The organism is Pseudomonas sp. AU12215 (genome assembly GCF_001675465.2).
GTDB classification, from domain to species: domain Bacteria; phylum Pseudomonadota; class Gammaproteobacteria; order Pseudomonadales; family Pseudomonadaceae; genus Pseudomonas; species Pseudomonas nitroreducens.
The window spans coordinates 1-57,671 of the sequence record NZ_MACM02000174.1 but is presented as its reverse complement, the minus strand read 5'-3'; the positions used below and the strand labels follow the sequence as shown (position 1 = coordinate 57,671).

47 protein-coding genes, 1 tRNA gene and 2 pseudogenes (1 of these 50 running past the window's edge) are annotated in these 57,671 nt (G+C 64.7%); 9 read left to right on the top strand and 41 right to left on the bottom strand.

Features of this window, described 5'->3' with window-relative positions; genetic code table 11:
* The 4 genes from A9513_RS28790 to A9513_RS28775 all read right to left on the bottom strand — a co-directional run.
* Positions 1-824, bottom strand: partial view of an ABC transporter permease gene (locus A9513_RS28790; RefSeq protein ID WP_024765748.1) — the 5' portion only. 301 nt of this gene lie to the left of the window's left edge; only the first 824 of its 1,125 coding nucleotides appear in the window; it begins with the start codon at positions 822-824; its stop codon lies beyond the left edge, outside the window.
* Positions 825-827: 3 nt separating this feature from the next.
* Complete coding sequence (gene rbbA / locus A9513_RS28785; RefSeq protein WP_065086213.1) at positions 828-3,560, bottom strand: ribosome-associated ATPase/putative transporter RbbA; 2,733 nt, start codon at positions 3,558-3,560, stop codon at positions 828-830.
* A complete protein-coding gene (locus A9513_RS28780; protein WP_024765750.1) occupies positions 3,557-4,630 on the bottom strand; it encodes an HlyD family secretion protein in 1,074 nt (357 codons plus the stop codon). The genes rbbA and A9513_RS28780 overlap by 4 nt, the downstream gene beginning before the upstream one ends.
* A 228-nt stretch (positions 4,631-4,858) precedes the next feature.
* The gene (locus A9513_RS28775; protein WP_037013440.1) at positions 4,859-5,272 is read right to left on the bottom strand and encodes a flagellar basal body-associated protein FliL; all 414 of its coding nucleotides are present in this window, start codon (positions 5,270-5,272) and stop codon (positions 4,859-4,861) included.
* Between the two features lie 159 nt (positions 5,273-5,431).
* Here A9513_RS28775 and A9513_RS28770 point away from each other — a divergent pair, with 159 nt between their 5' ends.
* Positions 5,432-6,409 carry an NADPH:quinone oxidoreductase family protein gene (locus tag A9513_RS28770; RefSeq protein ID WP_065086212.1) on the top strand — a complete coding sequence of 326 codons (978 nt, stop codon included), beginning with the start codon at positions 5,432-5,434 and terminating at the stop codon, positions 6,407-6,409.
* A 124-nt stretch (positions 6,410-6,533) separates the two neighbouring features.
* Here the strand turns inward: A9513_RS28770 and A9513_RS28765 are convergent, their stop codons facing one another.
* The 7 genes from A9513_RS28765 to A9513_RS28735 form a co-directional block, all read right to left on the bottom strand.
* Positions 6,534-8,057, bottom strand: coding sequence for a malonyl-CoA synthase (locus tag A9513_RS28765; protein WP_065086211.1), 1,524 nt, complete (start codon positions 8,055-8,057; stop codon positions 6,534-6,536).
* Between the two features lie 9 nt (positions 8,058-8,066).
* A complete protein-coding gene (locus A9513_RS28760; RefSeq protein WP_065086210.1) occupies positions 8,067-9,386 on the bottom strand; it encodes a malonyl-CoA decarboxylase in 1,320 nt (439 codons plus the stop codon).
* Between the two features lie 24 nt (positions 9,387-9,410).
* The gene (locus A9513_RS28755; protein WP_065086209.1) at positions 9,411-10,871 is read right to left on the bottom strand and encodes an amidase; all 1,461 of its coding nucleotides are present in this window, start codon (positions 10,869-10,871) and stop codon (positions 9,411-9,413) included.
* 167 nt (positions 10,872-11,038) lie between these two features.
* Positions 11,039-12,073 carry an extracellular solute-binding protein gene (locus tag A9513_RS28750; RefSeq protein WP_024765756.1) on the bottom strand — a complete coding sequence of 345 codons (1,035 nt, stop codon included), beginning with the start codon at positions 12,071-12,073 and terminating at the stop codon, positions 11,039-11,041.
* Between the two features lie 164 nt (positions 12,074-12,237).
* Positions 12,238-13,044, bottom strand: coding sequence for an ABC transporter permease (locus tag A9513_RS28745; RefSeq protein WP_024765757.1), 807 nt, complete (start codon positions 13,042-13,044; stop codon positions 12,238-12,240).
* The gene (locus A9513_RS28740; protein ID WP_024765758.1) at positions 13,044-13,970 is read right to left on the bottom strand and encodes an ABC transporter permease; all 927 of its coding nucleotides are present in this window, start codon (positions 13,968-13,970) and stop codon (positions 13,044-13,046) included. The genes A9513_RS28745 and A9513_RS28740 overlap by 1 nt, the downstream gene beginning before the upstream one ends.
* Positions 13,971-13,982: 12 nt before the next feature.
* Positions 13,983-15,101: an ABC transporter ATP-binding protein gene (locus tag A9513_RS28735; RefSeq protein ID WP_065086208.1), complete on the bottom strand. Its 1,119-nt coding sequence runs from the start codon at positions 15,099-15,101 to the stop codon at positions 13,983-13,985.
* Positions 15,102-15,350: 249 nt separating this feature from the next.
* Between A9513_RS28735 and A9513_RS28730 the strand changes: the two genes are divergently transcribed.
* Positions 15,351-16,271 (top strand): LysR substrate-binding domain-containing protein, encoded by a 921-nt coding sequence (locus A9513_RS28730; RefSeq protein ID WP_024765760.1) that lies wholly within the window; start codon positions 15,351-15,353, stop codon positions 16,269-16,271.
* Between the two features lie 141 nt (positions 16,272-16,412).
* On the opposite strand, the gene A9513_RS28725 is transcribed toward A9513_RS28730, so the two are convergent.
* The 4 genes from A9513_RS28725 to trxA all read right to left on the bottom strand — a co-directional run bounded on the left by A9513_RS28725 (position 16,413) and on the right by trxA (position 20,848).
* A complete protein-coding gene (locus A9513_RS28725) occupies positions 16,413-17,381 on the bottom strand; it encodes a CDP-6-deoxy-delta-3,4-glucoseen reductase (protein ID WP_065086207.1) in 969 nt (322 codons plus the stop codon).
* Positions 17,382-17,448: 67 nt separating this feature from the next.
* Positions 17,449-18,915: a 4-hydroxy-3-polyprenylbenzoate decarboxylase gene (ubiD, locus tag A9513_RS28720; RefSeq protein ID WP_024765762.1), complete on the bottom strand. Its 1,467-nt coding sequence runs from the start codon at positions 18,913-18,915 to the stop codon at positions 17,449-17,451.
* Positions 18,916-19,020: 105 nt separating this feature from the next.
* Positions 19,021-20,283 carry a transcription termination factor Rho gene (gene rho, locus A9513_RS28715; protein ID WP_015475046.1) on the bottom strand — a complete coding sequence of 421 codons (1,263 nt, stop codon included), beginning with the start codon at positions 20,281-20,283 and terminating at the stop codon, positions 19,021-19,023.
* A 238-nt stretch (positions 20,284-20,521) separates the two neighbouring features.
* Entirely contained in the window at positions 20,522-20,848 is a 327-nt protein-coding gene (gene trxA, locus A9513_RS28710) for a thioredoxin TrxA (protein WP_015475045.1), read from the bottom strand.
* A gap of 190 nt (positions 20,849-21,038) precedes the next feature.
* Between trxA and ppx the strand changes: the two genes are divergently transcribed.
* Positions 21,039-22,541, top strand: a complete 1,503-nt coding sequence (ppx, locus tag A9513_RS28705; protein WP_024765763.1) for an exopolyphosphatase — start codon at positions 21,039-21,041, stop codon at positions 22,539-22,541.
* A gap of 149 nt (positions 22,542-22,690) precedes the next feature.
* Here ppx and ppk1 read toward each other — a convergent pair whose 3' ends face one another.
* Together ppk1 and hemB are read right to left on the bottom strand one after the other, a co-directional pair.
* A complete protein-coding gene (ppk1, locus tag A9513_RS28700; RefSeq protein ID WP_065086206.1) occupies positions 22,691-24,895 on the bottom strand; it encodes a polyphosphate kinase 1 in 2,205 nt (734 codons plus the stop codon).
* A gap of 20 nt (positions 24,896-24,915) precedes the next feature.
* On the bottom strand, positions 24,916-25,935 hold the full coding sequence (gene hemB / locus A9513_RS28695) for a porphobilinogen synthase (protein ID WP_065086205.1): 1,020 nt from the start codon (positions 25,933-25,935) through the stop codon (positions 24,916-24,918).
* A 233-nt stretch (positions 25,936-26,168) separates the two neighbouring features.
* Between hemB and A9513_RS28690 the strand changes: the two genes are divergently transcribed.
* Entirely contained in the window at positions 26,169-26,729 is a 561-nt protein-coding gene (locus A9513_RS28690; protein WP_024765764.1) for a DedA family protein, read from the top strand.
* On the opposite strand, the gene A9513_RS28685 is transcribed toward A9513_RS28690, so the two are convergent.
* Positions 26,730-27,968, bottom strand: a complete 1,239-nt coding sequence (locus tag A9513_RS28685) for a sterol desaturase family protein (protein ID WP_065086204.1) — start codon at positions 27,966-27,968, stop codon at positions 26,730-26,732. It lies immediately after the preceding gene.
* Between the two features lie 127 nt (positions 27,969-28,095).
* On the opposite strand from A9513_RS28685, the gene elbB reads away from it, so the two are divergent.
* Complete coding sequence (gene elbB, locus A9513_RS28680; RefSeq protein WP_024765765.1) at positions 28,096-28,746, top strand: isoprenoid biosynthesis glyoxalase ElbB; 651 nt, start codon at positions 28,096-28,098, stop codon at positions 28,744-28,746.
* Positions 28,747-28,826: 80 nt separating this feature from the next.
* Here the strand turns inward: elbB and A9513_RS28675 are convergent, their stop codons facing one another.
* The 6 genes from A9513_RS28675 to A9513_RS28650 form a co-directional block, all read right to left on the bottom strand.
* Positions 28,827-29,297 carry a YaiI/YqxD family protein gene (locus A9513_RS28675; protein ID WP_037013429.1) on the bottom strand — a complete coding sequence of 157 codons (471 nt, stop codon included), beginning with the start codon at positions 29,295-29,297 and terminating at the stop codon, positions 28,827-28,829.
* Positions 29,298-29,371: 74 nt separating this feature from the next.
* Entirely contained in the window at positions 29,372-31,276 is a 1,905-nt protein-coding gene (locus A9513_RS28670) for a cytochrome c/FTR1 family iron permease (RefSeq protein ID WP_065086203.1), read from the bottom strand.
* 139 nt (positions 31,277-31,415) lie between these two features.
* Positions 31,416-32,045, bottom strand: coding sequence for a LysE family transporter (locus A9513_RS28665; RefSeq protein ID WP_024765767.1), 630 nt, complete (start codon positions 32,043-32,045; stop codon positions 31,416-31,418).
* A gap of 243 nt (positions 32,046-32,288) precedes the next feature.
* Positions 32,289-33,047 carry a TerC family protein gene (locus A9513_RS28660; RefSeq protein WP_065086202.1) on the bottom strand — a complete coding sequence of 253 codons (759 nt, stop codon included), beginning with the start codon at positions 33,045-33,047 and terminating at the stop codon, positions 32,289-32,291.
* A gap of 15 nt (positions 33,048-33,062) precedes the next feature.
* A complete protein-coding gene (locus tag A9513_RS28655) occupies positions 33,063-33,626 on the bottom strand; it encodes a mechanosensitive ion channel family protein (RefSeq protein WP_024765769.1) in 564 nt (187 codons plus the stop codon).
* Positions 33,626-35,536: an ATP-binding cassette domain-containing protein gene (locus A9513_RS28650; RefSeq protein WP_024765770.1), complete on the bottom strand. Its 1,911-nt coding sequence runs from the start codon at positions 35,534-35,536 to the stop codon at positions 33,626-33,628. Before A9513_RS28650 ends, A9513_RS28655 begins: the two co-directional genes overlap by 1 nt.
* Positions 35,537-35,583: 47 nt before the next feature.
* Between A9513_RS28650 and A9513_RS28645 the strand changes: the two genes are divergently transcribed.
* Positions 35,584-36,048, top strand: coding sequence for a TIGR02444 family protein (locus tag A9513_RS28645; protein ID WP_065086201.1), 465 nt, complete (start codon positions 35,584-35,586; stop codon positions 36,046-36,048).
* Between the two features lie 3 nt (positions 36,049-36,051).
* Here A9513_RS28645 and A9513_RS28640 read toward each other — a convergent pair whose 3' ends face one another.
* From A9513_RS28640 to A9513_RS28630, 3 genes are all read right to left on the bottom strand, one after another.
* On the bottom strand, positions 36,052-37,230 hold the full coding sequence (locus tag A9513_RS28640) for an AlgP family protein (RefSeq protein WP_065086200.1): 1,179 nt from the start codon (positions 37,228-37,230) through the stop codon (positions 36,052-36,054).
* Positions 37,231-37,908: 678 nt separating this feature from the next.
* Positions 37,909-38,376 carry an Rsd/AlgQ family anti-sigma factor gene (locus A9513_RS28635; protein ID WP_024766399.1) on the bottom strand — a complete coding sequence of 156 codons (468 nt, stop codon included), beginning with the start codon at positions 38,374-38,376 and terminating at the stop codon, positions 37,909-37,911.
* 257 nt (positions 38,377-38,633) lie between these two features.
* Positions 38,634-39,119 (bottom strand): disulfide bond formation protein B, encoded by a 486-nt coding sequence (locus tag A9513_RS28630; protein ID WP_065086199.1) that lies wholly within the window; start codon positions 39,117-39,119, stop codon positions 38,634-38,636.
* Between the two features lie 116 nt (positions 39,120-39,235).
* On the opposite strand from A9513_RS28630, the gene A9513_RS28625 reads away from it, so the two are divergent.
* On the top strand, positions 39,236-40,321 hold the full coding sequence (locus tag A9513_RS28625) for a sorbosone dehydrogenase family protein (RefSeq protein WP_065086198.1): 1,086 nt from the start codon (positions 39,236-39,238) through the stop codon (positions 40,319-40,321).
* 48 nt (positions 40,322-40,369) lie between these two features.
* Here A9513_RS28625 and A9513_RS28620 read toward each other — a convergent pair whose 3' ends face one another.
* From A9513_RS28620 to A9513_RS28595, 6 genes are all read right to left on the bottom strand, one after another.
* Positions 40,370-41,602 carry a heme biosynthesis HemY N-terminal domain-containing protein gene (locus A9513_RS28620; RefSeq protein WP_065086197.1) on the bottom strand — a complete coding sequence of 411 codons (1,233 nt, stop codon included), beginning with the start codon at positions 41,600-41,602 and terminating at the stop codon, positions 40,370-40,372.
* Positions 41,599-42,711 carry a uroporphyrinogen-III C-methyltransferase gene (locus A9513_RS28615; RefSeq protein WP_038803750.1) on the bottom strand — a complete coding sequence of 371 codons (1,113 nt, stop codon included), beginning with the start codon at positions 42,709-42,711 and terminating at the stop codon, positions 41,599-41,601. Before A9513_RS28615 ends, A9513_RS28620 begins: the two co-directional genes overlap by 4 nt.
* Positions 42,712-42,738: 27 nt before the next feature.
* A complete protein-coding gene (locus A9513_RS28610) occupies positions 42,739-43,497 on the bottom strand; it encodes a uroporphyrinogen-III synthase (RefSeq protein ID WP_037014658.1) in 759 nt (252 codons plus the stop codon).
* Positions 43,494-44,432 carry a hydroxymethylbilane synthase gene (hemC, locus tag A9513_RS28605; RefSeq protein WP_065086196.1) on the bottom strand — a complete coding sequence of 313 codons (939 nt, stop codon included), beginning with the start codon at positions 44,430-44,432 and terminating at the stop codon, positions 43,494-43,496. Before hemC ends, A9513_RS28610 begins: the two co-directional genes overlap by 4 nt.
* A 112-nt stretch (positions 44,433-44,544) precedes the next feature.
* The gene (gene algR / locus A9513_RS28600) at positions 44,545-45,291 is read right to left on the bottom strand and encodes an alginate biosynthesis regulator AlgR (protein ID WP_024766394.1); all 747 of its coding nucleotides are present in this window, start codon (positions 45,289-45,291) and stop codon (positions 44,545-44,547) included.
* 4 nt (positions 45,292-45,295) lie between these two features.
* Positions 45,296-46,366 (bottom strand): sensor histidine kinase, encoded by a 1,071-nt coding sequence (locus A9513_RS28595; protein WP_065086195.1) that lies wholly within the window; start codon positions 46,364-46,366, stop codon positions 45,296-45,298.
* 233 nt (positions 46,367-46,599) lie between these two features.
* Between A9513_RS28595 and argH the strand changes: the two genes are divergently transcribed.
* Complete coding sequence (gene argH, locus A9513_RS28590) at positions 46,600-47,994, top strand: argininosuccinate lyase (protein WP_065086194.1); 1,395 nt, start codon at positions 46,600-46,602, stop codon at positions 47,992-47,994.
* A gap of 54 nt (positions 47,995-48,048) precedes the next feature.
* Here argH and A9513_RS28585 read toward each other — a convergent pair whose 3' ends face one another.
* The 3 genes from A9513_RS28585 to gabD form a co-directional block, all read right to left on the bottom strand.
* Positions 48,049-49,245 carry an HDOD domain-containing protein gene (locus A9513_RS28585; RefSeq protein WP_065086193.1) on the bottom strand — a complete coding sequence of 399 codons (1,197 nt, stop codon included), beginning with the start codon at positions 49,243-49,245 and terminating at the stop codon, positions 48,049-48,051.
* A gap of 250 nt (positions 49,246-49,495) precedes the next feature.
* A complete protein-coding gene (gene gabT / locus A9513_RS28580; RefSeq protein WP_024766390.1) occupies positions 49,496-50,776 on the bottom strand; it encodes a 4-aminobutyrate--2-oxoglutarate transaminase in 1,281 nt (426 codons plus the stop codon).
* A gap of 202 nt (positions 50,777-50,978) precedes the next feature.
* A complete protein-coding gene (gene gabD, locus A9513_RS28575) occupies positions 50,979-52,430 on the bottom strand; it encodes an NADP-dependent succinate-semialdehyde dehydrogenase (RefSeq protein WP_024766389.1) in 1,452 nt (483 codons plus the stop codon).
* A 759-nt stretch (positions 52,431-53,189) separates the two neighbouring features.
* Here gabD and A9513_RS28570 point away from each other — a divergent pair.
* A tRNA-Arg gene (locus A9513_RS28570) sits at positions 53,190-53,266 on the top strand.
* Positions 53,267-53,627: 361 nt separating this feature from the next.
* Here the strand turns inward: A9513_RS28570 and A9513_RS28565 are convergent.
* The 5 genes and pseudogenes from A9513_RS28565 to A9513_RS28545 form a co-directional block, all read right to left on the bottom strand.
* The gene (locus A9513_RS28565) at positions 53,628-54,227 is read right to left on the bottom strand and encodes a hypothetical protein (RefSeq protein ID WP_128579565.1); all 600 of its coding nucleotides are present in this window, start codon (positions 54,225-54,227) and stop codon (positions 53,628-53,630) included.
* A gap of 116 nt (positions 54,228-54,343) precedes the next feature.
* A pseudogene (locus A9513_RS28560) lies at positions 54,344-54,748 on the bottom strand (IS30 family transposase); the annotation flags it as partial.
* A 46-nt stretch (positions 54,749-54,794) separates the two neighbouring features.
* Entirely contained in the window at positions 54,795-56,378 is a 1,584-nt protein-coding gene (locus tag A9513_RS28555; protein ID WP_083196247.1) for an IS66 family transposase, read from the bottom strand.
* Positions 56,379-56,397: 19 nt separating this feature from the next.
* Positions 56,398-56,757 (bottom strand): IS66 family insertion sequence element accessory protein TnpB, encoded by a 360-nt coding sequence (gene tnpB, locus A9513_RS28550; RefSeq protein ID WP_003460146.1) that lies wholly within the window; start codon positions 56,755-56,757, stop codon positions 56,398-56,400.
* Between the two features lie 85 nt (positions 56,758-56,842).
* A pseudogene (locus tag A9513_RS28545) lies at positions 56,843-57,472 on the bottom strand (IS30-like element ISPa59 family transposase); the annotation flags it as partial.
* Positions 57,473-57,671: the final 199 nt, after the last annotated feature.

The window sequence follows — 57,671 nt, the reverse complement described above, 5'->3', positions numbered from 1 at the left end:
ATGCCCATGGACGTGGTGGCGAACAGGTGCAACGCCGCGCCCAGCAGGAACAGTCCCACCGAACCGCTGATCGGCACGTCCAGCCAGCCACGCACCACCAGTTGCAGCGAAATGGCCGCCGCCACCAGCACCACGGTACCCATGGACCAGACCTTGGCCATCATGATCTCGAAGGCGGTCAGCGGCATCACCAGCAGGTGTTCCACCGTGCCGTGCTCGCGTTCGCGGATCAATGCCGCGCCGGTGAGGATGATCGACAGCATGGTGATCTGGTTGATCACCTCCATCACCGCGCCGAACCAGGCCTGGGTCAGGTTCGGGTTGAACTCCATGCGCACCGCCAGCTCCGCCGGCATCGCTGCCTCGGCGCGGTAGCGGCTGACGAATTCGCGCACCTCGGTACCGACGATGTTCTGGATGTAGCCGGCGCCCGAGAAGGCCTGGCCGGTCTGCGTCGCATCGACGTTGACCTGGATCGCCGGCTGCCGCCCGGCCAGCACGTCACGCTGGAAGTCCGGCGGGATGTCCAGGGTGAAGGTGTACAGGCCGACGTCCATGCCCCGGTCCATCTCCGCGTGGCCGATCATCTCCGGCGTGCGGAAATACGGCGGCTGGAAGGCGTTGACGATGCGCGAGGAGAGCTGCGACTGGTCCTCGTCGACGATGGCGATGGGCGCATGGTGCAAGGTTTCCGGTACGCCGGTCGCGGAGCTGTAGACGCCCAGGGTGAAGGCCCAGGCAATCAGGATCAGCATCGCGTAGTCGCGGCCCAGGCTGCGGAATTCCTTGATACCGAGATTGAAGATGTTCGACAGCTTCTTCATGGCTCAGTCCTCCTGCTTCTTCAGGCAGGCCACGCTGAGTAGCGTCAGCACCACGATCATCGCTGCCAGCGGCAGGTAGTAGACCCACAGATCGGGGAAGCCCAGTGCCTTGGAGAAGGCCCCCCGGCTGATGATGAGGAAGTGCGAGGTCGGATAAAGCTGGCCAACAAAGGCCGCCGCGCCTTCCAGCGACGACACCGGGTGGATCAGCCCGGAGAACTGGATCGCCGGGATCATGGTGGCGATGGCCGTACCGAACACCGCGGCGATCTGACTCTTCATGAAGGTCGAAAGCAGCAGCCCCAGCCCCGTGCTGGTCACCACGTAGAGGAACGCGCCGACCAGCAGTGCGAGGAAGCTGCCCTTGAGCGGCACCTGGAACAGCAGCACGGCCATCGCCAGCATCAGCACGAAGTTGATCATGCCCATGCCGATGTAGGGCAGCTGCTTGCCCAGCAGGAACTCCAGGCGCGTGACCGGCGTGACATAGAGGTTGGTGATCGAGCCCAGCTCCTTCTCGCGCACCACGCCCAGGGCGGTGAGCATCGCCGGGATCATGATCAGCAGCAGCGGGATCACCGCCGGCACCATGGCTTTCAGGCTCTCCACGTCCGGGTTGTAGCGGTAGCGCACCTCGGTGCTGGCCGCCGCACCGGTAGAAGCAGCGTTGCCGTTTTGCCTGTCGGCGAGGTAACTGGCATGCAGCCCCTGTACGTAGCCGAGCACAGTGTTGGCGCGGGTCGGCATGGCGCCGTCGATCCACACGCCGATGGCCGGGTCGGCGCCACGCTTGAGGTCGCGGCCGAAGTTCGGCGGGATCTCCACCGCCAGGCTGATGTCGCCGCTGCGCAAGCGCCGCTCCAGATCGTCCGGGTCCTGGATCGCCTGCTTCTCGATGAAGTAGCGCGAGCCGGCGATGTTCAGCGCGTAGGCCTGGCTGGTGGTGGTCTGGTCGCGGTCGAGCACCGCGTAGGTGAGATCCTCGACGTCCATGTTGATGCCGTAGCCGATGATGAACATCAGCAGCGCCGTGCCGACCAGCGCCAGGGTCAGGCGGATCGGGTCGCGGCGCAGCTCCATGGCCTCGCGCCGCGCATAGCTGAACAAGCGCAGCCAGCTGAACCGATCGCTACCCTTGTAGCGCGTGGATTCAGTGGCCGGCTCTGGAGCAGGTGCCGTTTCCGGCACTGGCGCGCTGCCGGCGGCTTCTTCCAGATAAGCGATGAAGGTGGCTTCCAACGTGGGCAGGCCGCGCTTGTCGATCAACCCCTGCGGGGTRTCGCTGTCGAGCACCTTGCCGGCGTGCATCAGCGAGATGCGGTCGCAGCGCTCGGCCTCGTTCATGAAGTGGGTGGAAATGAAGATGGTCACGCCATCGTTGCGCGACAGCTCCACCATCAGCTCCCAGAAGCCGTCGCGGGCCACCGGGTCGACACCCGAGGTGGGCTCGTCGAGGATCAGGATTTCCGGCTTGTGGATCACCGCCACGGCCAGCGACAGGCGCTGGCGGATGCCCAGCGGCAGGCTGTCGGGCAGTTCGTTGCGGACCTTGCCGAGGTCGAAGCGCTGGAGCATTTCCTCGACGCGCGGGCCGATCTCGTCGGCCGGAAGGTGGAAGAGTTTCGCGTGCAGTTCGAGGTTCTGCAGCACCGTCAGCTCGGCGTACAGCGAGAACGCCTGGGACATGTAGCCCACACGGCGGCGAGTCTCCATATCGTTGGCGTTGACCGGCTGGCCGAACAGCGCGCAGGTGCCTTCGCTGGCCGGCAACAGGCCGGTAAGCATCTTCATGGTGGTGGACTTGCCACAGCCGTTGGAACCGAGGAAGCCGAAGATTTCCCCACGCTCGATGCGGAAGCTCACATGGTCCACCGCGACGAAATCGCCGAAGCGACAGGTCAGCCCCTCGGCTTCGATGGCGATCTGCGCTGCACCGTCATTCTGCGGACGCGGGGGAATCACCAGCTTGTGGTGGCCGGCTCGCTTGCTCTCGGGCAGCAGCGCAATGAACGCCTCCTCGAGGTTCTGCGTCGATGTCTGCTCGCGCAATTCGGCGGGCGTCCCGGTGGCGAGCACCTTGCCCTCGTCCATCGCCACCAGCCAGTCGAAGCGCTCGGCCTCCTCCATGTAGGCGGTGGCCACCAGCACGCTCATGCCTTCGCGACCGGCGCGGATACGGCCGATCAATTCCCAGAACTGGTTGCGCGACAACGGGTCGACACCGGTGGTGGGTTCGTCGAGGATCAGCAGGTCGGGGTCATGGATCAGCGCGCAGCACAGCCCGAGCTTCTGCTTCATGCCACCGGACAGCTTGCCCGCCGGCCGCTCGGCGAAAGGCGCCAGCCCGGTGCTCTGCAACAGATCGGCGATGCGCCGCTCGCGCTCGGCCTTGTCGTGGCCGAACAGGCGACCGAAGAAATCGACGTTTTCGAACACCGAGAGCGTCGGGTAGAGGTTCTTGCCCAGGCCTTGCGGCATGTAGGCGATGCGCGGGCACACGGCGCGGCGATGGCGCACATCGCGCATGTCGCCGCCGAGCACCTGGATCTCGCCGTCCTGCATCTTCCGCGCGCCGGCCAGCAGCGCCAGCAGGCTGGACTTGCCGACGCCATCCGGGCCGATCAGGCCGACCATGCGGTTGGCCGGGATTGCCAGGCTGACGTCGTCCACCGCGCGGGTCTCGCCGTAGCGCAGCGAGACGCCGGTGAGATGCGCCACGCAGCCGGCGCCGCTCATTGCGGGACCTTGATCTGCAGGTCAGCCGGCCATTCCACCTGCGGGTCGAGGCGCAGATAGGCCATGCCCGGCACGCCGGTCTTCACGTAGGTGATGTACTTCTCCAGCAGGCCCGGATCGAGGCGCGCCTTGACGCGGAACATCAGCTTCTCGCGCTCGTTGGCAGTCTCCACGGTCTTGGGCGTGAACTGCGCGACGCTGGCGACGTAGGACACCTTGGCTGGGATCACGTACTCCGGCACCGCATCGATCACCAGGTGCACTTCCTGTCCCAGCTCGACCTTGCCGGCCTGGCCGGACGGCAGGAAGAAGGTCATGTAGACATCGGCCAGGTCGACCATGTTGAGCAGCTTGCCGCCGGCCGGCAGGACCTCGCCCGGCTGCGCCACGCGGTACTGCACGCGGCCGTTGCGCGGGGCCTTGAGGTCGCTGTCGTCGATGTCGGCCTGCAGGCGCACGGTGCTAGCAGTGGCGGCCTCGATGGCCGACTGCGCCTCGATTACCTGGGAGCTGGCAGCAGCGATGCTGGCCTGAGCCGAGATGACCTGGGAGCGCGAAGCGGCCAGCGCCGCCTGGGAGCTCTGCAGGGCAGCGCGGTCATCGTCGAGTTGCTGTTGCGGCAGGGCGTTGCGCTTGACCAGCTGCTCGGTGCGGGTGAAGCGCTTCTGCGCAGCGGTGAGCTCGGCCTGGCGCTGGGCGACCATGGCTTCGGCGGTGGCCTTCTCGCTGTGCCGCTGGGCCACCAGGGACTCGGCGGTGAGCTTGGCGTTCTGCGCCCGCCGCACCTCGGCCTCGGCCTGTGCCAGCTGGGCCTTGAGCACCTGGGTATCCATGCGCGCGACGACCTGGCCGGTCTTCACGAAGTCGCCTTCGTCCACGAGGATTTCCGCCACCCGCCCGGCGAGCTTGGTCGCGACGTCCACCTCGGTGGCCTCGATGCGTCCGTTGCCGCTGGCAAAACCTTGGCCCAGCCCGGTCGGCTTGAACGTCTGCCAGGCCAGCGCGGCGAGCACGGCCGCCACCAGCACCGCGAGACCGCGGGTGCGCCAGCTTTTTGCGTTTCCTGTCATCCGATTTCCCCTTGTCCAGGCGCTCGAATTCGAGCGAATCATGAGGGGATGTTCGGCGACCGGCGGCAAATGGGGTTTGATTCAGGTCAGGCACGCAGAGGAAATTTCCTATGCGCCTTGCACGGCGGGACTTTCAGACCGGCATTGCGGCGAGTGGCCGCAGCCGGAAAACGGAAGCGCCTGCGGTGCGCAGATGAGTTGCGCTCATGCAGACGCCCCTGGAAGCGCTCAGGGCTGGACGATCAGATTGTTGAACAGCAGGTCGTCGACCAGTGGCTTGCCCTCTTCCTGCTGCAGCACGGTCTGCACCTGTTTCAACGCTTCCTGACGCAGTTTTTCCTTGCCGTCGACGCTGCCGAGGGATTCATCCGTTTGCTGGGCAAACAGCATCACCAGTTGGTTGCGGATCAGCGGCTCGTGGTGCTCGACCTTCTCCGACGCTTCCTTGCCGATGACCTTCAGGGCGATGTCGGCCTTGAAGTACTTCAGCCGCGGACCGCTGCCGTAGTTACCCACCAGGGCCGGCGTCAGGTCGACGAAGACCGGCTTGTTGGCGTCTTCCGGCTTGGCCTCTTCGGACTCGGAGGCGATGACGAAGGGGCTGAAGGAAAGGACCAGCAACAGGGCGAGGAAAGCTCTCAAGGCGATGTCTCCGGATTCGATGGGCAAAGGATAGCCACAGTCGCGCCGCCGCCCAAGCTATATCGGGGCATAAGCCCAGACCATGGTGATTTGCCCCCTGCCACTGCACTCCTACACTGCCCCACTCGGAAACAAGAACCCGCCAACGGAGTACTTCGAATGAAAGCCGTGCTGTGCAAAGCCTTCGGCCCCGCCGAAACCCTGGTGCTGGAAGACATCGCCAGCCCCGAGCCGAAGAAGAACGAAGTCCTGCTGCAGGTGCATGCCGCCGGGGTTAACTTCCCCGATACGCTGATCATCGAGGGCAAATACCAGTTCAAACCGCCCTTCCCGTTCTCCCCGGGTGGCGAGGCTGCCGGCGTAGTCGGCGCAGTCGGCGAGAAAGTCACCCATGTGAAGCCCGGCGACCGCGTGATGGCGCTGACCGGCTGGGGCAGCTTCGCCGAGGAAGTCGCGGTGCCCGGCTACAGCGTGATGCCGATTCCCGACGGCATGGACTTCGCCAGCGCCGCTGCCTTCGGCATGACCTACGGCACCTCCATGCACGCACTCAAGCAACGCGCCAACCTGCAGCCGGGCGAGACCCTGCTGGTGCTCGGCGCCTCCGGTGGCGTGGGCCTGGCTGCCGTGGAAATCGGCAAGGCGATGGGCGCCAAGGTAATCGCCGCCGCCAGCAGCGAAGCCAAGCTGGAAGTGGCCAAGGCCGCCGGTGCCGACGTGCTGATCAACTACAGCGAAGGCAGCCTGAAGGACAAGCTCAAGGAAATCACCGGCGGCCAGGGCGTGGACGTGATCTACGACCCGGTCGGCGGCGACCTGTTCGAGGAAGCCTTCCGCTCCATCGCCTGGAACGGCCGCATGCTGGTGGTCGGCTTCGCCAGCGGCACCATTCCGTCGCTGCCGGCCAACCTTACCCTGCTCAAAGGCGCGTCCCTGGTCGGCGTGTTCTGGGGCTCCTTCGCCCAGCGCCAGCCGCAGGACAACGCGGCGAACTTCCAGCAGCTGTTCGCCTGGTTCGCCGAAGGCAGGATCAAGCCGCTGGTGTCGCAGACCTACCCGCTGGACAAGGCTGCCGATGCCATCAATCACCTGGGCCAGCGCAAGGCCGTGGGCAAGGTGGTGGTGACCGTTCGCTGATCGCTGCCCGCGACATGAAAAAGCCCCGCATCAGCGGGGCTTTTTCACGTCGGAGCAAAACCTGTAGGAGCGTGCCATGCGCGCGATCGCGGGCGCAGCCCGCTCCTACAGGGAGACTCCGGGTTCAGGAATACAGCGCCTTGAACTGCTCGCGCAGTACGTTCTTCTGCACCTTGCCCATCACATTGCGCGGCAGCGCATCGACCACCATCACCCGCTTGGGCTGCTTGAAGCGCGCCAGCTTGCCATCCAGCGCGGCGAGTACCTGGGCCTCGCTCGGCGCCTGGCTCTGGGTGGCCACCAGTACGGCGGTGACGCCCTCGCCGAAGTCCGGGTGCGGCACGCCGATCACCGCCGACTCGACCACGCCCGGCAGGGTGTCGAGGATTTCCTCCAGCTCCTTGGGATAAACGTTGAAGCCGCCGCTGATGATCATGTCCTTGTTGCGGCCGACGATCTGCACATAGCCCTTGTCGTCGATGAAACCGATATCGCCGGTCATGAAGTAGCCGTCTGCGCGCAGCTCCTCGGCGGTCTTCTCCGGCATGCGCCAGTAGCCCTGGAACACGTTCGGCCCACGCACCTCGATCATCCCCGGCTCACCCTGGGGCAGCGGGGCCGGCTCGGACTGCGAAGGATCGGTGATGCGCAGCTCGACGCCCGGCAGCGGGAAGCCGACGGTGCCGGCGATGCGCTCGCCATCCAGCGGGTTGGAGGTGTTCATGCCCGTCTCGGTCATGCCGTAGCGCTCGAGGATCGCCATGCCGGTGCGCTCGGAGAACGCCTTGTGGGTCTCGGCGGTGAGCGGCGCGGAGCCGGAAATGAACAGGCGCATGTGCGCCACCGCCTCGCGGGTCAGGCCGGGCTGGTCGAGCAGGCGGGTGTAGAAAGTCGGAACACCCATCAGCAGGTTCACCTGGGGCAGCAGGCGGAGCATCTGCGCGGCGTCGAACTTGCTGAGGAAGAGCATCGAACCGCCCGCCATCAGCAGGCTGTTGCAGGCCACAAAGAGGCCGTGGATATGGAAGATCGGCAGGGCATGGAGCAGCCAGTCCTCGCCGGTAATCTGCCAGGCATCCACCAGTGCGCGGGCGTTGGAGACGAGGTTGCCGTGGCTGATCATCGCCCCCTTGGAACGCCCGGTGGTGCCGGAGGTATAGAGGATCGCGGCGAGGTCGCTGGAGGCGCGCGGCACGTCGACGAAGCGCCCCGGCTTGCCATGCACGGCGTCCATCAGCGAGCCGTCGACCTGGTCGCCCAGGGTCGCCACACGAGCCACACCGCTGGCTTCGGCCAGTTCGCGGGCCTGGGCTTCAAAGGCCGGCGCGCAGACGAACAGCGAAGGCTCAGCGTCGTCGAGGAAGTAGCGCAGCTCGTCGCCGGTGTAGCCGCTGTTGAGCGGCAGGTAGACCGCGCCGACGCGCAGTACGGCGAGGTAGAGCATCACCGTCTCGGGGCTCTTGTCGACCTGCACGGCCACGCGGTCGCCCGGCTGCACGCCGAGTTCCACCAGCGCATGGGCGAACTGCGAAGTGCTGCGCAGCATGTCGGCATAGCTGTAGCCGCCACCCAATGGGGTGCGGATGAAGGGCTTGGACAGGTCGCTGGGCAGGTGTTTGCCGACTTCGGCGAAAAGACTCTGGTTCATGGTGAGGTCCTAGCGTTTTGTTTTCGCCGACAGCGTCGCGAGCTTGCGCACCTCGGGTGAGGCCGCGACCGCGCCCTGGTTGGCGTAGGCTTCGTGGTTCTTTTCGATCTGGCGCAGTTCGTAGCGGTAATTGACCATCAGCCCGGCTGCCTGGCGCAGGCCGCTGGCGGAGAGGTCGCCACGCCAGTTCAGGCGCTCCAGGCGGGCACCGTTGCCGAGGTGGAAGCGCGCCACCGGGTCCAGCGGCAGCCCGGCGCCGTTCTTGGCGTGCAGGAAATATTCGGCGGCCAGCGCCAGCAGCGGCTGCTCGGTGCGCGGCGGTGGCGGCGCGTCGGGCTTGAGCGCCTTGAGCAGGTCGGCGGCGGCCGCGCCCAGTTGCGGGTCGTCGCCCAGGCCGTCGAGCCAGCGACGGAAACCGGGTACCGGCGACAGGGTGACGTACTGGCGCAGGCCGGGAATCTCCCTTGCCAGCTCTTCCACCACCTGCTTGATCAGGAAGTTGCCGAAGGAAATGCCGCGCAGGCCGTCCTGGCAGTTGCTGATGGAATAGAACACCGCCGTATCGGGTTCCTCTGCCGGCTGAACGTCTGTCGCCGGCTCGAGAATGTCTGCAATCGCGCCCGGCATCGCGCGGGTCAGCGCCACCTCGACGAAGATCAGCGGTTCTTCCGCCAGCGCCGGGTGGAAGAAGGCGAAGCAGCGGCGGTCGGCCGGCTGCAGGCGGCTGCGCAGGTCGTCCCAGTCCTTGATGGCGTGGACGGCCTCGTACTTGATGATCTTTTCCAGGATCGACGCCGGGGTCGACCAGTCGATGCGCCGCAGCACCAGGAAGCCGCGGTTGAACCAGGACGCCAGCAGGTGTTGCAGGTCGTGGTCCACGGCCGCCAACTCGGGTTTACCCTTGAGTTCCCCCAGCAACCGGCGGCGCATGGCGATCAGCTCGGCGGTGCCGCCCGGCGCCTGGTTGAGGCGGCGGAACAGTTCCTGGCGCGGTGGTTCGCTGGCCTCGAACAGCTGGGTGGTGTTGGCCGACGAAGGATCGTCGAGATAGCGCTGGCAGGCTTCGGCCAGCGCGTCATGAGGCGGCGCGAAGTCCATGAGCAGCGTGTCGAAGAAAGCCTTCTGCTGCTCCTCCGGACAGTCGCGGTAGGCGCACAGCACCTGCCGCGCCAGCGCCACGCCGGAAGCCTCGCCATGGCCGGAGATCAGTTTGCGGCAGGCCTGCGCCAGCGCCTGGGCATTGCCCGGCGCCGGCTCGCGCGACTCCAGCAATTGCCGGCCGCGCTCGCTGATGCTCTGCAGCAGTTCCTGGAAGAAGCTGATGTTCATGCGTCCCCCTCGCTTGTGGATAAATCAGTCGCCTTTCAGCATCGGCGGCGGGCAGCGCTGGTACCAGCGCGAAGCCTGCTCGTAGGCGTGGGCCAGTTGCAGCACGGCCATATCGGCCTGGTGCTTGCCGATGATCTGGATGCCCATGGGCAAGCCCAGTTCATTGAAGCCTACCGACACGTTGGCCACCGGGCATCCGGACAGGGTGGCCGGAATCACCACCTCCATCCAGCGGTGGTAGGTGTCCATGGCCTTGCCGGCGACTTCCTTCGGCCAGTCCCAGCTCTTGTCGAACGGGAACAGTTGCGCGCTGGGCAGCAGCAGGTAGTCGTAGCGCTCGAACAGCTGGCTGATGGCGCGGTACCAGTCGCTGCGCGCGGCGGAGGCGCGGAACACGTCCATGGCGGACAGCTTCAGGCCGTTCTCCACTTCCCAGATGGCCTCGGGCTTGAGCAGTTCGCGCTTGGCAGGATCGGTATAGGCCGCGCCGAGGGAGCCGGCGACCATCCAGTGACGCAGGGTGCGCCAGGTGTCCCAAAGACGCTCGGCGGAGAAGCCCATGGCAGTGTCTTCGATGTGGCAGCCAATGGCTTCGAAGTCGGCGAAGGATTTGCGACACAGCTCCAGCACACCCCGCTCCATCGGCAGGTGGCCGCCCAGGTCGCCCAGCCAGCCCAGGCGCGCACCCTTGAAGTCGCGCTCCAGCCTGCCGGCGAACTGCTCGCCACTCTCGGCGATGGACAGCGGGGCACGGGCATCGCCGCCGGCCTGCACCGAAAGCAGCAGCGCCACGTCACGCACGCTGCGGCCCATCGGGCCTTCGTAGCCGAGCTGGTCGATGAACAGGTCGGCGCTGTCGTCGAAGGGCACGCGGCCCTGGGACGGACGGAAGCCGACGATGTTGTTGAACGCCGCCGGGTTGCGCAGCGAACCCATCATGTCGCTGCCATCGGCCACCGGGACCATCTGTAGCGCCAGCGCGGCCGCCGCGCCACCGCTGCTGCCGCCGGCGGTGCGGTCGGGCGCGTAGGCGCAGCCGGTCGCGCCGAAGATCGGGTTGTAGCTGTGCGAGCCGAGGCCGAATTCCGGGGTGTTGGTCTTGCCAATCAGCACGGCGCCGGCCGCGCGGATGCGCTCGACCATGATGCCATCGCGCTCGGGCACGTAGTCGCGGAACAGCGGCGAGCCTAGGGTGGTGCGGATGCCCTGGGTCAGCGAGAGGTCCTTCACCGCATGGGGCAGGCCGTGCATCCAGCCACGGTATTCGCCGCGGGCCAGCTCGGCGTCGCGCTGGTCGGCTTCGGCGAGCAGCTGCTCTTCGGGCTGCAGGCTGACGATGGCGTTGACCGCCGGGTTGTAGCGCTCGATCTGCGCCAGGTGTGCCTGCATAACTTCGCGGCAGGACACCTGGCGCAGGCGGATGCGCTGGGCCAGTTCATGGGCCTGGAGCTGGACGAGTTCGTTGTTGTGCTTGTACTGGCTCATGGAGCGCGGCCTTCTTTCATCGGGAGCTTCCGGCAGATGGGAAGCCTATGTCGGGTTCAGCAACCCCGCCGGCAGGCGAGGCTTGTTGCGTTCTTCAGGCCGAGCGATGCCGCTGCGCCGAGCTGGCGCACGCGTGCATCGCTGTGCCGTATTCCCGTCTGGCGGGATCAGCGCATCAGGTTGGTCCAGATGCGGTCGGCCAGGCGGATCGCGCCTTCGCCGCAGGTCTTGCTGAACACCACCTTGGTGCCCTCGGGGATGTGCAGTTCCGGCGCATCCTTGAGGCTGGCATCGAGGAAGGGTTCCACGCCCTTGATCGGGCTCTGGTGCTTGAGGAAGTTCTGGGTCATCGCCGAGTTTTCCGGCTGGCTGAGGAAAGCGATGAATTTCTTCGCGTTCTCCGGGTGCTTGGCGCCGGCCGGGATCACCAGGTTGTCCACCCAGGCCATCACGCCCTCTTTCGGGTAGAGGTACTTCAGGCTGGATTTCATCTCACGCGCACGCATCGACGAGCCGCCCCAGAACATCGACATGTCGACTTCGCCCGAGGCCAGGTTCTCGCGGATCGAGCCGGCCTTGGAGCTGTAGGTCTTCACGAAGGGCTTCTGGGTCTTCAGCAGGGTCAGCACCTGCTGCATCTGCTTGGGGTCCTCGCTGCACAGCGGGATGCCCAGGTAGAGGCTGGCGGTATCGATGACTTCGCTGGCCGAGTCGAACATGTTGATCTTGCCCTGCAGCTCCTTCGGCGGGGTGAACAGCACCGAGTAGCTGTCGGCTGGGCCGCTGTATTTCGCGCTGTCCAGCACCACGCTGGTGGTGCCCCAGATGAAGGGCACGGCGTAGGCGCCTTCCGGGTCCCAGGCGGGCTTCTTCAGGTTGTCCTCGACGTTGGCGTAGTACGGCTGGCCGGCCGGGTCGAAGCGCTCCAGCAGTTTCTCCTGGATCAGGATCGGTACGAAGGCGTGGGAGGGAATCGCCACGTCGTAGCCGGCGCCGCCCTGTTTGAGCTTGGCCAGCAGGGTTTCGTTGGAGTCGTAGGAATCCACGGTCACCTTGATGCCGGTTTCCTTCTCGAACTTCTCCAGGATCTGCGGGGTAAAATAGCCACTCCAGCTCACCACGTTCAGTTGCTCGGCGGCTTGTGCGTGGACGGCCATGGCCAGCGTCAGCGTGGCCCCTACAGCAGCGATCAGTTTGCTCATCTTCTACTCCGGTATGTGGGCGGAGAGTCCGTTCAAGGGCTGGTCGAGCGCTGCCCAGACGAGGCGGGAACAGGTGAGAAAGCGCAGTTTACGGCTGTAAATGAGCATTTCGAGGCTGTTTCCAACGACGCATGGGCAAGCTCGGACAGGCATTGGGCGGGCTCTCAGGCTTTCTTCTTGCCAAGCAGGAAGGACAGGGTTACGAACAGCACGGAAACGCCGAGGATCAGGGTCGACACCGCGTTCACATCGGGCGTCACGCCCATGCGCAGCAGGCCGAAGATGAAGATCGGCAAGGTGGTGGTGCCGGCCTGGGAGACCATCATCGAGATCACGAAGTTATCCAGCGAGACGATGAAGGCCAGCATCACCCCGGAGAAGATCCCCGGCATCAGCAGCGGCAGGGTGACCTTGCGGAAGGTCCGCCAGGGCCCGGCGTAGAGATCGGCGGCGGCCTGCTCCAGGGACAGGTCCATGTCGTTGAGGCGGGCACGGATCGGCAAGTAGGCGAACGGGATGCAGAACACCGTGTGGGCGATGATCAGGTTGCCGTAGCCCAGCGACAGGCCGAGGGTGGAGAACAGCGCCAGGGTGGCGACGCCGACCACGATCTCGGGCAGCACCAGCGGCAGCATGATCGCTCCCATGGACAGGCGCAGGCCCTTGAACTTGGCCCCGCGCGAGGTGCCCAGCGCAGCCAGCGTGGCGATCGCCGTGGCGATCACGCTGGCGCACACGGCGATCAGCAGGCTGTTGCCGGCGGCCTGGCGCAGCGCCTGGTTGGCGAACGCGGCGCGGTACCAGTCGAGGCTGAAGCCGGTCCACACGGTGGCGGACTGGTTGGCGTTGAACGACAGCACCACCAGCACCACGATGGGCGCGTAGAGGTAGAGATAGAACAGGAAACTCAGGACGCCGAAGCCACGGAAGTCCTGTACGCCCAGACGGCGCTTGGTCAGCAGCGAGAGCATCATTCACCTCCCCGAGCGATACGCAGGCGCTCGGCGCGCATCGCGTAGAACATCAGCACCAGCATCACCGCGGCCATCAGCACCAGCGACAGCGCCGCGCCGAAGGGCCAGTTCCGCGAGTCGCTGAACTGCCGGAAGATCAGGTTGCCGAGCATCATCTTGGTGCCGCCGCCGAGCAGCTCGGGGGCGATCATTGCGCCCAGGCAGGGCACGAAGGTGAGGATGGCGCCGGCGAGAATCCCCGGCCGAGCGATCGGCAGGACCACCTTGCGCAGGGTGCGGATACGCCCGGCGTAAAGGTCCTGGGCCGCTTCGAGCAGGCGCATGTCCATCTTCTCGAGGGTGGCGTAGATCGGCAGCACGACGAAGGGCGCGTAGGTGTAGACCAGGCCCAGCAGCACGGCGCCGTCGGTGTAGAGCAGGTTCAGCGGCTGGTTAATCACCCCCAGGCTCATCAGCGTGCCGTTGACCACGCCGGTGCCGCGCAGCAGCAGGATCCAGGCGTAGGTGCGGATCAGCAGGTTGGCCCAGAACGGCACAGTGATCAGGAAGATCAGCAGGCCGCGACGGTGCGCCGGCTGCATGGCCAGCCACACCGCCACCGGGAAGCCGACCAGCAGGGTGATGACAGTGGTCGCCGCGGCGATACCGATGGAACGCAGGGCGATCACCATGTACGAGTCGGCGAAGGCCAGACTGTCGTCGAGCTGGCGCTCGAACAGCAGCGAGACGTAGGCGTCGACGCTGAAGTGCGGGTTCACCCCACCGTAGGGGTTGGCCTGCATCAGCGAGTAACCGACGACGATGAAGATCGGCACGATCAGGAACAGGCCGATGGACACCAGCGCGGGCGACACGCCAAGGAAGCTGCGCAGCGCCTGGCGCCGCTCCAGCGCATTGCCGCAGGTTGCGGATAACCGGTTCATGCTCACCTCCGCTCAGTCCATCAGGACGCTGGCACTGCCTTTTTCGAACAGCAGACCGGCACGCTGCCCAGCCACCAGGCGCTGACGCTGGCCGGCGCTGTTGGGCGCACGGACGGTCAGCTTGCTGCCGTCCTTGAGCTCGACCTGGTACTGCAGGTCGGTGCCCAGGTAGATCTGCTGGACGACGGTGCAGGGCGCGGCGGACGACGTGTCCTCGGCCACCAGTTGCAGGCGCTCGGGGCGGATCGACAGGGTGACCTCGGCGCCGACCTTCAGGCCCTCGCGGGAGCCGGCCTCGATCAACTGCTCACCGCCGATGCGGTAGTAAGCGCGGTCGCCGTCGAAGTTCTCGACGCGGGCCGGGAGGAAGTTGGTCTCGCCGATGAAATCGGCGACGAAGCGGTTGCGCGGATGCTCGTAGATGTCGTCCGGGCGGCCGACCTGCTGCACTTCGCCCTCGGAGAGCACGGCGATGCGGTCGGACATGGTCAGCGCTTCTTCCTGGTCGTGGGTGACGAAGATGAAGGTGATGCCAGTCTTGGCCTGGATCGCCTTGAGCTCTTCACGCATGGCCTGGCGCAGCTTGAGGTCGAGGGCGGAAAGCGGCTCGTCGAGCAGCAGCACCTTGGGATGCGGTGCCAAAGCGCGGGCCAGGGCGACGCGTTGCTGCTGGCCGCCGGAAAGCTGGGTCGGCTTGCGCTGGGCGAAGCGTTCCATCTGCACCAGGGCGAGCATCTCGCGGACACGCTCGGCGACCTGCACCTTGCTCATGCGCTGGCCCATCGGGTGGGATTCCAGGCCGAAGGCGAGGTTCTCGGCGATGGTCATGTGCGGGAACAGTGCGTAGTGCTGGAAGACGGTGTTGACCGGGCGCTCGAACGGCGGGCGGTCGGCGATGTTCTCGCCGTACAGCTGGATTTCCCCGGCGGTGGGGAATTCGAAGCCGGCGATCATCCGCAGCAGGGTGGTCTTGCCGCAGCCCGAAGGGCCGAGCAGGGTGAAGAATTCGTTGTCGCGGATGTCCAGGTCGACGCATTTGAGCGCGACGGGACCGCTGGCCGGATCGCCGTAGACCTTGCGCACGGAGCGGATCGAAACCGCCGCCGTCTGCAGGCTGTGCAGGGCATTCATGGTGAAACCTCCGCATCCTTCCCGTCCGCCGCACGCTGGCGTTCGGGGGATCTTGTAGTTGTTCTGGCAGGGCTGGAGTAAACGCTGGATGCAGCGCTGGCCGTGGGTTCGGCTCGATATTGTGGTGATGCTGCTGGAGCGGATATTCGAAGAAAGGTGGTTGAGCGAAAAGCTCAATTTTCTTACATTCGATATTAAATAATTTAACAGCTGAAATTTAACAGCTCAGCCCGCCTTCGAGGTCCAGCCATGTCCATCCAGCGTCTTCCGCCGCTCAATGCCGTCCGCGCCTTCGAGGCCGCCGCACGCCTGGGCAGCTACGTCGCCGCCTCGAAAGACCTGCATGTGACGCAGCCGGCCATCGGCCGACACGTCAAGCTACTGGAGGATTGGCTGGGCGTGCAGTTGTTCGAGCGCACCCCGCGCGGAGTCAGCCTGACGCCCGCCGGGCAACGCTACTACGCAAAGATATCCACAGCCCTGCAGCAGATCGCCGATGCCGGCCATGAACTGGCCCCCGGCGGCACCGCGCGCTGGCTGAAGATCCTTGTGGTGCCGGCATTCGCCAAACGCTGGCTGATGCCGCGCCTGGAGACCCTGCGGCAGCAGCGCCCCGGTCTGAAGGTGGCGGTGGAGCCGAACCCGACTTTCAGCGAAGTGGACGGTAAAAGCGCCGATCTGGGGATTGTCTACGGGCTTCCCGGCGTCTATCCGCAGTGCCACAGCACGCTGGTGCGGCCGGCGGTGTTCCCGGTGTGTTCGCCTGCCTATCTCGAGGAACACGGCCCGCTGAGCAGCGTGCACGAGCTGGCGCAGCACAAGCTGATCCATGTCGACGACGGCGAATGGTGGAACCTCTGGTTGTCCACCATCGGCCTCGACCTGCGGGTGAACTCCGACGTGCTCTACGTCAGCAACGACCACGCGCTGTCCATGGCCGAGGCCGGCCACGGTATCGCCCTGGCCAACCTGGTGCTGGTAAAGCACCAGTTGGCCGCCGGCACGCTGGTGCGGCCGCTGCCCGAGGAAGTGCCGCTGGAAAGCTACCAGTTGCTGCTGCCCACCGGCGCGGTAAGCGCCGACGTCGCCTGGTTCGAGGACTGGATTCGTGCGGCGCTGCAGGAAGAGTTCTCGCCACCCGCGGCCCACATGACTGATTCGACTGAATAGTCGGACGCACAACTCGCCACGAAACTGCAGGGGAGTATTCCACCGGGGCCGCGGGGCTGAGTCGGCTGCATGGCTAGGCGGAGCGCCGAAGACAGTGCGACTTAGTACGGCGAGGCGCTCCAACGACGCCAGGCGGTCGAATCAGCCCCGCGGCGCGTAGGCGAAGACGTCGGCGCGCATTTGATGCGGGTCCATGCCCGCCGCCACCAGCGCATCCAACGTGCCATAGACCATCGCCGGCGAGCCGCTGGCGTAGACGCGCAGGCCGGCCAGCTCGGCGAAGTCCTCGCACACCGCTTCGTGCAACAGGCCGCAGCGCCCCTGCCAACCACAAAGGTCGCTGACGATCTTGTGCAGGTGCAGGTTGGGCACGCTTTCCCACTGCTCCCAGTGCGGCAGCTCGTAGAAGTCTTCCGGGCGGCGCACGCCCCAGTACAGGTGCACCGGATGGGCAAAGCCGGCGGCGCGGCAGAACTCGATCAGGCTGTGCATCTGCGCCATGCCGGTGCCGGCGGCGATCAGCACCAGCGGGCCGTCCGGCAGGTCGGCGAGGTGCGCGTCGCCGAAGGGCATCTGCACGCGGGCGAAGCGGTCGCGCTGCAACTGGGTCAGCAGGTCGATGGCGCTGTTCTCGCGGGCCAGGATGTGCAGTTCCAGGTCACGCCCTTCCTGCGGCGCGGAGGCCAGCGAGAAAGCCGCCGGGTCGCTGCCGTCGCGCTCGATCAGCAGGTACTGCCCAGCGTGGTAGCGCGGCGGCTTGCCGGCCGGGGCGCGCAGGCGCACACGCCAAACATCACCGCCGACTGGCTCGCAGAGCGTCACCTGGCAGGAGAGTTTGCGCACCGGCAGCTCGCCAGGCGCCAGCACGCCATCCCAGTGCAGCACGCAATCTTCCAGCGGTTCGGCCAGGCAGGTGAAGAGTTCGCCGTGGTCGCGCACCTCGCCATCCTGGCATACACGGCCTTCCACCAGCAGCGCCGCGCAGATATGGCAGTTGCCGTTGCGGCAGCTCTGCGGGCAGTCGTAGCCCTGGCGCCGCGCACCGTCGAGGATACGTTCCCCGGGGTTCAGCTCGAGCTGAGCACCGGAGGGTTGCAAGGTCACTTTCAAGCGCTGTTCTCGTTCTTCTAGGCGGACGGCCTCTGGCGCATGGCCGCCCTTGGTGTTCGACGGCCCGTCAGTCGATGCCCAGGCTCGCCCAGATTTCGTCGACGCGGCGGGTCACCGCCGGGTCCTTCTCGATCACCCGACCCCACTCGCGACTGGTCTCGCCCGGCCACTTGTGGGTGGCGTCCAGGCCCATCTTCGAGCCGAGACCCGAGATCGGCGAAGCGAAGTCCAGGTAGTCGATCGGCGTGTTATCGATCATCACCGTGTCGCGCTTGGGATCCATGCGCGTGGTGATGGCCCAGATCACGTCGTTCCAGTCGCGGGCGTTGATGTCGTCGTCGGTGACGATAACGAACTTGGTGTACATGAACTGTCGCAGGAACGACCAGACACCCAGCATCACGCGCTTGGCGTGGCCGGGGTATTGCTTCTTCATGGTCACCACCGCCATGCGGTAGGAGCAGCCTTCGGGCGGCAGGTAGAAGTCGGTGATCTCGGGGAACTGCTTCTGCAGGATCGGCACGAAGACTTCGTTCAGCGCCACGCCGAGGATCGCCGGCTCGTCCGGCGGGCGGCCAGTGTAGGTGCTGTGGTAGATCGGTTTCTGCCGGCGGGTGATGCGCTCGACGGTGAACACCGGGAAGCGGTCCACTTCGTTGTAGTAGCCGGTGTGGTCGCCGTAGGGGCCTTCATCGGCCATCTCGCCGGGATGGATCACCCCTTCGAGGACGATCTCGGCGCTGGCCGGCACCTGCAGGTCGTTGCCGATGCACTTGACCAGCTCGGTCTTGTGCCCGCGCAACAGGCCGGCGAAAGCATATTCGGAGAGGTTATCCGGCACCGGCGTCACGGCGCCGAGGATGGTCGCCGGGTCCGCGCCCAGGGCCACGGCCACCGGATAGGGCTGGCCGGGATGCTTCTGGCACCACTCGCGAAAATCCAGCGCACCGCCACGGTGGCTGAGCCAGCGCATGATGACCTTGTTGCGGCCGATCACCTGCTGGCGGTAGATGCCCAGGTTCTGCCTTTCCTTGTTCGGCCCGCGAGTGACGGTCAGGCCCCAGGTGATCAGCGGCGCCACGTCGCCGGGCCAGCACGTTTGCACCGGCAGTTTCGACAGGTCGACGTCATCGCCCTCTTCGATCACTTCCTGGCACGGCGCGTCCTTGAGGACCTTGGGCGCCATGTTGATGACCTTCTTGAAGATCGGCAGCTTGGACCAGGCGTCCTTCAGCCCCTTGGGCGGCTCGGGCTCCTTGAGGAAGGCCAGCAGCTTGCCGATCTCGCGCAGTTCGGAGACGTCCTCGGCGCCCATCCCTAAGGCGACGCGCTCGGGCGTGCCGAACAGGTTGCCGAGTACGGGGATGTCATAGCCGGTGGGCTTTTCGAACAGCAGGGCCGGGCCCTTGGCGCGCAGGGTGCGGTCGCACACCTCGGTCATTTCCAGCACCGGGGATACCGGCGCCTGGATGCGCTTGAGCTGTCCGCGCTGCTCCAGGGCAGCGATGAACTCGCGCAGGTCGCGATACTGCATGAGGGTCTCGATGGCGGCAGGATGATGCGACAGTCTACCGCCTATCAGCGCCTTGCAGAAACACGAAGGCCGGGTTTCCCCGGCCTTGCGTGGTTCGAGAGGCGCTTACTTGCTGCGCTTCATCGAATCGAAGAACTCGTCGTTGGTCTTCGTCTGGCGCAGCTTGTCCAGCAGGAATTCCACGGCGGCGATCTCGTCCATCGGGTGGAGGATCTTGCGCAGGATCCACATGCGCTGCAGCTCTTCCTCACCGGTGAGCAGCTCTTCGCGACGGGTGCCGGAGCGATTGATGTTGATTGCCGGGAACACGCGCTTTTCCGAGATGCGACGGTCGAGGATGAGTTCCGAGTTACCGGTCCCCTTGAATTCCTCGTAGATCACTTCGTCCATCTTCGAGCCGGTTTCGATCAGCGCGGTGGCGAGGATGGTCAGCGAACCGCCTTCCTCGATGTTGCGCGCGGCGCCGAAGAAGCGCTTGGGCTTTTCCAGGGCGTGGGCGTCGACACCACCGGTGAGCACCTTGCCGGAGCTGGGGATCACGGTGTTGTAGGCGCGGGCCAGACGGGTGATGGAGTCTAGCAGGATGATCACGTCCTTCTTGTGCTCGACCAGGCGCTTGGCCTTCTCGATCACCATCTCGGCGACCTGAACGTGGCGGGTCGGCGGTTCGTCGAAGGTGGAGGCGACCACTTCGCCGCGCACGGTGCGCTGCATCTCGGTCACTTCTTCCGGGCGCTCGTCGATCAGCAGGACGATCAGGTGGCACTCGGGGTTGTTGCGGGTGATGTTCGAGGCGATGTTCTGCAGCATGATGGTCTTGCCCGCTTTCGGCGGGGCGACGATCAGGCCGCGCTGGCCCTTGCCGATCGGCGAGCAGAGGTCGATCACACGGCCGGTGAGATCCTCGGTGGAGCCGTTGCCGGCTTCCATGGTCAGGCGCTTGGTCGGGAACAGCGGCGTCAGGTTCTCGAAGAGAATCTTGTTCTTCGCGTTCTCCGGACGATCGAAGTTGATCGAGTCGACTTTCAGCAGGGCGAAGTAACGCTCGCCTTCCTTCGGCGGACGAATCTTGCCGATGATGGTGTCGCCCGTGCGCAGGTTGAAGCGACGGATCTGGCTGGGCGAGACGTAGATGTCGTCCGGGCCGGCCAGGTACGAGGAATCGGCGGAGCGCAGGAAGCCGAAGCCATCCTGGAGAATCTCCAGCACGCCGTCACCGGAGATTTCCTCGCCGCTTTTCGCGTGCTTCTTCAGCAGCGCGAAGATGATGTCCTGCTTGCGCGAACGAGCCATGTTTTCCAGGCCCATGGCATCGGACATTTCCAGCAATTCGGCAATCGGCTTTTGCTTGAGTTCGGTCAGATTCATAGAAGGGACGTAAATACGCTGAAAGGGGAAAAGGGAACAAGCGTGATGCTTGAAGAGCCGCGCCGTAGATGACGGACAGGATCGCTTGGAATTCGAATAGGAAGTGCGTCGGCGACGGCTTGCAGGGGACAACGAAAAACTCGTTGTGGCCCGAATTTAACACCCGAGTTTCAGAGCGTCTAGGGGCAAAAAGAAAAAAGCCCTGCTCGATGGCAGGGCTTTTCACACATTCTCGACCTTAGATGTTGCTGTCGAGGAAGGCCGCCAGCTGCGACTTGGACAGCGCGCCGACCTTGGTGGCTTCAACGTTGCCACCCTTGAACAGCATCAGGGTCGGGATGCCACGCACGCCATACTTCGGCGGGGTGTCCTGGTTCTCGTCGATGTTCAGCTTGCAGACTTTCAGCTTGCCCTGATAGTCCTTGGCGATCTCGTCGAGTACCGGAGCAATCATCTTGCACGGGCCGCACCATTCGGCCCAGTAGTCGACCAGCACGGGACCGTCGGACTTCAGTACGTCCTGCTCGAAGCTGGCATCGGTAACATTGACGATATGTTCGCTCATGTATTCTCTCCGTCAATCGGATGCGAAAAAGTGTCCGCCATCATATCCCGCCTCGGCCCGCACCGAAAGGCGCAGCCGATTGAGTGTATCTATCGCTGTCGCGGCAACTTCTGATCGGTGACAACCCCTTCATTGGCACTCCCCGCCTAAAATGGCAGGATGTCTTCCGTATTTACCCGGACCTCACCCCATGCCCCATACCCCTGCCAAGACCTTCCCGATGATCGCGGCCATTGACCTTGGCTCGAACAGTTTCCACATGGTCCTGGCGAAGGCCGATCACGGCGAGATCCGCATTCTTGAGCGCCTAGGCGAGAAGGTCCAGTTGGCCGCCGGCATAGGCGATGACCGCCTGCTCACCGCCGACTCCATGCAGCGCGGCTACGACTGCCTGAAGCAGTTCGCGCAGTTCATCAACGGCATGCCGCCAGGCTCGGTGCGCGTCGTGGGCACCAACGCCCTGCGCGAAGCGCGCAACCGCGCCGAGTTCATCCGCGTTGCTGATCAGATCCTCGGCCACCCGGTGGAAGTCATCTCCGGCCGCGAAGAGGCACGCCTCATCTACCTGGGCGTCTCGCACACGTTGCAGGACAACCCCGGCAAGCGCCTGGTGGTCGATATCGGTGGCGGCAGCACCGAATTCATCATTGGCCAGCAGTTCGAATCGCAATTGCGCGAAAGCCTGCAGATGGGCTGCGTGAGCTTCACCCAGCGCTATTTCAAGGACGGAAAGATCACCCCGGCGCGCTATGCCCAGGCCTATACTTCGGCGCGCCTGGAGCTGATGAGCATCGAGAACAGCCTGCGCCGCCTGGGATGGGACGAGGCGGTCGGCGCCTCCGGCACCATCCGCGCCATCTGCCTGGCGATCCAGGCCGGCGGCCACGGCAACGGCGAGATCAACCCCGAAGGCCTGGCCTGGCTCAAGCGCAAGATGTTCAAGCTGGGCGAGGTCGAGAAGCTCGACATCGACGGCATCAAGCCGGACCGCCGGCCGATCTTCCCGGCCGGCATGGCGATCCTCGAGGCGCTGTTCGACGCCCTCGAGCTGACGCGCATGACCCATTCCGAAGGCGCCCTGCGCGAGGGCGTGCTCTATGACCTGCTGGGCCGCCACCACCACGAGGACGTCCGCGAACGCACCATCGGCGCCCTCATGGAACGCTACCACGTCGATCCGGAACAGGCCGCTCGCGTCGAAGCCAAGGCGCTGGAATCGCTGGACCAGGTGGCCAAGGCCTGGAACCTGAACGACGAAGGCCACCGCGAACTGCTGATGTGGGCGGCGCGCGTGCACGAGCTGGGCCTGGACATCGCCCATTACCACTACCACAAGCACGGCGCCTACCTGCTGGAGCACTCGGACCTGGCCGGCTTCTCGCGCTTGGACCAGCTGACCCTGGCGCTGCTGGTGCGCGGCCACCGCCGCAACATCCCGGTGGACAAGTTCAACGAGCTGGGCGACGAGGGCGACAAGCTGATCCGCCTGTGCATCGTGCTGCGCTTCGCCATCCTCTTCCACCACATTCGTGGCACCCAGGAAATGCCGGCGGTGGCCCTGAAGGCGTCCGGCAAGTCGCTGGACATCCGCTTCCCGGACGGCTGGCTGGCGGCCAACCCGCTGACCCAGGCGGACTTCGAGCAGGAAGCCGAATGGCTCAAGCGCGTGGGTTATTCACTCAGCGTCAGCTGAGTGCCCCGCCACAGGCAAAGGCCCCGGCGCGCAAACGCCGGGGCCTTTTCATTTCCAGCGTCACCCTGACCTTTAGGAGCGAGCCTGCTCCTACGAAAAGCCCAAGAAAAAGCCCTGCCGAAGCAGGGCTTTCGATATCACTGGAGGGATCAGCGAACGCTGATCACCGGCGTGCACAGGCGCTCCAGCAGCGTCGCCTGGGCGTTGCGGGCGTTCTGGTTACCGCTGGGGCTCTGCCGCACGTAGCTGCCGTCGGACTGCAGCACCCAGGCCTGGGTGTTGTCGCTCAGGTAGGATTCCAGCTCCTTCTTCACCCGCAGCACGAGTTTCTTGCCTTCCACCGGGAAGCAGGTCTCCACGCGCATGTCGAGGTTGCGCTCCATCCAGTCGGCGCTGGAGAGATAGAGCTTCTCCTCGCCGCCGTTGAGGAAGTAGTAGATCCGGCTGTGCTCCAGGAAGCGGCCGATGATCGAGCGCACCTGGATGTTGTGCGACACCCCCGGCACGCCCGGACGCAGACAGCACATGCCGCGCACTACCAGGTCGATCTTCACGCCGGCCTGGCTGGCCTTGTACAGCGCACGGATGACCTTGGCGTCGGTCAGCGAGTTGACCTTGGCCATGATGTGCGCCGGCTTGCCCTCGGCAGCCTGGGCGGCCTCGCGGTTGATCATCTCCAGCAGGTTCTTCTTCAGGGTGAAGGGCGCGTGCAGGAGCTTCTTCATGCGCAGGGTCTTGCCCATGCCGATCAGCTGGTTGAACAGCTTGTGCAGGTCCTCGCAGAGCGCCACGTCGGCGGTCAGCAGGCTGTAGTCGGTGTACAGGCGGGCGTTGCCGGCGTGGTAGTTGCCGGTGCCCAGGTGCGCGTAGCGGCGCAGCTCGCCGTCCTCGCGACGCAGGATCAGCATCATCTTGGCGTGGGTCTTGAAACCGACTACACCGTAGATCACTACCGCACCGGCCTGCTGCAGCCGGCTGGCCAGTTGCAGGTTGGACTCCTCATCGAAGCGCGCCCGCAACTCGATCACCACGGTCACCTCCTTGCCGTTGCGCGCGGCTTCCACCAGCGCGTCGACGATCTCAGAGTTGGCACCGGAGCGGTACAGCGTCTGCTTGATCGCCAGCACGCTGGGGTCCTTGGCAGCCTGGCGCAGCAGGTCGACCACCGGGGTGAAGGACTCGAACGGGTGCATCAGCAGCACGTCGAGCTTGCCCAGGACGTTGAACAGGTTTTCCTTCTTCTGCAGCAGCTTGGGGATAGTCGGGGTGAACGGCGGCGACTGCAGCTCCGGGTGGCTGGCCAGGCCGGTGACGCTGAACAGGCGCGTCAGGTTGACCGGCCCGCTGACGCGGTACAGCTCGGTCTCGGACAGGCCGAACTGCTTGAGCAGGTAATTGGACAGGGGCACCGGGCAGGTATCCACCACCTCCAGGCGCACGGCGTCGCCGTAGCGGCGCGAGAACAGCTCGCCGCGCAGCGCGCGGGCCAGGTCCTCGACATCCTCGGCGTCCACCGAGAGGTCGGCGTTACGGGTCAGGCGGAACTGGTAGCAGCCCTTCACCTTCATGCCGTGGAACAGGTCGTCGGCGTGGGCGTGGATCATCGACGACAGGAACACGTAGTTGTCACCCGGCCCTGCGACTTCTTCCGGCAAGCGGATGATCCGCGGCAGCGAGCGCGGCGCAGGAATGATTGCCAGGCCCGAGTCGCGACCGAAGGCGTCCAGACCTTCGAGCTCGACCATGAAGTTCAGGCTCTTGTTCACCAGCAGCGGGAACGGGTGGGTCGGGTCGAGGCCGATCGGGGTGACGATGGGGGCGATTTCGTCGCGGAAGAAGCGACGGACCCAGGCCTTGATCTTCGGCGTCCAGTAGCGGCGGCGGATGAAGCGGATGTCGTGCTTGGCCAACTCCGGCAACAGGATGTCGTTGAGGATGCTGTACTGGCGGGCAACCTGCTCGTGCACCTGTTCGCTGATGCGCGCCAGCGCCTGGTGCGGCAGCAGGCCGTCGGCGCCGGCTTGTTCGCGGGCGAAGGTGATCTGCTTCTTCAGGCCGGCGACGCGGATCTCGAAGAATTCGTCGAGGTTGCTGGAGAAGATCAGCAGGAACTTCAGGCGTTCCAGCAGCGGGTAGGACTCATCCAGCGCCTGTTCCAGCACGCGGATGTTGAACTGCAGCTGCGAGAGCTCGCGATGAATGTAGAGGGCACTGTCGTCCACGTTGATCGCCGGCACCGCCGGTTCGACGGGCGATGCCGGCGTCTCCACCGCCTCCGTTACGACGACTTCGGTGACTTCAGCAGTGGTGTCAGCTTCGATAACTTCGGTTTCGCTAATGCCTTCGGTATTCATCGCTCGTCTCATCGACGGGGTCAGCCCCCGCTTTTCATTTTCAATTGTTGTGCCGCGCGCTTGGCGAAGTAGGTCAGGATGCCATCTGCGCCCGCGCGTTTGAAGGCCAGCAGCGATTCGAGGATCACCGCCTCGCTGAGCCAGCCGTTGTTGATTGCGGCCATGTGCATCGCGTATTCGCCACTGACCTGATAGACAAAGGTCGGCGCGCGGAATTCGTCCTTGGCGCGGCGAACGATGTCGAGATAGGGCATGCCCGGCTTGACCATGATCATGTCGGCGCCTTCGGCGAGGTCAGCGTAGATCTCGTGCAGCGCTTCGTCGCTGTTGGCCGGGTCCATCTGGTAGGTGGCCTTGTTGCCCTTGCCCAGGTTGGCGGCGGAGCCGACGGCATCGCGGAACGGGCCGTAGTAGGCGCTGGCGTACTTGGCCGAGTAGGCCATGATGCGGGTATTGATGTGGCCGGTGGACTCCAGGGCCTCGCGGATGGCGCCGATGCGGCCGTCCATCATGTCCGACGGAGCCACGACCTGGGCGCCGGCCTCGGCGTGGGAAAGCGCCTGCTTGACCAGCACATCAACGGAAATGTCGTTCAGGACGTAGCCGTCTTCGTCAAGGATGCCGTCCTGACCGTGGCTGGTGAACGGGTCCAGCGCCACGTCGGTGATGATGCCCAGCTCGGGGAAGCGCTCGCGCAGGGCGCGCGTGGCGCGCTGGGCGATGCCATCGGGGTTGAAGGCCTCGGCGCCGTCGAGGGATTTCTTCTCCAGCGGGGTCACCGGGAACAACGCCAGGGCCGGGATGCCCAGCTCTACCAGCTCTTCGGCTTCCTTGAGCAGCAGGTCGATGGACATGCGCTCCACACCCGGCATCGAAGGTACCGCTTCCCGCTGGTTCTTGCCGTCGAGGACGAACACCGGAAGGATCAGGTCGTTGGTGGTCAGGACGTTTTCGCGCACCAGACGGCGGGAAAAATCGTCACGACGATTGCGACGCAGACGAGTGAAGGGGAAGGCACGATCGGCGGGAATGAAGCTCACGGCGTACTCCAGGGCCTGATGCAGCAGGCACAGTCTGACAGTTATAGCCCTGAATTATGACCGATTGGTAACAACCGGTAACAGTGACCCTTGGTCGCGGCATCCTGCCGCAGCGGCATGCCGCCGCTCTGCACCGGCACAGACTTGTTCCAAGTCAGTTGTGCGGACCGGGATACCTTCCCTGCGGGCGACAACCGGGTTAGGCTTCGCGTTCATTTCGCTGCGTTGCCTCGATAATGCTCCAACAATTCCTGCAGGATTTCGGCTACTTCGCGCTGTTTCTCGGCACGTTCTTCGAGGGTGAGACCATTCTGGTCCTGGCCGGCTTCCTGGCATTCCGCGGCTACATGCAGCTGGAGTACGTCATCGCGGTGGCGTTCTTCGGCAGTTACGCGGGCGACCAGCTCTGGTATTTCCTCGGTCGTCGCCACGGTCGCAAGCTGCTGGCGCGCAAACCGAGCTGGCAGAAGATGGGCGACAAGGCGCTGGAGCACGTGCGCAAGCATCCCGACCTGTGGGTGCTGAGCTTCCGCTTCGTCTACGGTCTGCGCACCGTGATGCCGGTGGCCATCGGCCTGTCCGGCTACCCGCCGGCGCGCTACCTGCTGCTCAACGGCATCGGCGCCATCGTCTGGGCCACCGTGCTGGGCAGCGCTGCCTTCTACTTCGGCAGCGTGCTCGAAGGCGTGTTGGGCAACATCAAGAAGTACGAACTGATGGTTCTCGGCGGCCTGGTAGTGATCGGCCTGCTGTTCTGGCTGCGCCGCCGCTTCAAGGCTTCCAAGGCGGACTGATCAGGCCGCCTGCGGCAGGCGCTCGGCGCGCCGCAGGCCGAGCAGCCCGATCAGGCTGAGCAGCGAGTAGACCGCCAGCGCCCAGGGCGCCCACTGCGGCAACCCGATGCCTCCCCACAGTACCAGCGCCGCCACTGCCGGTACGTTCAGCGCCAATCGCAGCAGTTCCAGGCGCAGCGCCCAGGCGCGGTTCTCCAGCCAGCATCCGATGGCGTAGAGACCGAAAGCCATCCAGGCCCAGCCAATCACCAGCGGCAGCACTTGCCAGCCCTCCCCGACGCCCAGCAACCAGGTGCCGATTATCACGTAGATGGCGAACTGCAGACCGGCGTACCACTGCCGGCCGCGCGTCAGCGGCACCTCGAACTTGCGGAAGGCCGCCAGGTCAGGCTTGGCCATGGGATAGCGCTGGGCGACGTCCGCGGGGCGCCAGCCGGTGCGCATGAACCAGATGCGCAGCTTGTCCCACAGGCTGCCGGCACGGCGCGCATCGTTCCACAGGTGCGCATAGACCTGCAGGTTGGCCCACAGCGGGTTCCAGCTGGCCAGGGGGACGGTCACGCCGAACACCACCGGCTCTTCGTCCAGCTCTTCCTGGAAGGTGCCGAACAGGCGGTCCCAGAGAATGAACACGCCCCCGTAGTTGCGATCCATATAGACAGGGTTCTGCGCGTGGTGCACGCGATGGTTGGAGGGAGTGATGAATATCCATTCGAACCAGCCCAGCTTGGGAATGTGCCGGGTATGAACCCAGAACTGATAGAGCAGGTTCAGTGCGCCGACAGTGAGGAACACCAGCGGCGGCACCCCGGCGATGGCCATTGGCAGGTAGAAGATCCAGCCGAAGATGAAGCCGGTGCTGGTCTGCCGCAGCGCGGTGGAGAGGTTGTAATCCTCGCTCTGGTGGTGCACCGAATGCGCGGCCCAGAGCACATTGCGCTCATGGCCGAGGCGGTGGTTCCAGTAGTAGCAGAAGTCGTAGAAGACGAAGGCGAACGCCCAGACCCACAGGCTCTTAGCCGACAGCTCGAACAGCGCGAGGTGCTGCCAGGCGATGGTGTAGGTCACCAACTTCAGCCCCTTGGTCAGCAGGCCGCTGGTGGTCGACAGGAACCCCGCGCTGAGGCTGTTCAGCGCGTCGCTCAGGCGATAGGTGCGCAGGCCGCGCCAGCGGTCGGCGAGCAGTTCGATCGCAATCAGCAGGAAAAAGAAGGGCACGGCGAAGAGGATGTAGTTCATGGCACGACCGAATCGTTATGCTTATGAGGAAGGATCCTAGTCCCTTGCCCGCCGCCGGCCACGGCCGTCGGCGACAGTCCGGGCGGCATATCGCGACAGCCCCGACCCCCTCGAACAGGAGCAGTCCATGAAGAAAGTTGCCGTTATCCTTTCCGGTTGTGGCGTCTACGACGGCGCGGAAATCCATGAAAGCGTGATCACCCTGCTGCGCCTCTCCCAGCGCGGCGCCAAGGTGCAGTGCTTCGCCCCGAACATCGCCCAGCACCATGTGCTGAACCACCTCACCGGAGAGGAAATGGCCGAGAGCCGCAATGTGCTGGTGGAGTCCGCACGGATCGCCCGCGGCGAGGTGAAGGATGTGCGTGAAGCCAAGGTCGAGGACTTCGACGCGCTGATCGTGCCCGGCGGCTTCGGCGCGGCGAAGAACCTCAGCGACTTCGCCTTCAAGGGCGACCAGTGCGAAGTGCAGCCGGACGTGCTGGCCCTGGCCAAGGCCTTCGCCGCGGCGAAGAAGCCGGTCGGCCTGCTCTGCATCGCCCCGGCCCTGGCCGCGCGTATCTATGGCGAAGGCGTGGAATGTACCATCGGTACCGACGAGGGTACGGCCCAGGCACTGACCAGCATGGGTGCCAAGCACATCGACTGCGCCGTGGAAGACATAGTCGAGGACAAGGACCACAAGCTGGTCACCACTCCTGCCTACATGCTCGCGCAATCCATCGCCGAAGCCGCCAGCGGCATCAACAAGGCGGTCGATCGGGTGCTGGAGCTGGCGTGAACCTGTAGACATAGAGTTTCCTACGCCCTGCCCATCCTCGGTGAAAACGAAAACGCCCGGCAGTGCCGGGCGTTTTCGTATCAGGCCTTGCGGCTCTGCTCCTCGCGCATCAACCGCGTCAGCAGCCGATCCAGGCTGTTGGCGAAGGCCTGGCGATCCTTGTCGCCGTAGGGTGCTTGCCCTCCTCCGACCTGCCCCTGTTCGCGCAGGTCGGTGAACAGGTTGCGCACCGCCAGGCGCTCGCCCATGTTCTTCTCGTCGAATTCGCGGCCGCGCGGGTCCAGCGCATCGACGCCCTTCTTCACCAGCCGGTCAGCCAGCGGCACGTCGCTGCAGATCACCAGGTCGCCCGGCTCGGCCTGTTCCACCAGGTAATCGTCGGCGGCGTCCATCCCGCTGGGCACGACAATCAGGCTGACGCAGGCGAATGGCGGCTTGGCCACGGGCTGGCCGGCGACCATCACCACATCCAGCTTGCGCTTCAAGGCGAACTTCGCCACCAGCTCCTTGGCCGCGCGCGGGCAGGCGTCGGCGTCGATCCAGATACGCATCGGGGGAAAACCTTCCTTCGAAAAGCACGACGGCCAGTATCGCACTGGCCGTCGTGTATCGCTTGGCTATTGCCTCAGGACGACGCGGCGACCGCAGCGGCCTTGCGCCGTTCGGAGAAGTAGCTGCGTCCGTAGAGTACGGCCACCGCCAGCAGCGCCACGGCCTGGGCCGACAGCGAGTAGGCGTCGGCCTTGATGCCGAGCCAGTCGAAGTCGAAGAAGGGCACCGGGCGGGTGCCGATCACGCCGGCTTCCTGCAGGGAGACCACGCCGTGGCCGGCGAAGACCACCGACAGGGCGCAGAGCAGCGCGGCGTTGACGGTGAAGAACAGCTTCAGCGGCAGCTTCGCCGAGCCACGCAGGATCACGAAGGCAATGGCGATCAGGATCACCACCGCGGTGCCCGCACCGGCGATCACCGCGTTGTGGCCGGCAGGACCTGCCTGCAGCCAGAGCGTCTCGTAGAACAGGATGACTTCGAACAGTTCGCGGTAGACCGAGAAGAAGGCCAGCACGGCGAAGCCGAAGCGGCCCCCGCCACCCACCAGGCTGCTGCGGATGTAGTCCTGCCAGGCGGCGGCGTGGCGGCGGTCGTGCATCCACACGCCGAGCCAGAGGACCATCACGCAGGCGAACAGCGAGGTAAAGCCCTCCATCAGCTCGCGCTGGGCGCCGCCGATGTCGATGACGTAGGCCGCCACCGCCCAGGTGGCGAAGCCGGCGACGAAGGCCAGGCCCCAGCCGATGTGCACGCCACGCACAGCCTTCTCCTGCCCGGTATTGCGCAGGAAGGCGAGGATGGCCGCCAGCACAAGGATCGCCTCCACGCCTTCGCGCAGAAGGATCAGCAGGGCGGAGATGAAGCTGATGGAGAAGCTCAGCGAGTCGCCGCTCAGGGCCTTGGCGGCGTCCGCCAGCTTGGCCTTGGCCAGTTCCAGCTGCTGGGCAACTGCGGTTTCCGGCAAGCCGTCACGCAGGGCCTGACGGTAGGCCATCAGCTGCTTCTCGGTCGCCTTGCGCAAATCGGCATCGACGTTGTCCAGCGAGGACTCCACCAACTCGAAGCCCTCCAGGTACGCGGCGACGGACAGGTCGTAAGCCTGGTCGTGATCGCCGGAGCGGTACACAGCGAAGCTCTTGTCCAGGGTCGCGGTGGTGTAGTCGATCTGCTGCGCCGGGCCACGATGCTCCAGCGGCGGGTGCGCACGCAGGGCACGGAAGCTCTCGGCCGCAGCTTCGCCGTCATGTTCGGCGACATCGGCAGGCGTCTGGGTCGACAGGGTTGCCAGCGGGTAGGCGTGGGCCGGGTCGGGCTTGGCCTGACCGGCACTGAGGCTGGCCACATAGGAGGCAAGGTCCCAGCGCTGACGCTCGTCGAGCTGGTCGGCGAAGGCCGGCATGTCGGTGCCGGCAACGCCCAGGCCAATGACATTGCGCAGATCGTAAAGGCTGAGCTGGTCAAGGCGCGCGCGGTCGGTCAGGTTGGCCGGCGGCGGCTCCAGGCCGATGCCTGCAGGTCCGTCACCCTTGCCGGCGTCACCGTGGCAGATCGAGCACTGCTGGGCGTAGACCTCGGCGCCACGGGCCGGATCCGGGGTGATCGCGGGAGTCTGCACCACCTGGTAGATATCGGCGACACGCACCTCCAGATGGCGAGCCTGCTGGGCCACCTGCCTGCCCGGCTGGCGCTGCTCGATGGCCTGCTTGAGGCTGGCGGCGTCTTTTTCCAGGTCCGCACGCTCGGGGCGCGCCGGCAGGGTCAGGATCAGCGAGTGGAGATTGCCGACGAACTCGAGCTGCTCCTTGTATTCGCTGTCGTTGATCACCTTGCCGTCGGTCACGGTGGCGGGGTAGTCAGCGGCGAGGTAGCTGAGCAGGTGAAGGGCTTGAGCAGGGTCGACAACCGTGTCGGCTTGAGCTCCAAGGCTGAAGATGCCGGCCAGCGGCAATAGCCAGACGAAAAGTTTGGAGGGGCGCATACGGGAAGTTAAATGAGAATGAAAGAGATTAAATTGTCACCTCAGGTTTCCGTCTATGCAAGGACAATGTCTCGCACAGTTACATCCACAGTGGCCCCACGGCCACTTCGGGACGCCGTCGAAATCCGCGCAAACGCCCTCAGACCGGGGCGCGGCGGACCGTGGCGAGCAGCGCGGCGGCGCCCACGAACAGAGTCGCGAAAGTTCGATTCATGATCTTCTGCTGACGCTGCGAGCGCAGGGCGCGCAACACACGGGCGGCCAGGCCGGTGTAGCCGGCCATGACAATCAGGTCCACGGTGATCATGGTCGCCCCCATGATCACGTACTGGATCGCCATCGGCTGGTGCGGGTCGACGAACTGCGGCAGTACCGCGAGCATGAAGATCACCGCCTTGGGGTTGCTGGCGTTGACCAGAAAGCCGCGTAGCACCAGGGTCAGCGGCCGGCCTATAGGGCGCTCGCCGCTCGCCGCCATCACCTGCGGGGCAGCGGTCCACTGGCGATAGGCGAGATAGACCAGGTAGACCACACCGAACCACTTGATCGCGCTGAAGGCCACCGCCGAAGCCGAGAGCAGCGCGCCGACGCCTGCGGCGACGATGGCGATCTGCAGGGCGAGGCCGATCTGCAGGCCCAGGGCATTCCAGTAGCCGCGCCAGAAGCCGTATTGCAGCCCACAGGACATCGAGGCGATGGCCCCAGCGCCGGGCGACAGGCTGATCACCCAGCAGGCGATGAAGAAGGCGAACCAGGTACTGGCGAGCATTGCGGACCTCACGGCGCCCAGGCAGGCGCAATAACTTGTTACGGAGGCCCAGTGTGCCTCAGTCAGGCTGCGCCGCCCAGCGTTGCCGACGAAGGTCGAGGGAGCCCTGAAGGAGCGAGCTGGATCGCAAACAGAGCCTCCAGGGGCTCCAGCGAAGAGGCGATTCGCGAGCGAGCTGGCTCCGGCGAAGAGCCAGAAAAAAGCCCGGCACGAGGCCGGGCTTTCTTCATCCGAATCGAGCGATCAGCTCGGGATGTCCCTGCGCAGCTTCACCGGCTCCTCGCCACGCTTGCGCGCCAGGGCGCCGCGCAGGCGGATGTTGATCGCCTCCACCGCCAGCGAGAAGGCCATGGCGAAGTACACATAGCCCTTGGGCACGTGGAYYTCGAAGGCTTCGGCGATSAGCACGGTGCCGACCACGATRAGGAASGACAGCGCSAGCATCTTCAGCGACGGGTGCTTCTCGATGAAGGCACTGATGGTGCCGGCCGACAGCATCATCACACCCACCGAGATGACGATGGCCGCAACCATCACCGGCACGTGCTGCACCAGACCCACGGCGGTGATCACCGAGTCCAGGGAGAAGACGATGTCGATGATCGCGATCTGGATGATGATGCCCATGAAGCCGCGGGACTTGCCGCCCTGCTGGCCGCCCTCCTCCGCGCCTTCGAGGCTGTGGAAGATTTCCATGGTGCTCTTGAACAACAGGAACAGGCCGCCGAAGAACAGAATCAGGTCGCGCCCGGAAATACCGTGCTCGAACACGGTGAACAGGTCCGCGGTGAGGCGCATCACCCAGGTGATCGAGAGCAGCAGCAGGATCCGCGTGCCCATCGCCAGGGCCAGGCCAAAGAAGCGCGCCTTGGGTTGCTGCTCGGGCGGCAGGCGGCCGACCAGGATCGAGATGAAGATGATGTTATCGATGCCCAGTACGATTTCCAGGGCAGTCAGGGTCAGAAAGGCAACCCAGATCTCAGGGCTTGTGAGCCATTCCATAGTGGGAGACGTCCGTCAGGGGGTGGTGGGAAAGTTCGGCCCGCGCCAACGGCGAATGGCCTTCTGGAAGAACAGATTGTTCGGTACTTGCAGCAGTGCGCCGGGCACGCCGTCCTCGGCAACTTCTTCCAGCGTGGTGTAGAGCAGGTTGATTGCCACCACCCGGCCTTTCACACCGGGCTTGTCGGCGGACTCGATGACTTCCACGCGGTCGCCCAGGCGGAAGGGCCCCATGGTGAAGATCATCAGGGCGCAGAACAGGTTGGAGAGCACGCTCCAGATGGCGAAGAAGGCCACGGCGGCGACGGCCGCAAAGCCGGTCAGCGCAGCCCACAGCACGTCCGCAGACACACCCAGGCGCTCCAGCACCAGCATTACCGCCGAGCCCATGATCAGCCAGCGCAGGCCGCCGCGCAGGGGCAGCAGCAGTTCCGGCGGCATCGGATAGCGCTCGCCGAGGCGGCTGATGGCGCGCGTCACGATGCGCTGCACCACCCAGGCCAGCAGCAGGATGAGGATGATCTGCCCGCCACGCAGCAGTGGTTCGCTCCACGCCACCAGCAGGTTCACGTCACCCATCACTCACTGGCCTCGAGCTGGCGCTGCAGTTCTTCGAGGGTTTCCAGGGCCATCAGCCAGGATTCTTCCAGCTCGCTTTCGCGGGTCTTGAGAGTTGCCTGGCGAGCCAGCAGGTCACGCAGTTCGTCCTTGCGCGCAGCTTCGTAGAGGGCGCTGTCGCCCAGGCGCTCCTCCAGTTCGGCGAGCTGCTCGTGGACCTTGCCCAGCTCTTTTTCCAGCTTGTCGGCTTCGCGCTTGTGCGGGGCGAGTTGCTGGCGCAGCGCAGCGGCCGCCTGGCGCTGAGCGCGCTTGTCGGTCTTGTCGCCGGCGGGAGCCGCGGGTGAGGACGGCGTCTGGCGGGCGCGGAAGTCCACCAGCCAGCGCGCGTAATCGTCGAGGTCGCCATCGAACTCGCGGATGCGCCCGTCGGCCACCAGCAGGAACTCATCGGTGGTGCTCTTGAGCAGGTGACGATCGTGCGACACCACCACCACGGCGCCGGAGAACTCCTGCAGCGCCAGGGTCAGCGCCAGGCGCATTTCCAGGTCGAGGTGGTTGGTCGGTTCATCGAGCAGCAGCAGGTTGGGCTTCTGCCAGGCGATCAGCGCCAGCGCCAGGCGCGCCTTCTCGCCACCGGAGAAGTTCAGCACCGGTTCGTCGCAACGCTCGCCGCGGAAATCGAAGCCACCGAGGAAGTCGCGCAGGGTCTGCTCACGCTCGGCCGGCGCGATGCGCGCCAGGTGCAGCAGCGGGCTGGCCTTGGGGTCCAGCGAGTCGAGCTGATGCTGGGCGAAGTAGCCGATGGCGAGGTTCTCGCCACGGGCGAGCTCGCCGGACAGCAGCGACAGGTCGCCGGAGAGGGTCTTGATCAGCGTGGACTTGCCAGCGCCGTTGGGGCCGAGCAGGCCGATGCGCGCGCCGGGCACCAGTTGCAGCTTGACCTTCTCCAGCACGGTCTTGTCGCCGTAGCCCAGGCGGGCCTCGGAGAGGTTGAGCAACGGGCTGGAGATCTTGTCGGACTCGCGGAAGGCGAAGTCGAACGGCGAATCGACGTGAGCCGGCGCCAGCTCTTCCAGGCGTTCCAGCGCCTTGATCCGGCTCTGCGCCTGGCGGGCCTTGGTGGCCTGGGCGCGGAAGCGGGCAATGTACTTTTCCATGTGCGCGCGCTGCGCCTGCTGCTTCTCGTACGCCTGTTGCTGCTGGGCAAGGCGTTCGGCGCGGGTACGCTCGAAGGCCGAGTAGCCGCCGCGGTACAGGGTCAGCTTGCGCTGTTCGAGATGGGCGATGTTGTCCACCACGGCATCGAGGAAATCGCGGTCGTGGGAGATCAGCAGCAACGTGCCCGGATAGCCCTTGAGCCACTCTTCCAGCCAGAGGATGGCGTCGAGGTCCAGGTGGTTGGTCGGTTCGTCGAGCAGCAGCAGTTCGGACGGGCACATCAGCGCCTGCGCCAGGTTCAGGCGCATCCGCCAGCCACCGGAGAAGTCGCCGACGCGGCGGTCCATCTGCTCGGGCGTGAAGCCCAGGCCGGCCAGCAGCTTGCGCGCGCGGGCGTCCGCGGTGTATCCGTCAGCGCTGTCCAGTTCGCTGTGCAGGCGCGCCAGGGCAGTACCGTCGTGGGCGTCTTCCGCCGCGGCCAGATCCGCCTGGATCTTGCGCAGGTGCACGTCGCCGTCGAGCACGTAGTCGACGGCGAGGCGGTCGAGGGTATCGACCTCCTGGCGCATGTGCGCGATGCGCCAGTCCGCAGGCAGGTAGCAGTCGCCGGCGTCCTGGCCGAGCTGGCCGCGCAGCAGGGCGAACAGGCTCGACTTGCCGGCGCCGTTGGCGCCGATCAGGCCGACTTTCTGTCCGGCGTGCAGGGTGAGTTCGGCACCTTCCAGCAAGCGCTGGGGGCCACGCTGTAGCGTAAGATTTTGTAGTCGAATCATGGCGGCGGAGTTTATCAGCTTCGCCTGGCAATCGCTGTGGGTGCTCTATGTCTGATGATGTCTGGTCGTATGCGCTGAAACTCTACGCCTGCCCTGGGGTTGAGCCGGCTTGCCTGGCCCTGCAGGAAGGCGGTGCGGATGTCTGCCTGCTGCTCGCTTCGGCCTGGCTGGGAAGCACTGGCGTGACCTTCTCGCCATCGCGGATGAGCGCGCTGGAATGTGCTGCGCGGGAGTGGCGCGAGGAAGTGATAGTGCCGCTGCGTTCGCTGCGTCAGCGCTGGCGCGATCCGGCGAAGCAGGATGCTGGGCTGGCGCCGCTGCGGGAGCGGATCAAGCAGGTCGAACTGGAAGCGGAAAAGGTGCTGCTGGGAAGACTGGAGGCGGTGGCAGAGGGTTGGCCACGAGGTGAAGCGCAGGAACTGGTGTACTGGCTGGAAGCTGCAGCCGGTGAAGCGGGCGGCTTGCGCCGCGATGCGCAGGAAACCCTGCGCATCGSGGSGAGCCTCTCCTGAGCCTCAGGAAGCGCTGGAGGAGGTGCTGCTGACCGGAGTCGCCGGCGCCGCAGTAGCGCTGGAAACCGGGGTGGCGGCCGGAGTGCTCGGCTGGGCAGCCGATGCGCTCGGGGCAGCCGGAGCGGCCGGCTTGGCAGCGGCGGCGGGCTTGGGCGCAGCAGGCTTGGCGGCCGGCTTTGCGGCTGGCTTGGCAGCGGCTTTCACCGCAGGCTTGGCAGCTGGTTTCGCGGCGGGCTTTGCAGCGGCGGCAGGCTTGGCAACCGGTTTCGCGGCGGGCTTCGCGGCAGGTTTGGCAGCAGCGGGCTTGGCGGCAGCAGGCTTGGCAGCGGCTTTCGCGGCGGGCTTGGCGGCTGGTTTGGCAGCGGCTTTCGCAGCAGGCTTGGCAGCCGGTTTCGCGGCTGGTTTGGCAGCAGGCTTGGCGGCAGCAGCGGCAGGCTTAGCAGCGGGCTTGGCTGCCGGCTTGGCGACAGCTTTCGCAGCAGGCTTGGCGGCTGGCTTCGCGGCAGCTTTGGCAGCCGGCTTGGCAGCGGCGGGTTTTGCAGCGGCAGTTTTCGCAGCCGGTTTGGCAGCGGTTTTAGCGGCAGGCTTGGCGGCGGGTTTCGCAGCAGGCTTGGCAGCGGCTTTGGCAGCAACAGGCTTGGCAGCGGCAACCTTGGCAGCCGGTTTCGCAGCAGGCTTGGCAGCGGCTTTCACGGCAGGCTTGGCGGCGGATTTGGCAGCGGCTTTAGCGGCCGGTCGGGCGGCTGCCTTGGCAACCGGCTTGGCAGCAGCAGCGGCCGGCTTGCGGGTAGCGAGGGACTTGCCAGCGGCTTCCTTCACCTTGGTCACGCCCTGGGCGAGCTTCAGGCTCTCCTGCACATCACGCTTGAGATTGGCTATGTAGGCACGGGTTTCGGTCTGACGGGTCTTCAGGACATCCAGGGCGCCGTCGATATCGGCGATGGTCGACTTGGCTTTTGCCTGCGCCTTCGCCTTGCCGGCCTTGGTCGCGTCCTGCAGTTTGGCGCGAGCCTTGTGCAGCTTCTCCTGTGCCTTGCCGCGTTGTTTCTCGAGCTTGGCGAGCAGCTTTTCGGAATCGACCAGCGCCTGCTTGCAGGCACCTTCGAGGTGTTCGATCAGACTGTTGGACAACTGGTGCAGCAGATGCAACGGAGTGGTGACGGGTTTCTTGTTGGCCGACATGACGTGCCTCCTGGCGGACGTGGTTGCGCCCATACTAGCCCCGCTGATGGCCTCTCGCCAATGTCCCGATTGTGCTGCAGGCCGCAGCGGGCATCGGCTTCAGAGGTTTTCAGCAGTGCGCGAAGGCGCGTTTTCTCACTCACCCAGTGACGCTGCAACTTACACTTGGTTCCCTGGAGTGCGTGCTTCGCTGCGCGCAAAGCCGCATGGCGCTTGAGCTTGAGTGCAGAAAAAATATTTTCTGCACACGCTGCAAAAGCCCATTGCAGAGCCTCCCACGCTACCACGCAGAAGACAGCCAGGCTCGCTCGAAAAGTCGCATCACCTGCCACGATGCAGCGCCAGATGATCGCGCGTGAAGCAGCGAATCGGTGTTCGCTCCCTCCTTGTACGCCGGCGGAAACCAGCCAGCGCGAGCGTCGACTTCACCCCAAAAAAACCATGCATTCCCCTCTTCGGGAGCCGCCGGACGGCAGGAGTTTTCGTTGAGGTGCGCGCACTCCGAATCACAGCCTGAAGCTCGAGAACATCGCTGGCAGAAACCGCCCTTGCAGGAGAGACAAGCACCGCATGGAAGCAGCTCCGTTCGCGATTGCCCGGAGCCGCGCGAGCCCATCACCCAAACGAAAACGGCGCCAGTGCCTGAAGCACTCGCGCCGTTGTCGGACTTCCCTTCGCTCAGGCCAGGACGGCTTTCTGCTCGTGGGCGTTGTGCAGTACTTCGATCAGGCAGTCTTCCAGTTCGAAGCGTTCGTGCAGTTGCTGGCGCAGACTCTTCAGTTCGCTGGTCAGGCAGGTGCCTTCGCGGCAGTCGCCATTGTCGCAACGATCATTGAAGTTCAGCGCGTTGGCGGTGATGGTTTCCAGGCGCGGGTAGATCTGCTTGGCCAGTTCCAGGCCCCGCGTATCGCCGAAGGCCTGCGCCTCGTTCATCAGCTGTTCGTAGACTTCGAAGTGGCCCGCCGACACGTAGTCGAGCAGGAGCTGACAGAAGTTCTGGAGATTCTCGGCGTTGGTCTTCGGCGCCTGGACACCGTCCAGGGAATCGAATGCCCGGACCAACTCATGTCGATCCCGCAACCAGCGGTCGATCAGCTGGTGTACGCCTCCCCAACGTTCCTGGGCATTACGGCAGCTCTCGAGCATGTTGTCCTCACTTCCCTTTTCGCCGTCCCGGCAAAGTCCGCCCCGGGACAATATTCTGTCGAATCTCGACATCCGCGATGTGTGAAGCTTGTTCGGCGGCGGCTTTCCGACGGAGTGGAAATCCAGAGTATGCCCCCCCGTTATCGCCTTCAAGACACCGGTAACGGGAAAATTCATACGAGCGTTTAATCGACAGGCCCCGACGCCTCTGGCCTGCGCCGATGCGGCGCAGGCCATGGCGATTTGAGATGCGACGCTCAGCCGCGGCGGCGGAAGAACTGCACGATGGCGAACAGGGCGAAGCCGATGAAGGCCAGCAGGCTCCACTCCGGGATGCTCATGCCGAGCAGGGTCCAGGAGACTTCGGCGCAGTCGGCCGAACCGTGGAACATGGTCCAGATGATGTCGGCGTAGGGCATGCTCTCCATCATGTATTCCAGCGGCGGCAGGCAGGACGGCAACTGGTCCGGCGGCAGAGTCTGCAGCCAGACCTGACGGCCTGCGGTGCCGGCGCCACCCAGGGCGCAGAGCAGGATCAGCACCGAGTACAGCCGCGGAGCACGGCCATGCAGCGCGGCGATCAGCGAGAACAACCCGCAGCCGGCAAAGAAGATGCGCTGCAGAATGCACAGCGGGCAGGGCTCCAGCCCGATCATGTATTGCAGGTAGAAGCCCGTGCCGAGCATGGCGACGCAAGCGAGGAAAGCGAGGAAGAACAGGGACCGAGGGCTGGCCAGATTCATGGCGGCTCCGCTGAAAAGCGCTGTTGCAGGAAAGGCCGCTACGGTAGAGGAAACACCGCGATCAGTTCAAGGCAAGTGTCTAGACTGGCCGTGGCACTCATCCGGGAATCCATGCCATGCGTCGTCATTTCCTGCTTTGCTCGCTGCTTTCCCTGACAACAGTTCCAGCCATCGCCGCCACAGACCTCAGCCACATCCGCTTGCCTGAGGGCTTCCATATCAGCCTGCTGACTGACCAGGTTCCCGGCGCGCGCGCCATGGCCTGGGGTGACAAGGGCACGCTGTTCGTGGGCAGTCGCTCCTCCGACAAGGTCTACGCGGTGAAGCCCGACGGCCAGGTGAAGGTGCTCGCCGATGGCCTGCAGATGCCCGTAGGCGTGACCTTCCATAAGGGCGACCTGTACGTGTCCTCGCTCAGCCGCATCGTCGTGCTGCGCGATATCGAGGCACATCTCGATGCTCCCCCAAAGGCTGAGGAGCTGCGCGCACAGTTTCCGAAAGAGACTGCGCACGGCTGGAAGTTCATCGCCTTCGGCCCGGACGACAAGCTCTATGTGCCGGTCGGTGCGCCGTGCAACATCTGCCGCCCGGATCGCGAGCAGTACGCCAACCTGCAACGCATGAACGCCGATGGCAGCGCGCGGGAGGTGGTCGCCTACGGCATTCGCAACACCGTCGGTTTCACCTGGCACCCGCAGACGAAGCAGCTGTGGTTCACCGACAATGGGCGCGACCTGCTGGGCGATGACAAGCCCGACGACGAGTTGAACAAGGTCAGCACGATGGGCGAGGATTTCGGCTATCCCGACTGTCACCAGGGCGACATCGCCGACCCGGAGGAAGGCAGGAAACCCTGCTCCGCCTTCACCCCGCCAGTGGCCAGACTCGGCCCGCACGTGGCCGCGCTGGGGCTGCGTTTCTACACCGGCGAACAGTTCCCGGCCGAGTACCGCAACAACCTGTTCATCGCCGAACACGGCTCGTGGAACCGCACGCAGAAGATCGGCTACCGCGTGGCGCGGGTCGAACTCAACGAAGACGGCACGCTGAAGCGCCAGGGCGTCTTCGCCGAAGGATGGCTCGACAAGGACGGCGAGGTGCACGGGCGGCCGGCGGACGTCTTGGTAGCGCCGGACGGCTCGCTGCTGGTCAGCGACGATCAGAATGGCGCGATATACCGCATTCGCTACGGCAACCCCTGAAAACGAAAACGGCGCCCTCGGGCGCCGTTTTCACCGCAGGCGGCGGGATCAGGCACGCACCGCCAGCGCCGACGAAGTCGGCGGGGCCAGCAACCCCAGGCCTTCCTGGAACAGCTGGTTGCTGCGCTCTACTTCACCAAGCTGCGCCAACAGGCGCGCCAGTTCGGCGCAGGTTTCCGCGCTGCGCTGGCGGTCCAGGCTGGCTTCCAGGTATTCGCGCGCCTTGCCCCACAACTTGTTCTGCAGGCAGAGGCGACCAAGGGTGAGCAGCAGCTCCGGATCGTCGCCGTGCTGCTTCAGCCAGCCTTCGGCGGTCTTCAACTGGTGGGCACCATCACGGCCACGGGCACGGCCATAGAGGTGCACCAGACGGCTGTCGTAGCCCTCCTTGAGCGCCTTGCGCAGTACTTCCTCGGCCTCTTCCGGCGCCCCCAGGCGCAGCAACTGATCGGCGTATGCGGCCACCAGCGGCGGTTGCGCACGAAGGTTGGTCGGCACGTTCTGCCAGCGCTGGGTCAGCGGCTGCAGGCTGCCTTCGCCCTGGCCAACGCCCTGCTCGCCCGCCTCCCCCAGCGCGGCCATCCAGGTACGGCGCTCCAGATCGGCCAACTCGGCGTTCTGCAGCACGCGCTCCTTGCGCAGCTCGGGCAGCAACACGCACAGCGCCTGCCACTCGTGGAGGCTGACGTACAACTGCTGGAGCAGGCGCAGCACAGTCGGGTGACGCGGGTGATCCTGGTGCAGCTTGTCCAGCACCACGCGGGCGCGGGCGAAATCGCCCCGGTTGATCAGCAGCTGCGCGCGGGTCAAGCCCACGGCGAGCTCGGTGCCGGGCTCGCGCTCCTGCGCGCGGTCCAGCAATTCGTCGCATTCTTCGGTCTTGCCCAGCTCGTTGGCCGCGCGGGCGGCGCCCAGGTAATGCGGCAGTGGGCGATCGCTCAGCTCCGCGGCACGACGCAGGTGACGCAGCGCCTGCGCCCAGTGGCCTTCAGCGAGATCACGCTGGCCATGCTCCTCGGCCAGCTGCGAGCGGCGGCGGCGATTGAAGCGCGACCAGGGATTCACCACCCGCCCGGACACGCCCAGCAAGCGCAGTACCAGGCGCACGGCGAGATAGATCACCCAGAGCACCACCAGCAGCGCGAGGAAGGTCCACAGGCTGGATTCGTAGCGGAAGCTCTTGTAGGCGATCAGCACGTAACCCGACTGCTCGGCGATAGCCAACCCGACCAAGGTGGCCGCCAGGACCACGGCGAGGATCAGGACATAGACGCGGCTCATGGCTGGGTCCCCGCGTCCGGCGCCACCGCCTCCTGCTGCTGCACCGCGCTTTCGCGGCGCGACAGGTAGGCCTGCAGCGAACTCAGGGCCGGGCCGAGGTCCGGCGTCTGCACGGTGACGGCCTGGCCGCTGAGCTCATCCAGGCGCGCAATCAGCGCACGGCTGTCGGCGAGGTCAGCGTTGAAGAAGTCGCCGACGATCTGCTTGGCCTGCTTCAGTGCCTGCTCGTAGACGTCCTGCTTGCCATTCAAAGCGGCCCACTGCGCCTGTTCCAGGGCGAGGCTCAGAGCCAGGCGCACACGGTCCAGTTGCTGGCCGGAGAGCAGCGGGCGGATGTCCTGGCCGGCGTTGAAATCGATGCGCACATAGCGAGAGATGCGTTCCCACCACTGGTCCCAGGTGCTGCTGCCATCACCCCAGGCGGTGCTCGGGCCGGTGCCGCCCTCGGAGGGCTTGAACGCCGGGTTCAGTGGTTGCAGCTGGGCAGCCTGGTCACGCAGCGCGCCCAGTTGCAGGAACAGCCCGGTGCGGTCCGGGCGCGGCAGGGCGCGCAGCGCTTCGAGGCTCTTGGCCAGTTGCGCACGAGCGGCGAAGGCGCCCGGATCATTGTTCACGCGAAGAATGTCGTCCGCGCCCTGGACCAGTTCGGTCGCGCTGTCGATGTCCTGCAGCGCGGAGAGGCGCAGCGCGGCCAGACGCAACAGGTGCTCCGATTCGGCCAGTCGCCACTGCTGGCGGCTTTGCCCCAGCACCTGCTTGACCTGCTTGGCCAACTGCTGCTGGTCGCCCTGCAGCTCCACCACCAGGCGGCGACGGGCTTCCAGCTCATCGGCGTTGGGCAGGGTGTCCAGGCGCTTGCTCAAGTCCGCGTTGGCACTCTGCACACCCTGCGCCTGGGCGCGGGCATCTTCCAGTTGCGCAGCGCGCTGCTGCTCGGCGCCTTTGAGCTGCTGGACCTGCCAGATGCCCCAGCCGCCTGCGGCGAGGCCAGCGGCGCCGACCAGCAGGGCCAGCAGCGCGATACCCGTGCCACCTTTGCGCGGGGCCGGCGCGGGGGCCGGACTGGGCGATGTTGGTGAAGTCTCTTGGGGAGTGACGGCTTCGCTCACAGATCCATCCTTCGCTCAGAAATTATTCTATTCGGCGCTTCTCAGCGCCTCCATCAGTGCCACAGCGCTGGCGCCCCGACAATCGATCACTCGCTGCGCCCCCATCTCCCGCGCCTGCTCAGCCACACGCGGGCTGGGCACGAACAACGGCATCGCACTCACCTGCGGCCAATCCTGTGCGGCGAGCAGCTGCAGATGTTCCAGCCCCTGCCCACTACTGACCGCGATGGCATTCAAACGCTCCCGCTGAATTCGCCGCAGCAATTCGCCTTCGGGGTAGCACGGCATTTCGCGCCGGTAGAGTTCCAGATAGTCCACCGCCACGCCTTGGCCGCGCAGGCGCTCGGCAAGGAATTCTCGGCCACTCTCGCCGCGCATGATCAATACCTTCGGATCATGCACCTGCAGGGCCTGCTCGAACGCTGGCAGGGCCAGCAGGGCTTCACTGTCGTCACCGCCCTGCGGGCAGACCACATCCAGACCGTAGTCTTCGAGGATAGCCGCCGTGGCCGCGCCCACGGTAAACCAGCGCTGGGTCAGCGGCGGTTGCGGCCAGTAGCGGTCGAGCCGCTCCAGGCCCAGGCGCGCCGCGGGCTTGCTGACCACGATAACCGCGCAGTAGCGGTCCAGGTCAAGGATCAGGCTGCGTTCGGCGGGTGTCTCTTCGCGAGGCGTGATCGTCAGCAAGGGCAGGCAGTCGCCGTGGATACCGTACTCGGCGAGGGTGGCGGCGAGTGCCGCGCAGTCCTCTTCGGGACGGGTCAGCAGCAGCCGCCAGCGGCTCACGGGTGACCGGCCTCGCCGTAGACCGCGGTGAGGATTTCCTCGGCGCCCTGGCCCAGCAGGTCTTCCGCGACCTTCACGCCGAGGGTTTCGGCTTCGGCCAGCGGGGCGCGAGCTTCGGCGCGCAGCAACTGGCTGCCGTCGGGCTGGCCGACCAGGCCGCGCAGCCACAGTTGCTCGCCTTCGAGGATGGCGTAGCAGGCGATAGGCACCTGGCAACCACCGTTCAGGCGCTTGTTCAGCGCGCGCTCGGCAGTGACGCGCAAGGCCGTCTCACGGTGATGCAGCGGCTGCAGCAGGGCGTGTATTTCCGCGTCGGCAGCGCGGCACTCGATGCCCACCGCACCCTGGCCGCCGGCCGGCAGGCTGGCTTCGACGCTGATGGAGGAGCGGATGCGGTCTTCGAAACCGAGGCGGATCAGGCCAGCGGCGGCAAGGATGATGGCGTCGTATTCGCCGGCATCGAGCTTGGCCAGTCGGGTATTGACGTTGCCGCGCAGGAAGCGGATCTGCAGGTCCGGGCGGCTGGCCAGCAGTTGGGCCTGGCGGCGCAGGCTGGAGGTGCCGACCACGCTGCCGGCGGGCAGGTCGTCGAGGCTGGCATAGGTGTTGGAGACGAAGGCGTCGCGCGGGTCTTCACGTTCGCAGATGCAGTACAGGCCCAGGCCTTCGGGGAAATCCATCGGCACGTCCTTCATGGAGTGCACGGCGATGTCCGCTTCGTTCTCCAGCAGGGCGGTTTCCAGTTCCTTGACGAACAGGCCCTTGCCACCGATTTTCGCCAGTGGCGCATCCAGCAGCTTGTCGCCGCGGCTGGTCATCGGCAGGAGGGTCACGGTCAGGCCGGGGTGGGCCTGCTCCAGGCGGGCCTTGACGTATTCGGCCTGCCAGAGTGCCAGGGCGCTCTGGCGCGTGGCGATACGGATTTCGCGAGACATGGGCATTTCCAGGCAAAGGAAGCGTGCAAGAAAGTGCCCGCATGATAACAGCTCACGCAAACGAAAAGCCCGGGGGCCGCCCCCGGGCTTCAGGCGCTGCGGCACTGTGTCGCTACAGGTTGTGCATGAGCCGCCGGACACCGGCGACATGACGGCGGCTGACAGTCAGCGCATCGCCGTTGAGTCCTTTCAGGTACAGCTGGAAGTGCCCCAGCGGGGTGCGCTGCAGGCGCTCGATACGTTCGCGGGAAACCAGCGCGTTGCGGTGGATGCGCACGAAGCGATCACCGAACTCGTCTTCCAAGGCTTTCAGCGGCTCGTCCAGCAGCACTTCGCCGCCAGCGTGGCGCAGGGTCACGTACTTGTGGTCGGCAATGAAGAAGATCACGTCTTCCAGCGGAATCAGCTCGATGCCCTTGCGGGTCCGCGCGCTGATATGGCTGCGCGGGCCGGGGCCGCCGGCCGCCGGGGGCTTGGTCAGCGCCGCCAATTGCACGCGATTGGGCCGCGAGGCCTTCTTCAGGGCCTCGGCCAGGTCCTCGCTGCGGACCGGCTTGACCAGGTAGCCGACCGCACTGACCTGGAACGCCTCCAAGGCGAATTCATCATGGGCGGTGCAGAAGATCACCGCCGGCGGGGCTTCGCGCTCGCACAGCTTGGCGGCGACCTGAAGCCCGTCCAGGCCGGGCATGCGGATATCCAGCAGGACAATATCCGGCTTCAGGCTGTCGATCAGCGTCAGCGCTTCTTCACCGTTGCTGGCGGAGGGCTCGAGGACACGATAGCCGTCCAGTTGCCCCACCAGCCGGGCCAGGCGCTCTCGCGCCAGGGGTTCGTCATCGACGATCAGGACATTCATAAGATCAGGCTTCCTGCATGAGACGCGCACATGGATAGCGTAGACAGGTGAAGTGCCGTCCGTCACGGCGCTCGACGCTGAGACTAGCTTTTGGCCCGAAAAGTGCCGCAAGTCGCGCTGCAATATTTTGCAGGGCCTGCTTGGTCCCCTTCGTGGGCAGCGTCTCGGTCGATTCGTCGTACGGGTTGCTCACGCAGAGCTGGAACACACCGTCACGGTAGTCCGCCTCAACTTTCACCAGCCCGCCTTCGATGCGCGGCTGGATGCCATAAATCAATGAGTTCTCGAGCAATGGCTGCAGCGTCAGCTGGGGAATCGGCACGCCGTCGGGCACACCGCTCACCTGCCAGTCCATTTGCAGCCGGTCGCCAAGACGGAACTGCTCAATGGAAAGATAGCGTCTGGCCAGCTCAAGTTCCTCTCCCCATGAAATTAATGTTCCAGGTTTGGCCAGGCTGGCGCGAAAAAGATCCGAAAGATTCAGCACCGCCAGCTCGGCCTTGCCCGGATCGATCTCGATCAGGCTGGCGATGCTGTTCAGGCTGTTGAACAGGAAGTGCGGACGGATGCGCGCCTGCAGCGACTCGATCCGCGCCCGCAGTTCGGCCTGTTCCTGCCGCCGCCACTGGCTCTGGAGATAAAAGTAGCGTAGCAAGAGCGTGGACATGATGAGCGCAATCAACGCGTGGCGCAGGTAGAGGTTGACTTCGCCGGTGCGCGACATGGGGCCGCCGAGGGAGAAATAATCCGCCACCGCCGTGCAGCCCAGCGTCAGCAGGACCACCAGGGCGCAGCTGAGCAACCCGGAGAACCACGCCGGCCAGCGCGCCATCAACGGGCGCAACTGGCACAGCAGGCCGGCCGAGAGCAGCACGATCCACTGCACGAACAGCGAGGACAGCGCCAGGCGCACCCAGTTGAAGCTGGGGGTCATCGGCTCGGCGAGCACCAGCACGAGTACCAGCAGCTCGGCGAGCAGCACGAGGCTGAACAGCGCTTCGGGCTGACAGAGTTCGGGGATGAAGAAGTCTTCGTTGGGCGCCGGCTGGTCGCCGGTCTTCGTCAGTCTGGACATCGACGCAGTTTCCGTAAGCGCCTGCACGGCGGCAAGCGCCGCATGCGACCAAAAGCCTGGAATTGTCGGCCAGCGCAAGGATCGGCGACCGACCCCGCGGCGATTCGCCGCCGCTAGCCTGCCGCAACCCGCCAAAGCGCCGCCGGTTTTGTCCCTCAGCCTGCTATTATCGTCGCACTTTGCCCTTCATGCAGGCCGCGCGCCGCGCCTGCCCGTTTCAGCGAGAGAGATTCATGAGCGTAGAGAAGACCAACCAGTCCTGGGGCGGCCGCTTCAGCGAACCCGTCGATGCCTTTGTCGCCCGCTTCACCGCTTCCGTCGACTTCGACAAGCGCCTCTACCGCCACGACATCATGGGCTCCATGGCCCACGCCACCATGCTCGCCAAGGTCGGCGTGCTGACCGACGCCGAGCGCGACACCATCATCGATGGCCTCAAGCAGATCCAGAGCGAAATCGAGGCCGGCACCTTCGACTGGCGCGTCGACCTGGAAGACGTGCACATGAACATCGAAGCGCGCCTGACCGACCGCATCGGCATCACCGGCAAGAAACTGCACACCGGCCGTTCGCGCAACGACCAGGTGGCCACCGACATCCGCCTGTGGCTGCGCGACGAGATCGACCTGATCCTCGCCGAAATCACCCGCCTGCAGCAGGGCCTGCTGGGCCTTGCAGACGCCGAAGCGGACACCATCATGCCCGGCTTCACCCACCTGCAGACCGCGCAGCCGGTGACCTTCGGACATCACCTGCTGGCCTGGTTCGAAATGCTCAGCCGCGACTACGAGCGCCTGGTGGACTGCCGCAAGCGCGCCAACCGCATGCCCCTGGGCAGCGCCGCGCTGGCCGGCACCACCTACCCGATCGACCGGACCATCACCTGCGAACTGCTGGGATTCGAAGCGATCTCCGGCAACTCGCTGGACGGCGTGTCCGACCGTGACTTCGCCATCGAGTTCTGCGCCGCCGCTGCCGTGGCGATGATGCACCTGTCGCGCTTCTCCGAAGAACTGGTGCTCTGGACCAGTGCCCAGTTCCAGTTCATCGACCTGCCCGACCGCTTCTGCACCGGCTCCTCGATCATGCCGCAGAAGAAAAACCCGGACGTACCGGAGCTGGTGCGCGGCAAATCCGGCCGCGTGTTCGGCCACCTCGCCGGCCTGCTGACCCTGATGAAGGGCCAGCCGCTGGCGTACAACAAGGACAACCAGGAAGACAAGGAGCCGCTGTTCGACGCTGCCGACACCCTGCGCGACAGCCTGCGCGCCTTCGCCGACATGGTTCCGGCGATCAAGCCCAAGCGCGAGGTCATGCGTGAAGCGGCCCGCCGTGGCTTCTCCACCGCCACCGACCTCGCCGACTACCTGGTACGCCGCGGCCTGCCGTTCCGTGACTGCCACGAGATCGTCGGCCACGCCGTGAAATACGGCGTGGACAGCGGCAAGGACCTCGCCGAGATGAGCCTGGACGAGCTGCGCCAGTTCAGTGACCAGATCGACGACGACGTGTTCGCCGTGCTGACCCTGGAAGGTTCGGTGAATGCCCGCGATCACATTGGCGGCACCGCGCCGAACCAGGTCCGCGCCGCTGTCGTGCGCGGCAAGGAACTGCTGGCTTCGCGCTGATCGCGCTACTCGCCAGAAGCAAAGGCCGCGTCAATCGACGCGGCCTTTTTCGTTTCAGCTTCTGCCTAGAAAGCCCAGCTGCGCCGGCGTCAGCCGCAACATCCGCGCCGCCTTGTGTTCGGTCAGCGTCGGCAATTCATCCTCTGGCAAGCGCGCTGCGCTGGAAGCCAGGTTGACGATCAGCGCCTCGCGGCTGAACACGCCGTTGTCGATGGCGTAGGCCGCGGCGATCAGGTTGCGCAGTTCCAATGGCAGGCGCCAGCGGGTGCGCAGGGCGGAGCCAAAGCTCGCGCCGTGCTCCTTCAGAGACTTCTCCACCTCCGCCTCGCTCAGCGCGCCACCGGCGCTGTGCCAATCCTGCAGGCTGCGCAGCAGCGCGAGGTCCCCCAGGCAATGCAACAGCCCGGCGGTGAAGCAGCGGTCGGCATCGGCCCCCAGGGACTCGGCCAGGGCGAAGGCGCCATCGGCAGTGTGCCGCGACAACTCCCAGAAGCGCTCGGCGCGCTCTTTCAGCAACGGGTCGGCCAGTGTCGCGGCGCGCTGCAACGCGACCGCCAGCATCAGGTTCAACGCCTGCGCCACACCCAGGCGCGACAGTGCCTGCATCAGCGTCTGGCAGGGCATGCCGACATGCCGTGCAGCGCTGTTGGCGGCAGAGATCAGGCACGCGGTGATCTGCGGATCATGGCCGAACTCCTGTTCGAGCATTTCCAGGTTGATGTCACTGGCTTCCATGCAGCGATTCACCGCTGCACCGACCTCGCCCATCAGCGGAGCGCCCTCGGTGGCGTCGCGTTCGGTTTGCAGGAAGCGCCCCAGCGACAGGCTCTGCTCCAGCGTGGGCAGCTCGCAGACGACATTCTCGCCCGGCGCCAGCAGCAGCGAGCGCAGCCGCTCGCGCAGGTTCTCGGCGTTGAAAGGTTTGACCAGGTAGGCCGTAGGCGCCAACGGCAAGGCAGCACGCACGCTGGCGGCATCGGCCTTGGAGCTGATCAGGATGAAAGGCTGGGCAACCGGCCCGCGGCGGCGCAAGCGCACATGACGCAGCAGCTCCAGCCCGTCGCTGCCGGGCAGCTCGCGCTCGGCCAGGATCAAGGCGAAGGGATGGCGGCGACAGGCCTCGATGGCCGTGTCACCGTCTTCGCAGAATTCGACGTTCGCATCGCAGCGCACGCTCAGCACCAGTTGGCCGAGCAGCTCGCGGCTCCAGGGATCGCTGGCAGCCACCAGCACGCCGGGAGAAACGCTCATGGATCACACCTCGTTCGGGACGAATGCCGTCGCGGGCGGAAACAACCGATCCAGAGCCTCCCCTGCCGAGTGCCCGGTCCTTCGGATGCCGCCGGCCAGCGGCCTACGGATACTGCGCAGCGTAGTCCAAAGCCCTCAGGCTTCCCATGCGCGCCATCAACTTCGGAGGACAATTCTCACAAAAAAAAGCGCACAAAAAGAAAGGCCCGCTTGCGCGGGCCTTTCTCCTGAACGGCTAGGGCGATGAAGCTCAGGCCAGTTCGTCGAAGCACTCGGCCAGGATGGCCAGGCCTTTGTCCAGCTGCGCGTCCGGGATGGTGACGGGCATCAGGAAGCGGATCACGTTGTAGTAGGTACCGCAGGAGAGCAGGATCAGACCTTTCTCACGGGCACGAACCACGATCTTGCTGACCAGTTCAGCGGCCGGCTTGTTGTGATCGCCGCCTTCGAACAGCTCGATGGCGATCATCGAACCCAGGCCACGAACGTCGCCGATCACCTTGTGCTTGGCCTGGATGTCGCGCAGGCCAGTCTTCAGGCGCTCGCCAACGGCTTGCGAACGGTCCAGCAGCTTCTCTTCGTCGAACACTTTCAGCACGGCCAGGGCCGCGGCGCAAGCGATCGGGCTACCGGCGTAGGTGCCGCCCAGGCCGCCCGGAGCGATGGCGTCCATGATCTCGGCCTTGCCAGCAACGCCGGAGATCGGGAAGCCGCCGCCAACGGATTTGGCGAAGGTGGTCAGGTCCGGGACGATACCCAGTTGCTCGGTGGCGAAGAAGGTGCCGGTACGGCCAGCGCCGGTCTGCACTTCGTCAGCGATCAGCAGGATGCCGTGCTCGTCGCACAGGGCGCGCAGGCGCTGCATGAAGGCCTTGGAGTTGACGTAGAAGCCACCCTCGCCCTGAACCGGCTCGATGATGATGGCAGCGATGTCGCGCGGCTGAGCGTCGTTCTTGAAGATGCGCTCGATGCTGGCGATCGACTCGTCTTCGCTCACGCCGTGCAGTTCGCACGGAGCCAGGGCGCGGAAGATGCCGCCCGGCATCAGGCCCATGCCCGCGGAGTAAGGAACGACCTTGCCGGTCAGGCCCAGGGTCATCATGGTACGGCCGTGGTAGGCACCGGTGAAGGCGATCACGCCAGCGCGGCCGGTAGCGGCACGGGCGATCTTGACGGCGTTCTCAACGGCTTCGGAGCCGGAGGTGACCAGCAGGGTCTTCTTCGGGAAGTTGCCCGGAACGCGCTTGGCGATTTCTTCAGCCAGCTCGATGTAGGGCTCGTACGCCAGCACCTGGAAGCAGGTGTGGGACAGCTTGGTCAGTTGCTCCTGAACGGCAGCGATCACTTTCGGGTGCAGGTGACCGGTGTTCAGTACGGCAATGCCGCCGGCGAAGTCGATGTATTCACGACCTTCGACGTCCCACACGGTGGAGTTCTCGGCGCGCTCGGCGACGACCGGGTGGATCTGGCCTACACCGCGCGGTACGGCGGCCTGACGACGTTGCAGCAGGGATTCGTTGGTTTTGCTCATAGCTTCCTCAGTGGCCGCTCATCGGGCGACCGGATCAAAGGATGAAAGCGGGGGAGAAGCCTCACGCGACAGCATACGATGATCGACTGTCGTGGAACTTGCGGCCCGCCAGACGGGTTGTCCGGTGCTACCACCGGAAAACGCCGACGCGAAGGTGGCTGTCAGCTCTTGCCTGCCACCTCGCGCCCACGGAAAAAACGGATCAGATACCGCCGAGGCAGAGGTATTTGACTTCGAGGTAGTCCTCGATGCCGTACTTCGAACCTTCGCGGCCCAGGCCGGATGCCTTGATGCCGCCGAACGGCGCCACTTCGTTGGAGATGAGGCCGGTGTTGATACCCACCATGCCGTATTCCAGCTGCTCGGCAACGCGGAATACGCGGGCCAGGTCGCGGGCGTAGAAGTACGAAGCCAGGCCGAACTCGGTGTCGTTGGACATGGCGATGACTTCTGCCTCGTCCTTGAAGCGGAACACCGGCGCCAGCGGGCCGAAGGTTTCGTCCTTGGAGACCAGAGCGGACTTCGGTACGTCGACCAGGATGGTCGGCTCGAAGAAGGTGCCGCCCAGGCTGTGCGGCTTGCCGCCAGTGAGGACTTTGGCGCCCTTGGAAACGGCGTCGGCAATGTGCTCTTCGACCTTGGCAACAGCCTTGGAATCAATCAGCGGGCCGGTGGTGACGCCCTGCTCCAGGCCGTTGCCGATGTTCAGCTTGGCCACGGCGACCTTCAGCTTCTCGACGAAGGCGTCGTACACGCCGTCCTGTACGTACAGGCGGTTGGCGCAGACGCAGGTCTGGCCGTTGTTGCGGTACTTGGAGATCAGCGCGCCTTCGACGGCGGCGTCCAGGTCGGCATCGTCGAACACGATGAACGGAGCGTTGCCGCCCAGCTCCAGGGACACTTTCTTGATGTCCTTGGCGCATTCGGCCATCAGCTGGCGACCGATCTCGGTGGAACCGGTGAAGGTCAGCTTGCGCACGATCGGGTTGCTGGTCAGCTCGCCGCCGACTTCGCCGGCGCTGCCGGTAACCACGCTGAACACGCCTTTCGGAATGCCGGCGCGCTCGGCCAGCTCGGCCAGGGCCAGGGCGGAGTACGGAGTCTGCGAAGCAGGCTTGAGCACCATGGTGCAGCCAGCGGCCAGGGCCGGGCCGGCTTTACGGGTGATCATCGCCGACGGGAAGTTCCACGGGGTGATGGCCGCGGTCACGCCGATCGGCTGCTTGATCACGATGATGCGCTTGTCGGGCTGGTGACCCGGAATGGTGTCGCCGTAGATGCGCTTGGCTTCTTCGCCGAACCACTCGAGGAAGGAGGCGGCGTAGGCGATTTCGCCCTTGGCTTCAGCCAGCGGCTTGCCCTGCTCGATGGTCATCAGGCGAGCCAGGTCGTCCTGGTTGGCGATCATCAGGTCGAACCACTTGCGCAGCTTGTTGGCGCGCTCCTTGGCGGTCAGCGCGCGCCAGGCCGGCAGGGCCTTGTCGGCGGCTTCGATGGCGCGACGGGTTTCGTCGGCACCCATCTTCGGCACGGTGCCGATGATCTCGTTGGTGGCCGGGTTGTTCACGCTGATGGTCTTGCCGTTGTCGGCATCGACCCAGGAACCGTCAATGTAAGCCTGTTGGCGGAACAGCTTGGGATCATTGAGTTGCATGACCTGTCTCCTTTCGAGGAAAGCCTGTGGACGGCGGGTCTACCTGGAGTCCCGCCTGCCTTGTTGTCTGGATAGGAGAGACCGCAGTCTCTGCCGTTCATTCGCCCCGGCCGAGCATTATCGCCGCCAGATGCGAATGTCGCCCTGCGAACGGGGCGACGCCAGGCGAACGGCTCTTAGTTCGCTCGGCATGCGGACACGAAAAAACGCAGGCCGGGGTCATTGCCCGGTCTGGTTGAACTCGTTCACGCACAGGTTCCCAGGCTCGGCCCAGGAGTACGACTGCCCTACAACCTTCCGGTACGCTGATCGACGGAAGCCGCACGGAGACCTGCCACAAGGGACATGCGGTGGGTGCAACGGAAGACTGTCATCCCGCAGGCTGATGGCCGGCTGGTGCGATGCCAATGCTCCGGTCTCCTGTTGTTGTGATGGGGAGGCGTTTGAAATCTCAAACGAATCCTAGGGCCCCCGACTGCAAAGGGCAATAGCTCGTTCGACAAAACCAACGAAGGTATCAGATTGAAGCGGGTTTTCGAGGTACCTCTACCGACAAGCGGCTGTTTTCGTTCGATATCATGAACGAGCGTACCCGCATTGGACGCCCGCGAAGGAGATGCGTATGATTGCCGCCTGCCGCGCCAGCCGCGGCATACGCACCAGTAGCTCAGCTGGATAGAGTACTGCCCTCCGAAGGCAATACTCATCGAGTTGAGAAGGGTGTCAGCTAATGGTCAAATAGACCGCCGCAACACATACGCACCAGTAGCTCAGCTGGATAGAGTACCGCCCTCCGAAGGCGGGGGTCGTGGGTTCGAATCCCGCCTGGTGCGCCATATCTGTATGATTTAAAAGCCTTTTCCTAAGGCTCTGCCGATCCAGATCCCGAATTGGCTAATTTCTCAAAATTGATCTCCATGCGGATACTCAGACTGTGGTGAGTACTGCCCGCAGCGCTCCTTTTCGACTCATTTTCGGGCTGTGCCAATTCTGTGCCTAAACCGTGCCTCAAAGTCTGGCCCCCTATTTTGCGAGCAGGGATTTTGAGTACTAGCCATAAAGAGCTGCAGCCACAACGCTCTATTCTGTTAAGCAAGGTTGCAGCCCGAGAACTGCTGGCCGGCTTTAGCCGTCCCTGCTGATGCCCTGAGCGCCGCCGGCCACCTTCAGGCAGCGCCGGCAGCGAAAAACACATGATCACTCGTGGAGATATGCCCAGCGCCCCAGCAGAGTTTTCGATTCGACCTGATCGTAATTCTGCTTTGGTAAATAAACGAGTTGATCCCAGTTCAAACCACTACCTGCTTTGAACAGCAGTGCCCATTGATTGCCATAGAAACCTTTGAGAGCCGTCTCGCCCGTTACAATCTCAAGTGGCGGCAGCCTGCCTGGGATCGCCTCGACAAAATCAGGTACAAGTTGCTCCAAGCGCTCAGGTGGCTCTCCGGTTGCCTTAATGTAATTCTCTATCGCAGTGACCAGAACAGCAGCACGCTCACCCGCCCGCTCATAGCCTTCCATTCTCATTGCTGTTCCCGCCTGCAAACCAGCAAGGCCGCCCAGAAGCACACCCAGCATGATGGCCGGGAAATACTCCCGCCACTTTCGGGTCACCAGCATAACCAGCAGTGCAACAAGCACATGGATGGCGGAGTAAATCACCAAGAAGAAAACAATAACCTCCAAGCCGTTACGTCCCCAAGGGGCATAACCAAGCAGCGGGAATCCTCCCATGACCAAGCAGGGTGCAGCAGCGATAATTGCAGCAATAGAAAATCGAGCTCCATATTTCTTCATAAAAACCTATATAAAATCCAAGAAATAAAGCAACCGCCACGTACAAAATGAAAAATATTATCCATCCAAGTCAGCAGTTGAATGCTGGGCGGTTGCAGGAGCTGAGTGCAACACGGTCATTGAATTGAAGCTGGAGCATCATGCCGCATAGTCATGGCCTTCTGCATCACCTCACCCATAACTTCGATGGGGCACTTGAAGTCGAAGCGCTTACGCGGTCGCATGTTCAGTTGCAGTGCAATAGCGTCGAGTTCTTCTTGGCTGTGTACCGACAAGTCCGTGCCCTTGGGCAGATACTGGCGGATCAGGCCATTTATGTTTTCGTTGCTGCCGCGTTGCCAAGGGCTATGCGGGTCGCAGAAGTAAATTGCCACCCCGGTCTGCTGGGTGATTTCAGCATGCCGCGCCATTTCTCGGCCCTGGTCGTAGGTCATGCTCTTGCGCATCGCCAGCGGCATGCCATTGAGCGCTGCACTGAAGCCTTCCATCGCCGAGGTCGCCGTCGCGTCGTTCATCTTTACCGTAACCGCTCCATAAACCCCACCTACTGCTGATGGGGCGGGTCTGTCAGGATGCGCTCACTGGCGAGCAATTCCACGGCAGCAGCGCTTCGTAATCCTCGACGCTATTGGCGGCCGGCAGGCGTTCGAGGATGTGGCGCAGCCAGGCGTAAGGCTCCTGGCCATTGGCCTTGGCGGTTTCGATCAGGCTGTAGATCTGTGCGCTGGCCGTGGCACCCTTGGGCGTGTCGCTGAACAGCCAGTTCTTGCGCCCGATAACGAACGGGCGGATGGCGTTCTCGGCACGGTTGTTGTCGATCGGCAGATGTCCACCTTCGACGTAGCGCACCAGCTTTCTCCAGTTGCTGGCTAGGTAATTCACCGCCCTGCCCAGCGCCGTCTGCCCGGCGACCTGCGGCTGGGTTTTGTCCAGCCAAGCCTTTAGCTGGTCGAGCAGCGGCTGGCTGCGTTGCTGACGGGCGACCAGGCGCTCGGTATCGCAGGCGTCCTTCAGGTCACGCTCGATGCCGTAGAGCCTATTGATCAGGTTCAGCGCCATGTCGGCACGGCCGGTTTTGCCCTTGGGTTGCACTTTCTGCGCCTCGACGAACTTGCGCCGCGCATGCGCCCAGCAGCCGAGGCGTTCGATGCCTTCTTGCGCGGCCACGGCGTTGTAGCCGGCATAGTCGTCGGTCATCAGGTAGCCGCGATAACCATCGAGCAGGCGCAGCGGCACCTCCTGCGCGCGGCTGGCGGTGTAGTCGAAGAGGATCACCGGCTTATCCGGTGGTCCACCGCTTTGTACCCACATCCAGGACTGCGCGGTGGGATTGCGTCCCGGTTCATGCAGTACCTGCAAGCGCGTTTCGTCGCAGTGCAAAACGGGGTATTCGAGCAACTTGTCGCGCAGCAGGTTGAGCAGCGGTTGCAGTTGCTCGCCACTCTGGATCACCCAGCGCGCCAGGGTCTGGCGCGGGATCTCGACGCCGTGGCGGCTGAGCATCTTCTCGAAGCGGTACAGCGGGATGCCGTCGGCGTATTTGGTGGTCAGCAGCATCGCCAGCACACTGGGGCTGGCCAGGCTCTTCTCGATCAGTTGGGCCGGCTTGTCGGCAGTGATCGGCGCCGCTTCGCAGGCCTTGCAGGCGTAGGTCTTGCGGATATGGCGGATGACCCGCACCTGCATCGGGATGATCTCCAGCTGCTCGCTGGTCTCCTCGCCGATGACTTGTTTGCAGGCGCCACAGGCGCAAGTCAGCTCGTGCTCGGGCAGGTCGTGGATGACCTCGACACGCGGCAGGTTGGCCGGCAACGGCTTGCGCTTGCCACGGCGCTTGACCGGCGCAACGATTTCTTCGGCTTCGGCTTCGGCTTCGGCTTCGGCTTCGGCTTCGGCTTCGGCTTCGCTTGGCGCGGCGGACAGCGCTTCGATCAGCTCTTCGGCCTCGTTGAACATGGCCAACTGCGGCGAGTCGGTATCTTCAGGGCTGCGCTCGGACTTGGGCGAGAACAACTTGTGGCGCAGCAGGGCGACCTGTTCCTGAAGTTGTTCTATGCGAGCATCTTTCGCAGCCGCCTGTTCACTGGCCAGCAGCAGTAAATGCTTGAGCAGGATTGGGTCGTCAGGAAGGGGGGCGGGCACGGCGATCATGGCCGTGGATTATACCGGCTCAGGTCACGAAACGCGGCGTCAGTATCTGGTGCGGACGGTTGCGCCACAGGTCGATGCCGTCGAGCAGCCAGTTCAACTCATCGACCGTCAGCTCGATGGCCTCGTCGCCGGCATCGGGCTTGGTCTTGAAGCGTTCGGCTTCCAAACGCTTGAGCCACAGGCAGAAGCCATTGCGCTCCCAGTAGAGGATCTTGACCTGACTGCGGGTGCGGTTGAGGAACACGAACAGCACGGGATTGAACACTTCCACCTTGATGTCCAGCTCGACCAGAGCGGCCAGGCCGTTGATGGATTTGCGGAAATCGACGGGCTTTGGGTAAAGGTAGACTTTTTGCACCTTGGCGTCGGGACGCATCATGACGGAGCTCCACGGGAAAAAATGGGGAGCCCAGCATCCGGGAACGGACAGGTCAGTTGAAGGTGGGGTTTATGGAGCGGTTACTCTTTACCAGCATCAGGTAGCCACTGGTACGTTCCACCAGCGTGCCTACAGACGAGGCGTTGGCCTTGCCCTTGATCAGATCGCCTTCCCAATGCCCTGGCATCAGCCGGTCTTCGATCTCCGGTGGGCGCACATGGATGCTGACCATCTCGGGGATCTGGCCGCGTCGATCCACGCCGCCAGAGCGCGGCCGGCGCGTCGTCTTACTTTGGCGCAGGCAGATGATCAGCTCCTTACGCAACTCGCCGACCGGCAAGGCATAGATGGCGTTATAGATCGTCTCGCGACAGACGTATGCATCTCTGAGGCTGGGAATGTTCATGCTGCGCAGCTTGCCGGCAATCTGCTCGGGAGACAAACGCTCGCGCAGCATATGGGCCACCAACTGAAAGCGCTCACCACCCGGCAAGAGCTTTCGTTTCGGTCGACAGCCTTGGCGGCGGGCCTGCATCTGCTGCTGGGCCATGCGGGCCGAGTAGCCGCCACAGACATCTCGATTGCGGCGCAGCTCCCGGCTGATGGTCGAAGGGGATCGGGTGATCAAGCAAGCAATCTTGCGCAGGCTGAACCCTTGGGCACGGCCGATTTGAATGGTGGCGCGTTCTTCAACGCTGAGTTCGGAATAAGACATAGGGGCAGCACCGTACCGGAAAGGTCAGGTGTTGCACTCAGTTTTTGCCGCCGCCCTGCATAAGCGAACTAACGCTTTCAAGATTTTGCGTAAAGAAATCAAAGGGCGGCCGCAAAAACTGAGTGCAACACCCGACCATTTCGGTAAGGTGTTGCCCCATGTCCTATCACGAACTCAGCGCCACAGAGCGCGTCACGAT

Coding starts and splice junctions, on each gene's coding strand:
- A9513_RS28740 (WP_024765758.1), bottom strand. CDS start 13,970: ATGAACCGGTTATCCGCAACCTGCGGCAATGCGCTGGAGCGGCGCCAG.
- A9513_RS28650 (WP_024765770.1), bottom strand. CDS start 35,536: ATGATTCGACTACAAAATCTTACGCTACAGCGTGGCCCCCAGCGCTTG.
- A9513_RS28780 (WP_024765750.1), bottom strand. CDS start 4,630: ATGACAGGAAACGCAAAAAGCTGGCGCACCCGCGGTCTCGCGGTGCTG.
- A9513_RS28630 (WP_065086199.1), bottom strand. CDS start 39,119: ATGAATCTGGCCAGCCCTCGGTCCCTGTTCTTCCTCGCTTTCCTCGCT.
- A9513_RS28770 (WP_065086212.1), top strand. CDS start 5,432: ATGAAAGCCGTGCTGTGCAAAGCCTTCGGCCCCGCCGAAACCCTGGTG.
- A9513_RS28745 (WP_024765757.1), bottom strand. CDS start 13,044: ATGCTCTCGCTGCTGACCAAGCGCCGTCTGGGCGTACAGGACTTCCGT.
- A9513_RS28640 (WP_065086200.1), bottom strand. CDS start 37,230: ATGTCGGCCAACAAGAAACCCGTCACCACTCCGTTGCATCTGCTGCAC.
- A9513_RS28730 (WP_024765760.1), top strand. CDS start 15,351: ATGTCCATCCAGCGTCTTCCGCCGCTCAATGCCGTCCGCGCCTTCGAG.
- A9513_RS28565 (WP_128579565.1), bottom strand. CDS start 54,227: ATGAAGAAATATGGAGCTCGATTTTCTATTGCTGCAATTATCGCTGCT.
- trxA (WP_015475045.1), bottom strand. CDS start 20,848: ATGAGCGAACATATCGTCAATGTTACCGATGCCAGCTTCGAGCAGGAC.
- gabD (WP_024766389.1), bottom strand. CDS start 52,430: ATGCAACTCAATGATCCCAAGCTGTTCCGCCAACAGGCTTACATTGAC.
- A9513_RS28750 (WP_024765756.1), bottom strand. CDS start 12,073: ATGAGCAAACTGATCGCTGCTGTAGGGGCCACGCTGACGCTGGCCATG.
- A9513_RS28585 (WP_065086193.1), bottom strand. CDS start 49,245: ATGAGCGTTTCTCCCGGCGTGCTGGTGGCTGCCAGCGATCCCTGGAGC.
- A9513_RS28555 (WP_083196247.1), bottom strand. CDS start 56,378: ATGATCGCCGTGCCCGCCCCCCTTCCTGACGACCCAATCCTGCTCAAG.
- ppx (WP_024765763.1), top strand. CDS start 21,039: ATGCCCCATACCCCTGCCAAGACCTTCCCGATGATCGCGGCCATTGAC.
- A9513_RS28655 (WP_024765769.1), bottom strand. CDS start 33,626: ATGGGTGACGTGAACCTGCTGGTGGCGTGGAGCGAACCACTGCTGCGT.
- rho (WP_015475046.1), bottom strand. CDS start 20,283: ATGAATCTGACCGAACTCAAGCAAAAGCCGATTGCCGAATTGCTGGAA.
- A9513_RS28665 (WP_024765767.1), bottom strand. CDS start 32,045: ATGCTCGCCAGTACCTGGTTCGCCTTCTTCATCGCCTGCTGGGTGATC.
- ppk1 (WP_065086206.1), bottom strand. CDS start 24,895: ATGAATACCGAAGGCATTAGCGAAACCGAAGTTATCGAAGCTGACACC.
- A9513_RS28765 (WP_065086211.1), bottom strand. CDS start 8,057: ATGAACCAGAGTCTTTTCGCCGAAGTCGGCAAACACCTGCCCAGCGAC.
- argH (WP_065086194.1), top strand. CDS start 46,600: ATGAGCGTAGAGAAGACCAACCAGTCCTGGGGCGGCCGCTTCAGCGAA.
- A9513_RS28675 (WP_037013429.1), bottom strand. CDS start 29,297: ATGCGTATCTGGATCGACGCCGACGCCTGCCCGCGCGCGGCCAAGGAG.
- hemC (WP_065086196.1), bottom strand. CDS start 44,432: ATGTCTCGCGAAATCCGTATCGCCACGCGCCAGAGCGCCCTGGCACTC.
- A9513_RS28735 (WP_065086208.1), bottom strand. CDS start 15,101: ATGAATGCCCTGCACAGCCTGCAGACGGCGGCGGTTTCGATCCGCTCC.
- A9513_RS28755 (WP_065086209.1), bottom strand. CDS start 10,871: ATGAGCCAGTACAAGCACAACAACGAACTCGTCCAGCTCCAGGCCCAT.
- algR (WP_024766394.1), bottom strand. CDS start 45,291: ATGAATGTCCTGATCGTCGATGACGAACCCCTGGCGCGAGAGCGCCTG.
- A9513_RS28670 (WP_065086203.1), bottom strand. CDS start 31,276: ATGCGCCCCTCCAAACTTTTCGTCTGGCTATTGCCGCTGGCCGGCATC.
- A9513_RS28625 (WP_065086198.1), top strand. CDS start 39,236: ATGCGTCGTCATTTCCTGCTTTGCTCGCTGCTTTCCCTGACAACAGTT.
- A9513_RS28620 (WP_065086197.1), bottom strand. CDS start 41,602: ATGAGCCGCGTCTATGTCCTGATCCTCGCCGTGGTCCTGGCGGCCACC.
- tnpB (WP_003460146.1), bottom strand. CDS start 56,757: ATGATGCGTCCCGACGCCAAGGTGCAAAAAGTCTACCTTTACCCAAAG.
- gabT (WP_024766390.1), bottom strand. CDS start 50,776: ATGAGCAAAACCAACGAATCCCTGCTGCAACGTCGTCAGGCCGCCGTA.
- A9513_RS28595 (WP_065086195.1), bottom strand. CDS start 46,366: ATGTCCAGACTGACGAAGACCGGCGACCAGCCGGCGCCCAACGAAGAC.
- ubiD (WP_024765762.1), bottom strand. CDS start 18,915: ATGCAGTATCGCGACCTGCGCGAGTTCATCGCTGCCCTGGAGCAGCGC.
- A9513_RS28685 (WP_065086204.1), bottom strand. CDS start 27,968: ATGAACTACATCCTCTTCGCCGTGCCCTTCTTTTTCCTGCTGATTGCG.
- A9513_RS28635 (WP_024766399.1), bottom strand. CDS start 38,376: ATGCTCGAGAGCTGCCGTAATGCCCAGGAACGTTGGGGAGGCGTACAC.
- A9513_RS28760 (WP_065086210.1), bottom strand. CDS start 9,386: ATGAACATCAGCTTCTTCCAGGAACTGCTGCAGAGCATCAGCGAGCGC.
- elbB (WP_024765765.1), top strand. CDS start 28,096: ATGAAGAAAGTTGCCGTTATCCTTTCCGGTTGTGGCGTCTACGACGGC.